This window comes from Dehalococcoidia bacterium, from assembly GCA_035574915.1.
Taxonomy (GTDB): domain Bacteria; phylum Chloroflexota; class Dehalococcoidia; order DSTF01; family WHTK01; genus DATLYJ01.
The window spans coordinates 1-47,024 of the sequence record DATLYJ010000087.1; the positions used below are offsets into that span (position 1 = coordinate 1).

Consider the following 47,024-nt stretch of genomic DNA (forward strand, 5'->3'; position numbering starts at 1 on the left):
CAACGCCCCGGCTGCCGCACCCGCGCGGCGGAGGGCAAGGCCGGCTGCCGCCGACAGCGCCGACGACGCTAAGGAAAGCTAGAGATGGCACACAAGAAAGCTGGCAGCAGCACCAAGAACGGCCGCGACAGCAACTCCAAGCGCCTGGGCGTGAAGCGCTATGACGGCGAGGCCGTCCTGCCCGGCACCATCATCGTCCGTCAGCGCGGCACCCGCATCCATCCAGGCGAGAACGTCGGCCTTGGGCGGGACTACACCATCTACTCTCGCATCGAGGGCCGCGTGAAGTTCGAGCCGTACGCGAAAGGCCGGCGCAAGCAGGTCTCCGTGTACGCCCTGGCGGAGTCGTAGCTCGCATGAAGAGCGGCATCCACCCCAAGTACGTCGAAGCGACGATCACCTGCTCCTGCGGCAACACCTGGAAGACGCGCTCCACCAAGGAGAGCGTCCACCTGGACGTGTGCAGTAACTGCCATCCCTACTTCACGGGCGAGCAGCGCATCGTCGACACCGCGGGCCGCGTCGAGCGCTTCCTTAAGCGCTACCGCATCCAGAACCAGTAATCGAAGAGGAAGACTGACGGCCTCGCCAGCCCTCACCGGCTGACCGACTTCGCCGGCTTTGGTCCGCGTGGCCTGTTGACCGCCCCACGCCAGGCCCCCGGTGCGGGGAGCGGCAACGCGTGTGCCCGAACGCCTGCGGAGTAAGCCGGACTTAATGGCGTCAGGCCAAGTCGCAACACTTCCGCGACGATCCGTGCCTCAGTATTGATCCAGGTTGGGCGGGCGCTAAGTGGTGACTTCCCGAGCAGAGGGCAACGGCGCCAGACCGGCGACTCGCCACGGTGAGCCGCGCATCCAGTTTGTCGATGTCTGGAAGCGCTTCGGGCACAACGAGGTGCTACGCGGCATCACGAACCAGGTGTGGCAGCGCGAGAAGGTGGTGATCATCGGACCCTCCGGCTCGGGCAAGAGCACCCTCCTGCGCACCGTGAACCGCCTCGAGACCATAGAAAAGGGGCAGGTCATCGTCGACGGCATTGCAGTCCATGACAAGAGAACCAACATCAACGAGCTGCGCACGCATGTAGGCATGGTGCAGCAGGCCTTCAACCTTTTCCCACAGATGACCGTGCTGGACAACATTACCCTCGGGCCGCGCAAGGTCCGCAAGGAGAGCCGCGCGGTGGCCGAAGCCCGCGCCAGGGCGCTGCTGGAGCGCGTCGGCATCCCCGAGAAGGCGGACTCCTACCCGTCCCAGCTCTCCGGTGGCCAGCAGCAACGCGTCGCGATCGCCAGGGCTCTAGCTATGGAACCGGCAGTAATGCTGTTCGACGAGCCGACCTCGGCGCTCGACCCGGAGATGATCAAGGAAGTGCTGGACGTGATGCGCGACCTCGCGCACTCCGGCATGACGATGCTCGTCGTGAGCCACGAGATGGGCTTCGCCCGCGAAGTCGCCGACCGGGTCTGGTTCATGGCCGAGGGCGTAATCGAGGAAGAAGGGACGCCCGACGAGGTCTTCAGCCGGCCCAGGAGCGAGCGCACCCGGCGCTTCCTGAGCAGAATCCTTAGTCACTAGGAGAAGGAGCTTACGATGAAAAAAGGGTTACCAGCCCTCCCCCTGATAGCGTTCGCCGCGCTCTTCGCCCTCTTCGCCGCTGCCTGCGGCGACGGTGACGACGGCGACGGCCGAGGTGCGACGCCGGCAGCTCAAGCTCCGAGTTTCCCTGCCGGCTCCACCATGGCCCAGATCCAGCAGCGCGGCAGACTGGTCATCGGTGTTAAGTACGACGTCCCGCTATTCGGCCTGTTGGACCCCGTCACCCGCAGAGTCGACGGCTTCGACGTCGCCCTCGGGAAGGAGATAGCAAAGGCCCTCGGCCTGCGCGAAGACCAGGTCGAGTTCGTCGAAGCGGTGACGGCGAACCGCATCCCCTTCCTCCAGGAAGACAGGGTCGACCTCGTAATCTCCACCTTCACGATTACCGAGGAGCGCAAGCAGCAAATCGAGTTCTCTCGCCCCTATTACCAGGCCGGCCAGTCCATCCTCGTGCCAAAGAGCAACACGACGATCAACAGCGTGAACGACCTCAACGGCAAGCGCGTCTGCGCCCAGGCCGGCTCGACAAGCGAGCGGAACGTCGCGCAGCGGGCGCCTCAGGCGGAATTGCTGCCGTTACAGACGATCTCGGCCTGCGTGCAGGCTATGAAGGACGGCCGCGTCGACGCGGTCTCGACGGATGACATCCAGCTCGCCGGCTTCGCTGCGAACGACAACAGCCTGAAGCTGGTCGGCGGTCAGTTCACCAAGGAGCCTTATGGCGTCGGCATGAAGAAGGGCAAGACGGACATGCAGAAGTTCGTCGATGACGTGATCAACGAGATGCTGCGCGACGGCCGATGGGAGCGCATCTACAACCAGTACCTGGGCCGAGTGGAAGGCCTGCCCGCCGCCGCCCAGGCGAAAGCGGACCTGCCTTCGAGCTAGGACGGAGCCCCGGCGTAACCGAGGCGCGGCCCTGTTCGCCCTGCACGAGGGCCGGTGGAGGGCCGCGCTGACCGCGGGCCGGGGGAGGGCGAAGAGAGATCGACTTCATCGCCGGCGTGATCGACCAGATACGTCAGCACTACCCGGAGCTGCTGCGCGGCTACCGCATGACGATCGTGCTCACCCTCGCGGCGATGACCCTGTCCGTCGCGCTCGGCGGCGTCCTGGCGCTCGCGCGCACGTCAGAGTCCCGGCCCCTGCGTATCATGGCGACGGCTTATGTCGAGTGGTTTCGTAACACGCCGCTGCTGGTGCAGCTCTTCTTCCTCTTCTTCGCCCTGCCCCGCCTGCCTCGCTTCGACTTGCCCGTCATCGGAGAGGTCACATGGCTGCTCTCGCCTTTCGAGGCGGCGCTCATTGGCCTCACGATGTACACGACGGCCTACACGACAGAGGCTCTCCGCAGCGGCCTCTTGTCGATCGACCGCGGCCAGACGGAGGCGGCGCGCGCCCTGGGGCTGACCTACATGCAGACCCGGGTCCATGTCGTGGTCCCTCAGGCCTTTCGCATCGCCATTCCGCTTCTCACCAGCATCTTCAGCGCCCTGTTCCGAAACACCGCCGTCGTCTCGGCAATCGGCGTGACGGAGCTGCTGGGGGCGGCAGACCGCATACAGCAGCAAAACTTCCAAACGTTCGAGCTGTTTACGGTGGCCGGAGTGCTGTACCTATCGCTGACCCTCCCGTTGGCCTACGCCTCCGCCCGGCTCGAACGCCGGGTCGCGAGGGCCACGGCATGATCCTCGGCGCGGGCTTTGAGCCCTTCCTCGACTGGCCTATCTGGCGCTTCCTCCTGGAGGGCTTCTGGCTCACCGTGCGCATCGCCGGCTACTCGATTTTTCTGGCCCTGGTGATCGGCATAACGATGGCGGTGGGGCGCCTGGCGCCGATACGGCCCGTGTCCCTTGCGTCCGCTACTTATGTCGAGGTCTTCCGTGCGACGCCGCTGCTGCTCCTCATCTTCTTCGTCTTCTTCGGTGCGGGGCGTCTGGAGGTTGCCTGGGTCCGCAACCTGCCTCTTGGCAGCGAGGTCGTCGACGCCCAGGGGCACATCCTTCCCATTCCCTCGGTGGTGATAGCGCTCACGCTTTACAACAGCGCAGTCGTGGCGGAGATCACGCGCGCCGGCATCCTGTCGATCTCCCGGGGTATCATCGAGGCTTCGCGCTCGCTGGGGCTCACGTACCTGCAGTCGATGCGCCACGTCGCCATTCCGATGGCCGTGCGCCGCATGGCCCCTGGCCTCGTGAGCCAGCTCGTGACGCTGTTCAAGGACACCTCGCTGGCCAGCATCCTGAGCATCCCGGAGCTCCTGCGCAGGGGCAAGCTGATTTACGACAACCCCCTCTACGCCAATGCCCTCGAGACCCTCACCGTGGTGGCGATCATGTACTTCATCCCGGCGTACTGCCTGTCCTTGATCGCGCAGCGGCTGGAGCGCGGGCCGGAGCAGCGCGCGGCCGGCCGGCCGCCACCTCCCGTTCTGCCGGCGGACATGGCTCCGGCGCCGGGCGCACCTGCGATGCCCGCCCCTTGAGGAGTGCTTCCTGGCGTCTACAGATGGGCCTGGTTAACCTGGATAGGACTCCATAGAGGAATTGACGTGCCCCGCCTGCTCCCTGCGCTCGCCATCGCCCTCATCCTTGCCGCTTGCGGCGGCGGCGGTCCTCAGCCCGCCGACCTGACGCCGGGGCCACCAACCACAGACCTGCACCTCAAAGCCAGGGGCATGAAGTTCGACCAGCGCGCGCTCGCCGCGCCGGCGCGGACCGGCGTCAGCCTGACGTTCTCGAACGAAGATAGCGGCGTCCTGCACAACGTGGCCATTTACCGCGACAAGAGCGCGAAGGAGAAGGTCTACGCCACCCCGCTCATGGGCGGCAAGAAGGTCGAGTCCTACGAGTTCGAGACGCCCGGCCCGGGACAGTACTACTTCCGCTGCGACGCCCACCCTGACATGCACGGCACGTTGTTCGTGCAATAGCCACGTTGGTTCCCTACGACCGGCCAGCATCAGCCGCCGGGCCGGCGCCCAACGAATCCGCGACCCATCCGGCAGGCAGCCGAGACGGCGGCGATAGGCCGCGGAGGACTCATCGTACGCGGCGGCTGTATCGTGAGGGGCAGCGCAGCCCGGCTATTCATGCGCGGGCTTGTGGCCGCGAGACGGCGAGAAAACACCGGCGGCGTCAGGCATGGCTACAGCCTGACGGGCAGTCCCCTCGCGGCCATGTACTCCTTCACCTCCCGCACCCTGTAGGTGCCGAAGTGGAAGATGCTCGCGGCCAGCACGGCGTCCGCCTTGCCTTCCAGCACGGCGTCGACCATGTGCTGGGGATGGCCCGCCCCGCCTGACGCGATCACGGGTACCTCCACGGCCTCCGATATTGCCCGCGTCAGCGGGATGTCGTACCCGTCAAGGTGGCCGTCAGTGTCCATGCTCGTCAGCAGGATCTCGCCGGCACCCAGTGCCACCACCCGCTTCGCCCACTCGACGGCATCCAGGCCAGTGGGGCGCCGCCCTCCGTGCGTGTACACCTCCCACTTGCCCTCCCCGACCGCCTTGGCGTCGATGGCTACCACGATGCACTGCGAACCAAAGCGCTCGGCGGAGCGCGCCACGAGGTAAGGGTCGGCTACCGCGGCGCTGTTGAAGGACACTTTGTCGGCGCCCAGTTCGAGGAGCAGGCGCGCGTCGGCCTCGCTGCGGACGCCGCCGCCGACGGTGAAGGGGATGAAGACGCGGTCGGCGGTGCGCTCCACCATCTCGTAAGTCGTGCGGCGGTCGTCGGAGGAGGCGGTTATGTCGAGGAATACGAGCTCATCCGCGCCCTCGGCGTCGTACAGGGGCGCCAGCTCCACCGGATCACCGGCGTCGCGCAACTCGACGAACGACACACCCTTCACGACGCGGCCGCGGTCGACATCGAAGCAGGGGATTACGCGCTTGGTGAGCATCTCTCGGGCCCTGCGCCCGCCTCGCCCTCGCGCCCGCCAGGGACACGGGCGGCGGACAGGCCCGACTCAATGGTGGACGGCGGCGAGGGCCTGGCGCAAGTCGAGGCTGCCGTCGTACAGGGCACGGCCGACGATCACGCCGTCGAGGCGCGGTATGCCCGCCGCCTCCTGGATATGCTCGATGGAGCCGATACCTCCGGCGAGTATCAACTCGACCCCGGGTGGCACGAGGCCGGCAAGGCGGCGCACGCCCTCGAAGTCGGGCCCGAGAAGGGTGCCGTCGCGCGAGATGTCCGTGTAGCTGACGAAGGCTGCGCCGGCCTCGACCACGGCGCGGACGAAGTCATCGACCGGAGGGCCGCTCCCGTCCTCCCAGCCCCGCACGGCGATGCGGCCGTCGCGGGCGTCCGCGCCGACGCCGACGCGGCCAGGATAGAGCAGGCAGGCTTCGCGCAGGAGCTCCGGGTCCTCGACGGCCGCCGTGCCGAGGTACACGCGGTCGACGCCGGTGCTGAGCCAGGCCTCGATCGCTTCGAGGCTGCGGATCCCGCCACCCAATTCGACGGGGATGTCGACGGCGGACAGGATCGCCTCCACCGCGGCCGCGTTGGCCTGCTCGCCACTCCGGGCGCCGTCCAGGTCCACCACGTGCAGCCGCCGCGCGCCGGCGTCCTGCCAGCGGCGCGCCATCGCCGCCGGGTCATCGCCGTACGCCGTCTCGCGCCCGAAGTCGCCCTGGTACAGCCGGACGCAGCGGCCGCCACGCAGGTCGATGGCCGGGATCACTTCCACCAGAGGACTACCGCGGAGGTCAGCCGCCGCGCTGCTTGCGCAGCTCGGCCTCGATCATCCTCTCCTCGGCCTCGCGGCTCCAGAGGGACGGGAAGACGAAGGTGCTCAGGGCCTGCCAGACCACGAAAGCGCCCCAGATACCGGCGATCCAGAGCGAGAACCCGAGGCCGCCACCGGCGAGAAGGTCGATTACCATCAGGGTGCCAACGATGGCGGCATACGTGGCCAGGTGCCGATAGAAGCCGAGTCGAGCGCGGACCTTGCGCTTCGCCCTGCGGTACTCGTCGTCCTCGTATTTCATCTCCCGGCCCCACGGCCCGCGGCCCATCCGCAGGGCGAAGAATGGCAGCTCGATGTCGATGCCCTCGAAGCCTCTGTCCTTGTCACCCTGGTTTCCGCTGGTCACTCCAGGTCGATTATAGGGCTCGGATCACTCCGGCGGCCCGAGCGCGATACGCAAGAAGTTGGCGTAGAAGCGCAAACCCAGGTCGCCGCTCTTTTCCGGGTGAAACTGAGTCGCCACCACGTTGTCGCGGGCGAGGACGCTGGCGAAACGCACGCCATACTCCGTCTCGCCGGCTACCCAGGAGCGGTCCTCGGGATCAGGGTAGTAGCTGTGGACGAAGTAGAAGTACGAGTTGTCCGGGATGCCGTCGAAGACGGGGTGGTCGCGGGTCTGCTGCACCTGGTTCCAGCCCATGTGCGGCACCTTCTGTCCGGACGGGAGCCGCCTGACCCGGCCGGGAATGACGCCCAGGCAGCGGTGCTCGCCGCCTTCTTCGCTCACCGAAAGCAGCGCCTGCTGGCCCATGCAGACGCCGAGGAACGGACGGCCGCTGTCAATGTACTCGCGGATTGGCTGCACCAGGCCGCCCTGCTTCAGGTTGCGCATCGTGTCGGCCGCCGCGCCCACGCCCGGGACGATGAGCGCTTCGGCGCGGTCGACGGCGCGCGCCTCACAGCTCACGAGGGGCTCATAGCCCTGGTGCGCGACCGCGCGCGCGACGCTCCGCAGGTTCCCCGCCCCGTAGTCGACGATGACGACCTGCTTCATGGCTGATCTGATTCTAACAGCCGCCGGCGCCGGACTCCCGGCATCGCGCCGCCCGCGGGGCCGTCAATCGAGCATCAGCTGCATCGTCACGACGTCCAGCCAGCGGCCGAACTTGCGGCCTACTTCACGCTCGCGGCCCGCCTCTACGAAGCCAAGCTGCGCATGAAGCTCGATGCTGGGCCGGTTCTCGCCCGTGATGCGGCCGAGTATCGTGTGGAAATGCCTCGCGCGGCCCTCGGCAATGAGCGCCTCCAGGAGGAGGCGGCCAATGCCCTGGCGGCGGCGGTCCTGATGCACGTAGACCGTGTCTTCGACCGAAAGGCCATAAGCCGGGCGCTCGTGGTAACGCGAGAGACATCCGAAGCCCACGACCTCCTCGCCGTCGACAGCAACGAGGGCGCAATAGGGGTCCCGGTGACTTTCGAGCCATGCCATCTGGACTTCGAGCGACCGCGGCTCAGTGTCGAACGTGGCGACGCCGTTCGCCACCTCGTAGTTGTAGATGGCCAGCACGGCTGGCATGTCCTCGGCGCGAGCCGGGCGGACGAAGACCTTCATGGCCTTGTGGCCTCCAGCTCTTCGACCAGCGCCGGCAGCTCCTCGAGGCTGGCGATGGCGTAGCCAGCGAAGCGGGAGCGCCGCGTGCCATCGCGGTCCACCAGGACGGTGTGCGCCCCCGCCTCCGCCGCCCAGGCGAGCGCTTCTGGCGAGTCATCGACTACGACACAGGCGCCCGCTTCCAGGCCTGCGTAGGCGAAGGCCCTGCCGTAGTAGACGGGACCGGCCTTGAAGGCGTTGACCAGGTCGGGGCCAAACAGGTGCCCGAAGTAATCTCGCAGACCCATGCCGGTCAGGTAGCCGTGCAGCTCGCGCGACTCTTCGCCCGAAGCCGTATGGAGGGCATGGCCAGATGCCGCCAGGCGCCGGACCGCCGCGGGCGCATCGGCGAACCCGGAGCGGCAGCGTGAGGTCACGTACTCAGCTGCTGCGATGGCGATCGCCAGCGCTTCCTCCTCGTCCTCCGGCAGGGGTACGCCCACCTCGCCAGCCATCGCGGCCAGCCAGTCGAGCTGGTAGCGGCGGGACCAGGCGTGATAGGTGTCCACCAGCCCCTTACGGGCCTGATCGGCAAGCAGGCGGTCCCATAGCCCCGCCACGAGCTTCGAGTTGGCCATCGACCAGTCGGAGGCGCTGCCGCCGAGGCGGGGCGGAAAGAACTCGCCGACCAGCCGCACCCATTCGTGGTGTCGTAGCTTGTTGTCGTTCATCACACCGCCGTCGTCGACGAAAACAGCCAGCCGAGGCATGCAGGCATGTATGCTGCCAGTCTGTTCGCCGCCAGGCAAGATCAGCGGACGCTGGACGGGAGCGGCCCGGGCCCCGGAAGCCCGTCCGGCTCGGGAGTCTTGCCGGCGAGGACTGCGGCGACGCGGCGGTCGAGGCGCCGGGCCAACTCGCGGACTTCCGCCCTCACGTCATCGGCCCCGAAGCGCATCACCACGACCTGGCCCACTACGGGGCCTCTCTGGAAGCCGGCCATGGTCACGGTCACGGTCGCCGGGCGGCTGAAGCCGAAGGTCTCCGCCTGCGCCAGGAGCCGGACGCTGACGCCGTAGCCCCGCTTGCCGGACGGCACCTCGAATTCCGCGAAGGAGTGCAGGGTGCCGAGGTCTGTGGTGCCTGAGACCTGGCGCTTCAAGTCCGCGAGGTGATCGGCCAGGTCCCCGGACGCGCCCTCCTCGCTGCGATACAGGGTCACGGAGCTGCCGAAGGAGAAGGCCCCACGCGCCCGGACGATAGCCTCGTCCGAGGTAAACGAGGCGAGGTATCGGAGCACCTTGCCGAAGCGCTGGACGTCCTCCGCCTCGTCCGGCGGGTCCGCCGACAAGGCGATGATGGCGACAGCGTCCTGCTCGCCCGCGTCCGGGGCTATCCGGGCCGAGGCATACGCCGGGCCGAACTCCGAAAGCGGCAGAGCCATCGCTCGTAGCTGCTCGGGGCTCAGCCGCGCGCCTTCTTCGCCCTGCCAGGGCGAGCATCCAGCAACGGCGATCACGGCCAGGAGTAGGACGAGTCGAACCACTTCAAGGGGATCATCGGCAGCGCGAACACCAATGCGATGGTGATGACGTTGGGCGCGGTTCGCGTCACTCCCGCCGCGGCGTCTCGCCTGCAGGCCGTTTGTCCGTAGGTGGCCTTCCATTAAGCTCTGGACAGGCCTGCTAAGCATTGCATAATTACGAGAATGGGCCGCAACCCCGGCCCGGCCCAACGTCACGCCGGTGTTCAGCCCGGCCGGTCAGTGGCGCGTGGATCGGGCTCGATGCGGCCCATTCACCTGACCCCGGCAGCCGTGATGGTCGCACGCCTGTTCGGTATACTCAGAGGGTGACGGAAGCCACCGCCTCGGAACGGTCCGCGCAGGAAGCCAAGCTCCGAGTCGAGGAGCTGCGCTCACAGATCAACTACCACGACTACCGGTACTACGTCCTCGACCAGCCAGAGATAAGCGACGCCGAATACGACGCGCTCATGCGCGAGCTGCGGCAGCTGGAGGAACAGTACCCGGAGCTGATAACGCCTGATTCGCCCACCCAGCGAGTCAGCGGCCAGCCGGTGGAGGCCTTCGGCGTCGTTGAGCACAGGGTCCCGTTGCTCAGCCTCGCGAACGCCTTCAACGAAGAGGAGTTCCGCGCCTGGTACAGGCGCGCGACCGCCCTCGCCGAGCGAGACCCCCTCGCGCTGGTCTGCGAGCCGAAGATCGATGGCCTTGCCGTCGCCCTGGTCTATGAGGGCGGCGTCTTCGTGCAGGGGGCGACCCGCGGCAACGGGTTGGTGGGTGAGAACGTGACTCAGAACCTGCGCACTATCCGCAGCATCCCGCTGACCCTGAAGGGCAGCTTCCCGAAGCGCTTCGAGGTCAGGGGCGAAGTCTACATGACCCGGTCCGGCTTCCAGCGCCTCAACGACGAACGGGCGCGGGAGAACGAGCGACGCCGCGAACGCGGACAGGCGGAGCTCCCGCTCTTCGCAAGTCCACGCAACTCCGCCGCCGGGTCTTTGCGCCAGCAGGACCCATCGATCACGGCCTCGCGGCCGCTCGACATCTTCATCTACCAGCTCGGCTGGGCAGAGGACGGCGAGACGCCGTCCTCTCACTGGGAGACCCTGCAGTGGCTCCGGAGCCTTGGCTTCAAGACCAACCCGCACGCCCGCCTCGTCTCCGGCGCCGACGAGGCCCTCGGTTACATCCGCGAGTGGGAGGAAAAGCGCGATTCACTCGACTACGAGATCGACGGCATGGTGGTCAAGGTCGATGACATCGGGCTCCAGCGCGCAATGGGTTTCGTCGGCCGCGAGCCCCGCTGGGCCATCGCATACAAGTTCCCGGCGACGCAGGCGACGACACGACTGAAGAGCATCGAGATCAACGTCGGTCGCACCGGCAGCCTGAATCCCTTTGCGGTCCTCGAGCCGGTCGTCGTCGCCCACGCCACCGTGAAGCTGGCGACACTGCACAACGAGGACGACATCCGCCGCAAGGACATCCGCATCGGCGACATCGTGATCGTGCAGCGCGCCGGCGACGTGATCCCGCAGGTAGTCGGACCGGTCGTAAGCCGGCGTACGGGTGAGGAAAAGGTCTTCGAGATGCCGAAGAACTGCCCCGCGTGCGGCACGCCCGTGGTCCGCCCGCCCGGCGAGGCGATGAGCTACTGCCCTAACCGCTCCTGTCCGGCGCAGATATTCCGGCTCCTGGTCCACTTCGCCCAGGCGCTGGAAATCGAGGGAATGGGGGAGGCGCTCTGCGACCAGCTGCTGCGCACCGGCCTGGTGAAAGACCTGGGCGACGTCTTCTACCTGACGCTCGAAGACCTCATGCAACTCGAGCGGATGGGAGAGAAGAGCGCGCGCAAGCTGCTGGCGAACATCGAGAAGGCCAAGACAGCCTCGCTCACCCGGATCCTTTTCGGCCTCGGGATCCGCCACGTCGGCTGGGAAACGGCAGACCTGCTGGCGGAGCACTTCGGGAGCATCGACGCCATCGCCTCGGCCTCCGTGGACGACCTCATGTCGGTGCCAACGATTGGGCCGAAGACAGCCTACAGTGTCTACGAGTACTTCCATGACGAGCGCAACCTAGCCGTCATCGAGAAGATGAAGGCGGCCGGTGTACGGATGGTCGGCTCCGCCCCGGCAGCGAGGGAAGGGCCGCTGAAGGGCCTGACCATCGTCGTCACCGGCAGCCTGCAGCGCTGGAGCCGCAACGAAGTCGAGTCCCTGATCCGCCGGCTCGGCGGCAACGTCGGCTCGAGCGTCACGAAGAAGACCGACTACGTCGTCGCAGGCGAGAACCCGGGCTCGAAGCTGGCCAAAGCCGAAGAGTACGGCATCACGGTCCTGGACGAAGAAGGTTTCGCCGCCCTCTTGCGGGAACGCGGCGCCTCAGTCTGACCTCTCGGGCCCGTCAGGCCACGCGCCGCACGCTGCGCGGCACGCGCTGGGCCGCATCTATCGGCGTGCGGCCGGCGCGCCGCCCGCATTGCAGGCAAACGAACTCCTCGTCGGTCTCGAGCAGGTCCCGGTACAGGTCGCCCCCGCAACGAGGACAGGCGCGCATCAGGAGGTTCGGCCTCCGCACGGTGCTCTGCATGGTTGCTCCTTCCGTTAGGCGGGAGGTTGTCGTTTCGCGTGTCAACTCATTCTCGCGGGGAATCTCAGGATTCGAATCACTTCTGACGCCGGCGGTATAACTATTGTCTTTCTCTAACCTGGGAACGTATTCGGCCCGCGATTCGGCCGCGAATCTCCATCCCGTTTGGTCATCGAATCGCGCCCGCTTTCCATAACGAATGCCGTCCCTGAACTCACTTCCAAGAGCGCGGCACAAGCGCTGGAATGCATCAGTTTGCAATGCGGAAAGCGCGCCCTGTACGCGCGTTGATAGGGGCGCTACAGCATGATGCCAGTCGCGGGCTGAAGACAGGAGGGGAGTATGAAAGGCGTCTCGATCGGTGCAGCCGGCGTCACCCAGGAGTGTGTCAGGCAGCGGCCTCAACGCATCCTGATGGTCAGCAACCGTGCCCCCATCGTGCACGAGCGCGACACTGCCGGCGCCCTTGTCCGGCGGGCAACGGACGGCGGCGTGGCTACTGCCCTCTCTGCTGTGGCCGAGGCCGTAGACGTCGACTGGCTCGCCTGCGCGGGCAGCGAGGAAGACGCCGCCCTCGCACTCCGCGGCCAGCGGGTAAAGCTCGGGAATGCCAGCCGCCTCTCATACGTGGCGCCGCCGGCGCAGGCCTATGAGCTCTTCTACAACGCCTTCTGCAATCCTCTGCTCTGGTTTCTCCAGCACGGGATCTGGGACCAGTTGCAGGGCAAGAACACGGGCCTGAAGGCCCTGCACGCCTGGCAGCTCGGCTATCTGCCCGTCAACCAGCTTGTCGCGGAGCGCGTCGCTGAAGCCCTGCGCCGCCGCGTAGACAGGGTCATGTTCCACGACTACCACTTCTACGTCGCGCCGCTCTTCGTGCGGAACCTTCAGCCCAGGGCGTTCCTTCAGCACTTCGTGCACGTCCCCTGGCCCGACCCGGCGGAGTGGATGCGGCTGCCGCGCAAGATCCCGGACTCGATTTGCCGCGGCCTCCTCGCCAACGACCGCGTGGTCTTTCAGACCCCCGAGAACGTCGAGAACTTCCTCGCGACCTGCGACGAGCTCCTTCCAGACTTCCGCGTCGACTTCCGCAGGGGGGTGGTGAAGGGCAAGGAACGTGAAACGCGCGTCTGGGCGAACCCGATATCCGTCGACGCCGTGGACCTGCACCGGCGCCTCTTCTCGCCAGCGGCGCAGTGCGCTGCCGCGGCGCTCCTGCCCGAACTCGGGCCAAAGACGATCGTCCGTGTAGACCGCCTGGACCCGGCGAAGAACATCGTCGCCGGGTTCGAGGCGTTTGGCCACTTGCTCCAACGCCATCCCGAGTACCGCGGCCGCGTGCGCTTTCTTGCTTTCCTTCAGCCTTCGCGGGCCTCAATTCCGGAATACGCGGGCTACACCGCCCGGGTGGTCGCCGAAGCGGAAGAAGTCAACGCTACATTCGGCACGCCTTCATGGCAGCCGGTCAGGCTGTTCATCGGGCAGGACCGCCTGCGCGCCCTCACCGCCTTGCGCTTCTACGATGTCCTGCTGGTCAACTCGCTCGCCGACGGCATGAACCTCGTGTCAAAGGAGGGCGCGGTGCTGAACGAACGCGACGGAGTGCTGGTGCTATCTCGCAGCGCCGGCTCCTACCGTGATCTAGCGCCGGGCGCGCTGGGGGTCGAACCAGGGGACGTCGCGGGGACTGCGGCAGCCCTAAACGAGGCCCTCGGCATGGACGCCGACGAACGGCGGCGGAGAGCGGATGCCCTGCGGGGCGTTGTCCTCGACCACCAGCTGAGCGGCTGGCTCAAGCGACAACTAGAAGACCTCGGCGTGCAGGACGAAGGTCAGGAGGACTCTCTGGCGCTTCACGGCACGCCGCGCCGCTTTACTCTCGCGGGCTAGATGGGGCCTATTCCCGCCGCGGCGAGGGTTCGCGCCAGTACTCCGGCAGCCCGTAGTGGGCGTGCAACCTCTCCTCGTACTCCCTGTCCAGACGCAGGTCCGGGGTGTACACGGGCGCGGCCTCGATCTTGGCCCGCGGCAGGTCCACGTGGACCTTACGGTCCGCCCAGCTTACGTACTCGATCCAGGGGACGCCGACCAGGTATTTCTGACCGCTCTGGAGGAACCCACCGCTATCGAGCACCAGGTAGCGGATCAGCCACGCCTCGTCATCGATAAGGAAGTCATCGACGCTTCCGAAGCTGTCGTCCGTTGCGCCGATCTTGTAACCGGCCACTTCTCGGGCGCTGTGAAGGTTCGGGTCGCCCTGAGAGGCCACATCCGCTGGCGTACCCGGCAGCGCCTCCGGCTCCGCCTTGCCCTCGAGGTACGCTTCAGGGGCGACGCCGACATAAGCTCCTGTGCCGATCAGGCCTCCGCCACCCCAGTAGTAGGGCCAGCGGTAGTAGTCGTGGTAGGCGATCTCGGCCTGACGGGACACGGGCCTGTCGGTGTCGATATCCGGGCTGTCCTTCACCTGCTGCTTCGTCAGCTGCACGTCAAGGGTTCGGCATTCCCAATCCAGGCCGCGCACGGCCACCGGGGCGATGAGGACCTTGCGTCCCAGGAGCCATGGTCCCGTGTCGATCACGAAGTAGCGCACCGTCCACTGCTCCGCGTCGAAGAACACATCGCGGACCTTGCCGATCTCGCCGTCTGTTGCCTGAATGGCTATGCCCTGCGTGTCCTTGAAGCTGCGCAGCATGGGCCACCTCCCTGCGGGTTCTCGACTCGACTATCGAGCACGCCGCGTAACAGGCGCCGGAAGGGAGGCCGCGGCGCCGTTTCAGCGCCGTCTAATGGCTAATGGCTAAAGGAGCGGCGCCACCTTCATACCGGGGAGGAGGGGGCGAGAAGGCGCGCGTCTAGGGCAGCGCAGAGCCTGCCGCCGATACCGGCGCGGCGCGGATGAACCCGCGGCCGGTATAGAAGAGGACCACGTCCTTGCCGCTCCGGCCCGGCGCGGCGCCGTCCACCTGGCCGCGGGCCACGTTCACCACGCGCACTTCCCGGTCGCGATAGATGGTCTTCGCGACGGCGTCCGGCCAGATATAGAACGTGTTCCAGATACCGTAGTAGATCACGATGCGAGCGCCGGGCGGGACTTCTGGCGCGGCCTCCTTGAGGCCCCGCGCCAGGATGCGGTAAGTCTCGGTATCGCGCGCAAAGGCGCGGTCGCGCTCCTGCGTGATGGAGGCGCCAACGCTGGCGAGAAACACCAGGACCACGGCGGTCGCCGCGACCACAACGGACGAAGCGGGGAGGTTGCGGGCAACGAGGGTGCCGGGAAGGGTCCCCTTCAAGACCTCCACGCCCCGCACCGTAGCCCAGGCGACGATGATGGCAAACGGCACCGCCGCGAGATAGAGATAGCGCGCAGGCGCCAGCGGCGCGGTCCAGAGAGTGAAGGGCGCCAGGCCAAGGAGCACCCAGACCACGAGAAAGCGCAGCCTGTTGGTGCCGGTGATGAGCGCAATGCCGAAAACGCCCAGAGCAACCGCGCCGGCCGCCCACTGGTCAGGCGTGATCTGCCCGAACCCGATGCCGTCCTTCGCCGGCCAGACCAGCTTCGAGGTCAGCGCCCACAGATGCTCAGGCATCTGCGGCCCGAACTGGATCCGTTCGAACCCCGGGTCATTCTTCGTACCGATGAACTGTAGGGGCGTCAGGAGCAGCAGGAGCAGGACGTAAGGCAGGCCTCGCAGGAGCGCCCTCTTGATCCTGCCGCCAGCTTCTCCGTCAAAGGCTAAGCCGTATAGCGGCGCGAGGGGAGCGAGGGCGAGAGCGACCTCATCCGAGAGGCCGGCGAGTACGAAGAGGAGGAAGGAGGCCGCCTCGAGCCTCCAGCTCTTTCCCGCCATCGCGCGCTGCAGCACGACCAGCGATGCCAGAGCGAACAGCACCGCCATCAGGCGCGGCGCGTTCGTAATCCAGGAGACGCTGACAACGTGGTTCGGGAACAGCGTGAGGAAGGCACAGGCGACGAGCGCTACGCCACGCCCGAAGCCGGCCTGCAGGCAGAAAGCATAGAGGAGGATGAGCGTCGCGACGAAGAAGGAGAGGCTAGCCACGTGGTAGGCGACCTCGTTCAGGCCGAAGCTCTCCCACATCACCAGGTAGTAGACCTCGCCCAGCGGCCGCCAGTAGACGTTCGTGTCCTGGAAGGTCAGCACCTCACCGAGGTGCTGCAGCGTCGGCACCGTGGCGAGGTCGATGAAGGCCAGGTAGTCGTCCCCGTGGAAGTAGTCGTCCAGAGTGGGCAGATTGACGCCCACGGCTATGAGACAGACGGCGAGCAAGGGCATGTGGCCGGCAAGCCGTCGCAACGACGCGAAACTGCCCCGGCGCAATCCGAGCGCCGAGGCAGTCCGTGTTGGCGCTATGGCCGTGGTGCTCAACCTCACTCCTTCTCCGTACAGCGGGCTTGCCCCGAGCCCGGCCGGAGTAGTGTTGGGCTAGCCACTATCGCACGCTAGGTGCTGGAGGCGAGTGCCGGAGCCTCCTGCTTGGTAAGTACGACCTCCCCGGCGTCCGATACGTCGATCAGGACCGTGTCGCCGGGCCCGAAGCGCCCTTCGAGCAGCGCCTCGGACAGGCGGTCCTCGATCTCGTTCTGGATCACGCGGCGCAGCGGCCGGGCGCCGAAGACCGGGTCGTAGCCCTTCTCGCCGAGCCAGTCGCGCGCCCTGTCCGTCGCCTCCATGCTGATGCCCTTGACCAGGAGGTTCTTGGACACCTCGCGCAGCTGGAGGTCGACGATCGAGCGGATGTGCTCCCGCGCCAGGGCGTGGAACACGATCTGGGCGTCGATCCGGTTGAGGAACTCGGGCCGGAAGACGCGCTTCAGCTCGTCCGTCACCTTCTCCTTCATGCGCTTGTACTGCTGCTCCGCCGTCTTCGCCTCCTCAGTCTTGACCGAGAAGCCCAGGGCGCTCTCGCGGCGGATGAGGTCAGAGCCGACGTTCGAGGTCATGATGATGATCGTATTGCGGAAGTCCACTTTGCGGCCCTTCGCGTCGGTCAGCGAGCCATCATCGAAGACCTGCAGCAGCATGTTGAACACGTCCGGGTGAGCCTTCTCGATCTCGTCGAGCAGGATCAGGCAGTAGGACTTGCGCCGGACGGTGTCCGTCAGCTGGCCGCCGTCGTCGTAGCCGATGTAGCCCGGAGGGGCGCCGACCAGCCGCGACACGTTGTGCTTCTCCATGAACTCGGACATGTCGAGCCGCACCATCGCGTCCTGGCTGCCGAACATGAACTCGGCCAGCACCTTCGGCAGGTAGGTCTTGCCCACACCCGTAGGCCCGAGGAACAGGAAGACGCCGATAGGCCGCCTTGGGTCCTTGAGGCCCGCGCGCGAGCGGCGGACGGCCTTGGTGATGGCCGTGATCGCCTCGTCCTGGCCGACCACCTTGGCGCGCAGCGCGTCCTCCATCTGGAGCAGGCGTTGCGACTCCTCGCTGGCGATGCGCGTGACGGGGATGCCCGTCCACATCGCCACAACTTCGGCGATGTCTTCCTCGGTGACCTCGGGAAGGACGGACCCGCGCTCGACGTCCAGGCCCTCTTCCATCTTCTCGATGCGGTCCTGGAGCTTCAGTTCACGGTCGCGCAGCTCCGCGGCGAACTCGTACTGCTGCGCGGCGATCGCCTGGTCCTTCTCGCGTCGCAGGCTCTCCAGGCCGCGCACCGCCTCCTGCAGGGAGGGCGGGGTCGCGCTCTTGCGGATGCGGACGTGCGACGCTGCCTCGTCGACGAGGTCGATGGCCTTGTCAGGGAGGAAGCGGTCGGAGACATAGCGCGCGGCCAGCTCGGCAGCGGCCTTCAACGCCTCGTCCGTGATCTTCAGCTTGTGGTGCTCCTCGTACCGCTCGCGGATGCCCTTGAGGATCTCGATGGTCTCCTCGACCGTGGGCTCTTCGACGAGGATGGGTTGCAGGCGCCGCTCGAGCGCCGAGTCGCGCTCGATGTGCTTGCGATAGTCGTCGTTCGTCGTGGCCCCGATGCACTGCAACTCGCCCCGGGCGAGCGACGGCTTCAGTATGTTGGCGGCGTCGACCGCACCTTCAGCAGCGCCGGCCCCGACGAGCATGTGCATCTCGTCGATGAAGAGGACACAATTGCCGGAGGTCTTGATCTCGTCGATCACCTTCTTCAGGCGCTCTTCGAACTCACCGCGATACTTCGTGCCCGCGACGAGCGAGCCGATGTCGAGAGTGAGCAAGCGCTTTCCCTGCAGGGTCTCCGGCACGTCGCCGGCCACGATGCGGTGCGCCAGACCTTCGACGATCGCCGTCTTGCCGACACCGGGCTCGCCGATGAGGATCGGGTTGTTCTTCTGCCGGCGCGAAAGGATCTGGATCAGGCGCTGGATCTCGCGGTCTCGGCCCACGACGGGGTCAAGCTTGCCGGCCCGCGCCATCGCTGTCAGGTCGATGCCCAGCTGGTCGACCGTTGGCGTGCGCGTGCTGGCGCGGCCACCAGCAGGCGTGCTCTGCGGCATGCTCTGGGAAAGGATGCGAGTCGTCTCAGTGCGCACGCGCTCCAGGCTGACGCCGAGCGACTCCAGCACCCCGAAGGCGATGCCCTCGCCCTCGCGGACCAGGCCCAGCAGCAGGTGCTCTGTGCCGATGTAGCTGTGGTTGAGCCGGCGCGCTTCTTCGACGGCCAGCTCGATCACCTTCTTGGCGCGAGGCGTGAGCCCGATCTCCGTGTTGACCTGCTTCTCGCCGCGGCCAATGATGAACTCCACGGCGGAGCGGACCTTGCTCAGCTCGACGCCAAGGTTGTTGAGTACCTTTGCTGCTACGCCATCCCCCTCGCGAACAAGCCCGAGGAGGAGGTGTTCAGTCCCGATGAAGTTGTGATTGAACCGCTGGGCCTCTTCCTGGGCCAGCGTCAGTACGCGGCGCGCTCTCTCTGTGAACTTGTCGAATCGGTCTGCCATAACGCTGCTAGCGCCCCCTTGCTGAATTCAGGTTAGCACGGGACAAATAGCTAGTCCAACCTGGGACAGACCCCGTTCGTTAAGCCTGCGTTTCCTCCAACCGCACTCTGAACGAGCCGCTTAGGCGTCCTCCGGCGGGGTATCAGAGGCAAGCTTCTCGTCCAGCTTCAAGGCCGCAAACGCGGCCGCCATCTGCGTCTGAGGCTCTTCGTCCTCCAATTGCCGGGCGGGCGCCTTCTCGGCTGCGGGCCGCGGCGTGCCATTAGTCGAGGAGGCAGCGCGCCTGGACTGCTGGGCGTCGAAGCGCTGCAAGATCGAGCGGTCGCCCGTCTCCTCCGCCACGGCCTCGAGCTCGCTCCGGACCTGCTCCCGGATGTGCTCGGGGACAAAGGTGACCTCGCCGTCCGGCCCGAACTCGAAGCCCATCATCTCGCCGCGCTCGCGCGCCTGCTTGAAAGAAAGGCCGATGCGGTGCCGGTCCGGCTCGATCCGCACCACCCGCAGCGGGACGATGTCGCCCACGTTCACTGCCTCTTTCGGGTGGTTGATCCGGCGGTCTGCCAGCTCCGATATGTGGATTAACCCTTCTACTGGTCCTTCAATTCTTGCGTAAGCGCCGAAGGTGACGAGCTTGGTAATCACGCCCGCCACGACGTCGTTTACATGGTATTTATCGACAATTGCCTTCCATTGCTCAGGCTGCGCCCGGCGGATGCTCAGGGCAATCTTTTTCGTGTCGGCGTCCACCTTCATCACGTAGACGTCGACCTCGTCGCCGACCTTGAACATTTCCTCCGGCGGGCGGGCCCGGTCCCACGAGAGCTCGTTCAGGTGCACCAGGCCATCGGCGCCGCCAAGGTCGACGAAGACTCCGAAGTTGCGGATGGAGCTGATGCGGCCGCGGCGGACCTCGCCCTCCTGCAGTTCAGACAGCAGGCGGTCTTTCTGCTGGCTGCGCCACTCCTGGAGGGCGCCGCGCTCGGAAAGGATCACGCGGTTGCGGCGCCGGTTCAGCTCGATGACCTTGAGGCGCAGGGACTTGCCTACGGCCTGGGCCAGCGAACTGCCCGTCTCGTCGTTGCGGTCCGGGCGGAAGCCCACGAGCTGGGAGAGCGGCACGAAGGCGGCGACGCCCTCGACATTTACAAGCAGGCCGCCCTTGTTGTAGCCGGAGACCTCGGCCTCGAAGCTCTCGCCGTCCTCCAACCGCTGCTGCAGGAGGCGCCAGCCATGCTCGCCGCGCGCTCTGTCCAGTGAGAGAAGGATGTCGCCTTCCTGGGTCTCCGGCTGCAGTACGTACGCTACGACCTTCTGACCAATCTCGACGCGGCGAAGGGGCTCCGCGCCGAGAGAGTGCATTTCATTTGCAGGGATTACACCCTCAGACTTTGACCCAATATCAACGACCACCGCATCGCGGTTGATTGCGATAATCGTGCCTTCGATGACGTCTCCTCTCCGCAACGAGCGAATTGAGGATCGCTCCTCCGCCTCGAGCAAGGCCGCCATCGACATCATCGAATCGTCTTCGCCCGTATCTCCCCTCCGACCGCCGTTTCCGGTGGCGTTATTCACCAATCTGTTCTTCCTCCCGCCGGCAGGCCCTGTTTCCGGGCCCAAGCGTCCGTAGATTCTAACATATGGGACTGCAATGGAGATCGGCCTTCAGGGCGCGAGAGCCCTGTTGGCCGCCGTCAGCTTGCCTGCCCCGGCGAGGGCGTCCCGCGCAGAAGTTCAGTTCTCGGCGGCCCCGTAGGACAGCACGACGGCAGGGCTGCCTTCGCGCGGCTTCGCCCACTCCGCGAGCCTCAGGCCGCCCAACCAGGCGATGCCGCCCGCGCCCTCGAAGACGGGGATGGCCGCGCGCTCATCCCTCGGGACGCGCGCATCAACGAAGATGTCCTGCACCTTCTTCGTGCCGCTCATGCCGGCCGGCTGCATGCGGTCCCCGGCGCGCCAGCGGCGCACGCAGAGCTCCGGGCCCAGCGCCGCGGCGTCGGCCCGCACACTGGCGATCGCCCCGGCGAGCGGCCGATCGCCGGCAGCTACCACGAGGCCACCGAGCCTCGCTTCGCCCGGCACAGACAGTCGAACGCCCTCCGGCGGCAGGGGAGGCCTGGCCAGCGTCCCGCCCCTTCGCAGTATCAGGACGCCGGCCCGTGCCGCGGCCGTGACGCCGCGAGGCAGGTCGAGCCGGCGGCCTCCGGCCGGGCCGGTAGCAGCCCGCTCGACAGCCACGATGTGGCGCTCGTTGAAGCCCTGGAGGTCACCGAGAAGACGCAAGAGCGCCAGGCGGACCGCGTGGCGCCGGACTCCGGCGGGCATCGAACGCAGGCGCCTACGGTCCAGCGCGATGCCCTCGCCGGACGGCGCGACGGCTTCCGCCGCAAGCTCCATGAGGGCGGCCTCGTCCTCTCGCGCGGCGTCAGCCAGGCGGGCCAGGGACTCTTCGATGCGGGGGTTGTAGCGCCGCAGCTCCGGCATGAGGTCGTTGCGGACCTGGTTGCGCAGAAAGGCGCGGGAGCGGTTGCTGGCGTCTTCGACCGGCTGCCAGCCGGATGCGCGACAGTAGGCCTCCGTTTCCTGCCGGCGCAGTCCTAACAGCGGGCGCACGAGCGTGAGGCCATCATGCCCGCCCGATGGCCAGCGCGACCGCGGATGCATGCCGCCGAGGCCCGTAAGTCCGGAGCCGCGCAGGATGTGCATGAGCACCGTCTCAGCCTGGTCGTCCAGCGTGTGCCCCACGGCCACGGTCGCCACGCCTCGTCCCTCGGCGACGGACGCCAGGAAATCGTACCGTGCCCGGCGTGCTGCTTCCTCCAGCGTCAGGCGCTGCTCCCGCTGCAGTCGCGCCACGTCTCCGCCGCCGCTGACAAGCTCGACCCCGCAGCGACGCGCGAGCTCCCCGACCGCCCTCAGCTCAGTCCGGGAGGCCCTGGCGCCCCGGAGACGGTGGTCGAAGTAGGCGGCGATGAGCTCTAGCTTCCTGCGGCTGGCGAGCGCGGCAAGCGCGAGCAGCATCGCGCTGGAATCGGGCCCGCCGGACACGGCCACCAGCAGCCGGCCGTCCGGTGGCCACAGGGCCTGCTGGTCGCAGTACCGCGCGATGCGTCGCTGGATGTCGCGGCGCAGTTTCTCGGCTCCGCCGATTGGCCCCCTTGCTGCCCCAAATGTGCCAGTCACCGTCCGAATGTAGCAGACGTAGAGTACCGCCGGCGGGACCGCGGACGCGCGGGGTGAAGACGTCCGGCAGGCAGACGCCTCCCTCTGCCTGTCAGCCGGCGGGCCTCGCCTGGGAGGACGCGTGAGCCTGCGCGAGCCCTGCAGCTCAACGCAGGAATGGAAGCTCCAGGAGTTCCGAAAGGTCCTGGATCAGGTGATCCGCCTCGTGGCTCTCCTCGGCCGTCGGCTCTCGCCCGTTGAGCTTCAGCACCGCCGTCATGCCCAGGGCTCGCGCGCCCCTGACGTCGTTCTCGAAGGAGTCGCCGACCATGACTGCTTCCGTGGCCGAAACGCCGAGGTCCTTGAGGGCGCGCTCGAAGACGGCTGCGTGAGGCTTGCGCCGGCCGACCTGCGAACTGCAAACGATGGCCTGGAAGTGCTGGCGGATTCCCAGTTCCTCGAAGTCCGCGCTCAGCGCCCCTGCCCCGTTGAGCCGGTTCGAAACGACCGCCATCGCCAACCCGCGCTGGCCTAGCCGCTCCAGCGTCGCTGCGGTGTCCGGGAACAGCGCCCGCCCGTACTCGCGGGCCGGTACGTCCAGCGCCTCCCAGGCCGCGAGCAGCCACGGCGCCTCCAGCCTCGTGCCCTTCGCGGCCAGGAACTCGGCGAGGAGGCCCGGCCCGTTGGGCGCGCCCAGGGAGGCCGCCTCTTCCCCCTCCCGACGGCGGGCGAAGGACCAGAACTCGCTGCTGACCGCTAGGGGGTCCAACCGCACCCCGGCCTCGCTGAAAACCGGCGCCAGCCGTCGCGCCTCCAGTTCCGTCAGGCGCGCGAAGTCGGCCTCGTCCCCCTTCCACCCCGGGGCATCGCCCCACAGCGTGCCGTCGAGGTCGAAGAGGACGGCGCGCAGGGCCAAGGGCTACCCTCGCCGCCCGTTCCCGCCCGCCGCGGCGGCTGCCGTCCCCGCCGGGACCACGCCGAGCAGGTGGCGGCGCAGGAACAGGTCGATGAGCGCCGCCGTCTGGCGGCCGTAGTCCGGCGCCGCGTCGAAGGCGTGCGGTTGTCCGCCGAAGACGTGCAGTTCTGCCAGAGCGCCTGCCTGGGTCAGCGCCTCATACATCTTGAAGCTGTCGCCGACAGGCACCGTCGTGTCCTTGTTGCCGTGCACCAGCATCGTCGGCGGGAAGTCGGCGCGCGCGTAGGTCAGGGGGTTTGCGGCCCGATAGTCCTCGTCCGAGGCGTCCGGGCCCATCAGGGCTGAAACCGCGCCCGCAACGCCCTGGCGTTCGTAGCGCCGGATAAGGGCCGTTGGCGGGTAGATGGCGACGCAGGCCCCCACCTCCGTGCTCACGCCCGGAGTGCCGCCCTCGCCGTCGAACTGTGGCATGTTGGCCGTCGCCGCGACCATCAGCGACAGGTGCCCGCCGGCCGAGTTGCCCGAGACGGCTATCTTGTCGGGGTCGATGCCGAGCCGGCCGGCGTTGGCCCGCATCCAGCGCAGCGCCGCCTTCACGTCGTGGAGTTGAGCCGGCCACTTCGCCTCGCCGGAGAGCCGGTACTCGGTAGATACCAGCGTGTAGCCCACGCGTCCCAGGAGAATGCCGAAGCCGCGTAGCTGCGTGCGGTCGCCGCCGCTCCAGCCACCGCCGTGGATGAGCAGGATGCCCGCCCGGTTCGACATGCCCTCCGGCGGCCGGTAGATGTCCAGCCGCAGCTCGCGCCCTCCGCCCGTCCCGAAAACGACGTCCATCTCGAAAGTCACGCGCCCCGCCGCTGCGTCAGTCATGTTGCCCTCCTCGCTGCCGCATTTTAGCGGCGCTAGGCGCAAAGAGCAGCGATGAGAGGGCCGACGAAGGAGATCAGAGAGGGGCAGGACAGGACGAAGGAGTGGCACTGGCCAGCCGGCGCTCGCTTCGAGCGGGTCCACGGGCTGCAGGAGTGAGGCTTCCATTTTCTTGTCGTGGTGCCGTCTGCGTGCCCTGCGCTCGTGCCCTGTGCTCGCTCGCGCTGCCTGCTATACTTTTCTCCCGTAATCGCGCGCTATTCCCATTCAGCGCTTCGATTGAAAGTCAGCTTCGGTCAGCCGCCCGGTGCGCCGCGCGGGGCCGGGGCAATGAGCGGCGGTCTGAACGCAAGGAGGACACGGTAGAGGGTGACCACGAGCACACGCACGACTGTTAGCATGAAAGCCCTGCTGGAAGCGGGCGCACACTTCGGCCACCAGACCAGGCGCTGGGACCCGCGCATGAAGCCCTTCATCTTCACCCAGCGCAACGGCATCCACATCATTGACCTGCAGCAAACGGTGCGCCGTCTCGAAGAGGCGAGCGAGTTCATAAGCGACCTCGTGGCCAACGGCGGCACCGTGCTCTTCGTCGGCACAAAGAAGCAAGCCCAGGAGACCATCCAGGCCGAGGCCACCCGCTGCGGCATGCCATACGTGAACAGTCGCTGGCTCGGCGGCACCCTGACCAACTTCACCACCATTCAGGGCCGCATCGACCACCTCGTGCGCCTCGAAGACGCGAGCGAGCGCGGCGAGTTCGCGCGCATGTCCAAGAAGGACATCCTCAAGATCGAAGAAGAGATCATGCGCCTGAACCGCCACTTTGGCGGCATCAAGGAGATGACGAAGCTCCCGGCGGCGCTCTACATCGTCGACCCCAGCATGGAGTACATCGCCGTCTCCGAGGCGAACCGCGTCGGCATCCCCATCGTCGCGATGACCGACACGAACTGCAACCCGGAGCTCATCGACTACCCCATCCCCTCGAACGATGACGCCATTCGCGCCATCCGCCTCATCACCGCCCGCATCGCCGACGCCGTGCTCGAAGGCATGCAGCGGCGCGAGTTCGGCGCCGAAGGCGAGGAGTTCGAGTTCGCCGAGGGCCAGCGCAGCTACTCCGCCTCCCCCGATGAACCGACACCGGGCGAGCCCTCCGAGGCGGCCCTGGAAGCCGAAACGGAGACCGCCTGATGCCTGACGTATCGATGGAGAAGATCAAGCAGCTCCGCGAGCGCACCAGCGCCGGGGTGATGGACTGCAAGCGCGCGCTGGAGCAGTCCGGCGGCGACATGGAAAAGGCGGAGAAGCTGCTCGCCGAGTGGGGTATGGCTTCCGCCAGCAAGAAGGCGCACCGCGTTACCGCCCAGGGGCTGGTCGAGAGCTACATCCACGCCGGCGGCCGTATCGGCGTCATCGTCGAAGTTAACTGCGAGACCGACTTCGTCGCCCGGACGGACGAGTTCCGGAAACTGGCCCACGATATCGCCATGCAGATCGCGGCGCAGAACCCCATCGTTGTCCACGAAGAGGACCTGCCCGAGGGCTTCGAAGGCCTGCCGACCGAGGCCGTGCTGATGCTCCAGCCCTTCATCCGCGACCCGTCCAGGACGATCCGCGACCTGGTGAACGAGGCGATCGGTAAGACAGGAGAGAACATCCAGGTGCGCCGCTTCGCTCGCTTCGAGATTGGAGAGTAGGCGGGCAGGCGCGGCTGGGAAGGAGCGCGGCGTCTCCGCCTCCAGCGGCGCCCGGACTTGAGGTTCGGCCATGATCCAGGATGTCATCAGGGATGCCGAAGACCGGATGAAGAAGTCGGTCGAAGCGCTTCAGCGCGAGCTGACCGCCATTCGCACCGGCCATGCCCACGTGGGCCTCGTCGATCACATCCGGGTCGATTACTACGGCACGCAAACGCCCCTGAACCAAATGGCCACGGTCGCGGCGCCGGAGCCCCGTCTCCTCACCATCCAGCCCTGGGACCGCAGCGCCCTAAGCGCCATCGAAAAGGCGATCCAGAAGTCGGACCTGGGCCTCACGCCCTCGAACGACGGCGTCATGATCCGCCTCCCCATCCCACCCCTCACGGAGCAGCGCCGCAAAGAGCTGATCAAGGTCGTCCACGCCCGCGTCGAAGAGGGCCGCGTTGCGGTGCGCAACGTCCGTCGCGACGCCGTGGAGAAGGTGCGGCGTATGGTCCATGACAAAGAAGCCTCGGAGGATGACCAGCGGAAGGCGCAGGATCAGCTCCAGAAGCTCACCGACAAGTACATTGCCGAGATCGATCAGCGAGGCAAGGCCAAAGAGGCCGAGCTGATGGAGGTCTAGCGAACGCCTTGACCTGCAAAACGACCTCCCGCCGCGGCTCGTCTGCCTGCGCCGGCAACGCGCCCAAGTCGACCCTCATGGACGGACCTTGGTAGCGACAGCATCACCCAAAGCCGCCCCTACGGCCGCCTCCACCGCAGTGCAGCCGCCACGGCCGCTCCCGCGCCACGTCGCCATCATCATGGACGGAAACGGGCGCTGGGCCGCGGAACGTGGCCTCTCCCGGCAGGCCGGGCATCGCGCTGGCACCGAGAACATCCGCCGCCTCATCGAGGCTTTCGCCGAGCGCGGTATCGAATACCTCACCCTCTATGCGTTCTCGACCGAGAACTGGGCCCGGCCCCGCCGCGAAGTCAGCACGCTTATCCGACTCCTCAGCCGTGTCCTGCAGCGTGAACTCGGGGCGCTGCATGAAAACGGCGTCCGGCTCTTGCACATCGGCTCGCTCGCTCCGCTCTCCGCGGACTTGCAGAGGAAGATATGCGACGCCATCGAGCTCACCAAAGACAACAAGCGCATGACCGTCTGCCTGGCCTTCAACTACGGCGGCCGCGCCGAGATCGTGGAGGCGGCGCGCCGCATCGTGCGGGAAGGCATCCCCGCCTCCGAGATCACCGAGGACGTCATCGCCGCTCACCTCGACACCAGGGGCATCCCTGACCCGGACCTGATCATCCGCACGGCGGGTGAGATGCGCCTATCGAATTTCCTCCTCTGGCAGGCCGCCTACGCGGAGTACTACTCGACGCCCACCTACTGGCCGGACTTCGACGAAGCCGAGATCGACCGGGCCCTGGCCGCCTACGCCTCGCGGGAGCGCCGCTTCGGCGGCCTGAAGCCCGTGAAGGCGTCGAAGGCCGCCCGCAACGGCCTCCACGCCAAGACCTGAACCACCGCCATGTCGCCCACATCCCGCCGCTGCGAGCCCGCCCGGGCGAAGCAACCGGTGGCGGCCGCTTGCGGGCGTCCCCTCCACTCACGGGCCTCCGCGGAGCTTCCCGCCGCGAAGTCCCGCCACATTCGCCTTCGGCTTCGCGGAGCAGGGCATGACTGAGACGGCGATGCCGCGGTCTTCCGGGCGGGCCGGCCTCTTCCGCCTCCCCAACCTCGCTCAGCGCGTCCTCACGGCTGCCGCCGGCATCCCCCTGATCATCGGCGCCGTCTGGGCCGGGGGCTGGTGGTTCGCCGCGGTCGTAGCGGTCGCCGCGGCCGTCGCGGTGCTGGAGGTCCAGGCCTCCAGGCGCCACCTGCTCAACCCTGTATCCTTGGCCGCTGCCGCGCTGGCAGCCCTGCTAGTGGTGGCGGCAAAGCTCGGCTTTGAGGACCTGCCCTGGGCGCTGGCGCTCGTTGCGCTCGTCCCTGCTGCCGCCATCGCCCTGACTCGCGACCCGCGGGAGCAGGTCATCGACTGGCTCTGGGCAGTAGCTCCTGTCGTCTATATCGGCTGGCTGGCGGCGCACTTCGTCCTCCTGCGTGAGGCCCCGGACGGCCGCGACTGGGTCCTGGTCACCCTGCTCGCGGTCTGGATCGGCGATACAGGCGCCTATTTCGTCGGGCGGCCACTGGGCCGCCGCAAGCTGGCGCCGCACGTCAGCCCGGGCAAGACCTGGGAGGGCGCGGCTGGCGGCCAGATCGCCGGGTTCGCCGCCGTAGCCGGTCTCATGCAAGCCTTCGGCCTCGACGCCGACACCGTGCACGTCGTCGCGTTGGGACTGCTGGTGCCGGCCGCCGCACTCATCGGCGACCTGGCCGAGTCCGCGATCAAGCGGGGCCTGGGCGTCAAAGACAGCAGCGGCCTGGTGCCAGGCCACGGCGGCGTCCTCGACCGCCTCGACAGCCTGCTGTTCGCCGCCCCGACCGTATACTGGTACTTGAGATGGTTGGTCCTCTGAAGCCGAGCCGGGTAGCCGTCCTCGGCTCGACCGGGTCGATAGGCCGCCAGACCCTCGACGTCATCCGCGCGCACCCCGACCGCTTCCAGGTAGTCGGCCTCGCCGCCGGCAAAAACACCGAAGCGCTCGCCCGGCAGGTGGCCGAGTTTCGGCCCGCCATGGTCTGCTGTGCCGATGGCGACGCCCTCCGCGCGCACCTCGAGGCGCTGCCCGGGAGCATCAAGCCTCCCGAACGTGTGTCATTGAGCGCCATGGCCGCGGCCCCGGAAGCGGACATCGTCGTCTCCGCGATCGTTGGCGCCGAAGGCCTCCAGCCCACACTCGCCGCCCTCTCGGCCGGCAAGCCGGTCGCCCTGGCGAACAAGGAAGCGATGGTCATGGCCGGGCATCTCGTGTCCGCTGCGGCCGCAAAGGGTGGCGGCGAGGTCCGCCCGGTCGACAGCGAGCACAGCGCCATCTGGCAATGCCTCGCCGGCCACGACCGCGCCGCCGTGCGCCGTCTCATCATCACCGCTTCCGGCGGCGCCCTGCGAGACCTGGCCCCGGACGAACTGCAAGCCGTCACGCCTGCACGGGCGCTCGAGCACCCAACCTGGCTGATGGGCCGTCGCATTACCATCGACTCGGCGACGCTGTTCAACAAGGGCCTCGAGGTGATCGAGGCCCACTGGCTTTTCGGCATCCCATTCGAGCGCATCGACGTCCTCATGCACCGCGAGAGCATCGTGCACTCGCTGGTCGAGATGAATGACGGTTCGCTCATGGCGCAGCTCTCCATGCCCGACATGCGCCTGCCGATCCAGTACGCGCTCACGTACCCGGAGCGCCTGTCCCTCGACCTGCCGCGGCTCGACCTCGCGCGCCTCGGCTCACTGACCTTCGCCGAAGCTGACATGGAGCGCTACCCCTGTCTGGGCCTGGCCCTGGCCGCGGGACGGCAAGGCGGGACCGCGCCTGCCGCGCTTGCGGCCGCCGATGAGGAGGCAGTGGAGGCCTTCCTGGACGAGCGCCTCCCCTTCGTCGATATCCCCAGGCTGCTTGCCGATACTCTAGAAAGGCATACTCCGGTCGCCGTCCCCTGCCTCGAAGAGGTCCTCGAGGCCGACGCGGCCGCGAGGCGCTTCGCGCGGCGGTGGATTGCCTCCCGCAAGTGAGTTTGCCGGACGGCAGAAATGCTGAAATGCTGAAAGCAGAATGAACGTCATCCTCGAAAGCGTCCTGCCCTTCGTCGCCATCCTGGTCTTCCTCGTCGTCGTGCACGAGCTGGGGCACTTCGTTACGGCGAAGCTTTCAGGCGTGAAGGTGCTCGAGTTCGGCATCGGTTACCCTCCGCGCCTCTGGGGCTTCAAGTTCCGCGACACGGAGTACACCATCAACATCCTCCCCCTGGGCGGCTTCGTCCGCCTCCTCGGCGAAGAGGACCCGAGCGACCCGCACAGCCTGGCCGCCCAACCCGCCTGGAAGCGGCTTATCGTGATGGTCTCCGGTTCCTTCATGAACTTCCTCCTCGCCGTGGCCCTCTTCACCGTCGCGTTGATGATCCCGCGTGAATTGCCGGCCGGGCGGGCGCAGATCTCGCAGGTCGTGCCCGGCTCGCCCGCGGCCGAGGCCGGCCTCAAGGTCGGAGACATAATCGAGAAGATCGATGGCCGGGACGTGAAGAGCACGCCCGAGGCCAGCTACAACATTCGTCTCCACCTGGGCGAGCGCATCCCGATACAGGTCAAGCGCACGGACCCCCTGACCGGTGAAAGCACCACTTACACGGCCTGGGTCAAGCCGCGCTGGGCGCCGCCGCCCTTCGTCTACACCGTCCAGCCCGGCGACACCGTAGACAAGGTCGCCTCGGCGACCGGCTTCGACCGCTTCTCCGTGCGCACGGCCGCCGGCATTGACTTCATCGTGCCAGCTGGCAAGGAGCTGGTGATCCAGGACGCAGGTGAGACCATCCGCTACACGCCCCGGGAGGACGAGACCGTCGACTTCATAGCGCGCACCCTGCGCGTGAGCGAGGACCAGGTGGCGCTTGCCGCCGGCCTGCCTGACCAGAACGCCCTCAAGCCCGGTACCGAGCTGAAGTTCCAGCAGGGCGCCACCGGCATCCGCATTGGCCCCCAGTACCCGTTTACGGAGACGCGGTCAGAGGACCCGCTCTCCGCGCTGCGCCTCGGGGTCCGCCAGACGTTCGACTCCCTGAAGCTGGCGCGCAACGAGGTCATCGCCTGGATCAAAGGCGCCTCGACTCCGGCAGTGTCCGGCCCCATAGGGATTGCCCAGACCACCGGGGAGGTGGTGGAACAGGCCGGCTGGAAGAGCCTCGTGGACTTCGCCGCCCTGCTCAGCGTGAACCTGGCCATCCTCAACATCCTGCCCCTTCCCATGCTCGATGGCGGGCGCATGGCCTTCGTGCTCATCGAGGTCATGCGCCGTGGCCGGCGCATCGCGCCCGCGAAGGAAGCGCTCATCCACCTCGTCGGCTTCGCCGCGATGTTGATCCTGGTCGTCGTGCTCAGCTACTTTGACATCGCGAGGATCGTCCGCGGAGACAGCATCTTCAGGTAGGCCGCGGTCAGGTAAAGTGAAGGGCAAGGATGCCCGGCCCGTCCACAGGCCACGAAAGGCTCAGGCATGATTCCCGCGCCGCGCCGCAAGTCGAAGAAGATTTACGTCGGTGATGTCGCCGTCGGCGGCGACGCCCCGATCGTCGTGCAGTCGATGTGCAGCACCGACACCGCCGACGTCGCGAGCACCGTCCGCCAGATCCACGAGCTCGCCGAGTTGGGCTGCGAGATCGTCCGCGTCGCCGTCCCCGACAAGGAGGCGGCCGAGGCGCTTCCTGAAATCGTGCGCCAGACCCCGGTGCCCCTCATCGCCGACATCCATTTCGATTACCGCTGGGCTCTCGCCGCGATCCGCGCCGGCTTCCACGGCCTGCGCCTGAACCCCGGCAACATCCGCGACCCCGAGAAGGTGCGCATGGTGGTCAAAGAGGCGAAGGAGCGCGGCATCCCGATCCGTATCGGCGTCAACGCCGGCAGCCTGCCGCCAATCCGCGCCCTGGCAGACGGCGAGATGCCGCCGACCATCGTCGAACGCATGGTCGAGGCCGCCCTCTGGGAGATCAAGATCCTCGAGGAGATGGACTACGACAACATCAAGATCAGCATGAAGGCCTTCGACGTGCCCACGATGGTCGAGGCCTACCGCACGCTGGCGCCCATGATCCCTTATCCGCTGCACCTCGGCGTGACGGAAGCGGGGACGCCCCGCGCCGGCTCGGTGCGCAGCGCCATCGGTATCGGCATCCTCCTCTCGGAAGGCATCGGCGACACGATCCGCGTGTCGCTCGCGGCCGACCCGAAAGAGGAGATCCCCGTATGCTGGGACATCCTCAACAGCCTCAACCTGCGCCGTCATGGACCCACGCTGGTCGCCTGCCCGACCTGCGGCCGCATCGAGATCGAGCTGATACCGCTCGCCCACAAGGTCGAAGAGCACTTCGTGAAGCTGGGCAAGCCGATTACCGTCGCCGTTATGGGCTGCGTCGTGAACGGCCCCGGCGAGGCGAAGATGGCGGACATCGGCATCGCCGGCGGCAAGGGCCGCGGCGTCATCTTCCGCAAGGGCCAGGTCATCCGCACCGTGGACGAGCCTGACTTCCTGACCGCCCTCATCGAGGAGGGCAACCGCGTGATCGCCGAAATGGAGGGCCAGGAAGTCGCGCCTTACGCCGGCGACGACGCCCTCATCCCGATCACGGCGCTCTAGGGCAAGCTCCGGTCAGACGCATCCCGACAAAGTCGGCTCGCGGGCGGTCTGAGGCATCGACGGCCGCAAGGGTTCTCCTGGACGCCTGCCCGCGGGGCTAGAAGTTATCGGCGCAGAAGGGCCGGTACTTCGTGCGCAGGGCGGCGTCCCAGCGCGGCAGCGCCGCTGCGTCGTGGACCTCAAGGCGGCCCATGCGCGCGGCCTCGGTAGCCGTGATCTGATTGAACGCGAGCATCGCTAGCGTGTTGACGTCCATCGTGACATCCGGCGCCCTGGTCAGCGTCGGCGCGCCGGGGTGTGAGGCGCTGGCGGTCAACGGGCGCACTTCGGCCTCCGGGCCGGTGACCATCTCCCAGACGCCCTCGTTCCAGGGCGCCATCGCATCGGCGACTTCGAAGCGCAAGACGGCCTTCTCGGGGTAAGGGCGCGACATCAGGGCCGCTGGCACGTCGATGACCCGCGCGAGCAGCCCGTCGCGCCACGATGCGCGCAGCATGCGCGGCTCAAGCAGCAGGTGCGGCAGCGGGTCGTCGGCAGGCACGGCCGGCCAGATGACTTCGCGCGCCAGCTCCATCCGCGAAAGGTACTGCCAGATGGCGCGATAACAGCCAATGTCCAGCCATACCAGGTCAGCGATCCTCACCTCCTGGCCCGGCCCCGGACCTTCGTAGCGGCCTTCGCCGCTACTGTAGACCAGATAGCCGCGCGCCTCGCCTCCTTCCTCGTAGACCACGATGGTCCGCGTATGCCCCGGCGGCGGCGGCGCCAGCACGTTCGCCTCCCACATCGCCCGGCCACGGTGCACGTAGCCGGTGCGCTCTTCCCGGAAGCGCCGGTAGAGGTCGACCAGAAGGCCGAACTCCTCGTCCTTCGAGACCTCGCGGAAGCTGCCCCTGGTTTCGAAGCCAGTCGCGAACTGAAGGTAGCGGGGCTCTACGCGGTAGCTGTAGTGGGTGGAGACGATGCCGTAGCCGAAGCGCTGGTAGATCGCAGCCTGGGAGGCGTAGAGGAGGGCCCAGGGCTGCTGCTTCGCCTCCTTCAGCCGGACGAAGTCCGTCTCCATGATCCGCCGCAGGTAGCCGCGGCGCCGGTAGATCGGGTTGGTCGAGACGCAGGTCACTCCCGCGACGGGGACGGCGTTGCCATTGAAGCGCATGGTCAGCGGCCAGGCGCCGTAGGTCGTCGCCAGCCTGCCGTCCTCGAAGGCGCACAGCGTCCACTCGGGCAGAAGGCCTTCGATCGGCCGGGAAGGGTCGAGGGCGAGGGCAGTCGAGACCGTCCGCACGAACTCACCCATCTCCTCCAGGCGGGCGGGCCGGATTTCCAGCATGGAGGGAGTATATATGCCCTGGCCCGGCCGTGGGCGCGACCCCAGACCGCTGGCGAAGAGGCCGCCGCTGCGGGCTGCAAGACGCCGCTGGCCGTGGGTACGCGTGGCACAGAGGCAGGCGCGGCGCTATATTAAGAGCCGCGAGCGCTGCCGCTCGTCCCCGCCTTCGTCATTTGGCCCCGGTAGCACCATTCTTTCGGGAGGAGATATGAACCTGCTCAGTCCTATGCTCCGCGCCCTCGACCGCCTCTCGCCGCCCGAGAGGGTCTCGGCCCACTGCGACATCCCCTGCGGCATCTACGACCCCCACGCCGCCCAGGTGGCCGCCCTCACGGTCCTGCGCATGAACCAGCTCATCAAGGCCCTCGACAGGTCGAACGCCGACCTGGCCGCGATGCAGATTGCGCGTTACACCCAGACCAAGGAGTCGCACGCCGAGCTCTGCAAGAAGGAACTCGACATCCTCTGGCACGACTACTTCCGGCCGGAGCACCTGGAGAAGTACCCGGACCTGCACACGAAGTTCTGGATGGCCAACAAGCTCGCCTCTCGCAACAAGCAGAGCATCGACGAGCAGGCGGCCAACGACCTCCTGAACGCCGTCAACGAGATCGCCGAGATCTTCTGGGCGACCAAGAACGTCCCCACCCGCCGCGGCCCCTCGAACCAGACCGCGGGCGGCGAGTTCGTCTACCCCGCGAACTAACGCCAGCGAAGGGACAGTCGCGCGCACGTAGGGGCAGGCCCGGTGCCTGCCCCTGCAGGCGCTCCCTCCATGAAGCGCCTCGTCCCCGCACTGGCAGCCCTGCTCGGGCTCGGCGCCATCGGCGCCATCGCGCTACTGCTGTCTACCCGGCGAATGGTCGTCGAAGGACGCAGCATGGAGCCGGAGTTCCAGCCTGGCGACCGCGTGCTCGTGAACAAGCTCGCCTACCTGCGCTCTGCGCCGGCGCGCGGCGACGTCGTCGTCGTGCAACGGGCCGGCGACGCCAGCCCGCACCTGAAACGCATCGCCTTCGTGCCCGGCGATGAGGTCGAGGCCGGAAGCGGCCGACGCCGGCTCGGCCCCGGCGAGTACTGGCTCCTCGGCGACAACCCCGCCGAGAGCACCGACAGCCGTCAACTGGGCCCGGCGCGCAGGGAGGAGATCGCCGGCAAGGTGCTCTTCAAGTACTGACGCCGCCGTCCTGACGAGGGCAGGCCTTCGGTCGCGGCGCGGCCGGCAAGGCCGGCGACAGGGCCCGGCCTGGATCACGGGGCGCCGGACTGGAGGAGGCGGCTGGCCCGGCGCTGCAGCAAGATGACGGCGCGGCCAGCCGCTGGCGCCAGAAGCGCCAGCAGGGGAAGGTGGTAGCGGGGCTCGCCGAAGAAGACGATGTGCGCGAGAGCCCACAGGGCGAGGAACACGAAGGCGAAGCGCCGATAGTCCGGTGCGCACCGGGCGAGCCCGAAGGCCGCGAGTGCGAGCAGCGTTATGTATCCCGCGACGATGAGCGCTTTCAGTGGAACCCGGGCCCCGTCAGGCAGCGGCGTTAGGCCGTAGCTATCGACCCAGGTAAGCGCGTCCGTATCCGGCCGCCACAGGGCGACGACCTTGCGGGCCGCCAGCTCGGCCTCCCGCGCCGGATGCGAGAGCGCGTAATCCAGCGCCCGCTGCCGGCCTTCGTCGTTGAACAGGACCTCGAGCGCCTGGAAGTCGGGCGCCTGCTCTGACCAGAGGTCATGCGGCGTCTCGTAGCGGCCGCTCGCGTAAGGCGCATGGCCGACGCGCAGGTTGTAGCCGAAGTTCGTCGAGAGCAGCACCGGCGAGTCCAGGGCAAGGCTGCTCCTCGCCGCCCAGGGCGCGAGCACCGCCGCGGCCCCGAGGGTGAGCAGCGCGGTGCTCCGGGCGGCGAGCCTCGAGCCGCGGCCCTGCCAGAGGAGCAGCAGGGACCAGGCGGGCAAGAGCAGCAGCGCCTGCCCCCGCGCCAGTGCCGCCAACCCGACCACGACCCCGGCTCCGAGCAGGCGCCCCGGGCTCCCGGCCTCCGTCCCGCCGGGGCCCCATGGAAGGAAAGCGAGGGCCAGGGCGAACAAGAACGTGAACCAGGTCTCCGACAGCAGCACCGGCGTCCAGGCGATCAGGCTCGGCGACAGCGCCACCAGGACGCCTGCGGCGAGCCCTGCCGCCGTCCCCCCGAAGCGCCGGCCCAGCCAGTACACCGGCACGACGGTCAGCGCGCCCGCGGCGGCGTTCAGGCCCCGCGCCAACCCGATGCCCTCGCCGAAGAAGGCGTAGCCCGCGGCGAGGAAGAAGGAGTAGCCGGGCGGGTAGAACGCCGTCGCCTCGCCGCCGGGTCGGAAGCCCTGGTCGGTGAAGAGGACTCTGTAACCGTCGCCTCGTGCCAGGCTGCGGGCAGTGGCGTCGTAATACTCGGCGTCGGAGAAGGGCGGAGGCACCGGCTGCGCCCACTCCGAGAACCAGAGGCGGAGCCCGAAGGCGAGCAGCACCAGCCCCGGGAGCACTACGTAGTTACGCCGCGACAACCGCGAAACCAGGGACGCCACGGCGCCGAGCTTAAGGAAACGTCCTTGCGACGGGCGACTCACGCGCAGGCCGCGAGGCGCTGCCGCGGCCCGTCGACCGCCTTCAGGCGCCCCCGCTGCTGCCGGCGGCAGCAAAGACGAAGAAACGGCCCCAGGGCGCACCGGCCCTTGTGGATGTGGTCGGGAGCCGCGGGTTCAGCCATACCTCTGAGGGGATATGTTGCCACGGCCCCCGGCCGCACGCCGGAAGCCGGCTGACGACGGCTGCCTCAGGGCCTGAAGTAGCAGCGGCCTTCGTGGCCCCGCTCGGGAATGGGCGTCGGGCAGGCCCAGTCCGGGTCCGCGAGGTCGGTCGATGTGAAGCTCTTGTGGCAGTAGTGGCACTCCAGCAGCCGGCGGTCTACCGTGCCCGCGAAAGGCGGGAACAGCGACTCGAGCTCCAGGCGGACCGGGTCGCCGGGCGGGAGGAACTGCGAGAAGTCGCCCGTCGGCTCCGTCCGCGGCAGCCGTCCCTTGTCGGAAGCCTTGATCTTGTCCTGAAGCAGCATGAGCCCCGTGAGCAACGACTCCGGTCTCGGCGGGCAGCCGGGTACGTAGACGTCCACCGGGATGATGAGATTGACGCCGGGGAGCGTGCTGTAGCCGAAAGCGAAAGGCCCGCCCATTGTGGCACAACCCCCGAACGCGATAGCCCACTTCGGCTCCGGCATCTGCAGCCAGACGCGGCGCACGGACGGCGCCATCTTCCAGGTCACGGTGCCCGCGACGATCATGAGGTCCGCCTGCCGCGGCGAGGCGCGGAAGATCTCCGCGCCGAAGCGGGCGATGTCGTAGCGCGAGGTGGCCGTTGCTATCATCTCGATCGCGCAGCAGGCAAGCCCGAACATCGCCGGCCACAGCGAGGACGAGCGCGCCCAGTTGAGGACATTGTCTACCGACGCGAGGAGGATGTTCTTCTCCAGGTCCTCTTCGACGCTGGTAGAGATGATCGGCAGGCTCTCGCTTCGCAACCGTCACCCCCGTCCCTCTCGCCCTCGGGGAGAGGAGGAATGGACTTTTGGAACCGCTCGCTTCGCATTCTAGGTGGGGCCATCGGTAGGTACAACCGAAACAAGGCGCCTGCTTCTCGGCCCGGCGCAGCACGCGCGCCGGCCAGGCCCGCGCGTCAGCGCAGGCCTGGCCTCCGACTGCGCCTCCCGGCTCTCAGAGCAGGCCGCGTCCGGAGTGCGGCCGGCGGGACCTGACGGGCGTCCCGCCCGGCCGGGCCGCGTCTCCGGAGCTACGGCTGGATGGGGCAGAGGAAGTCCAGCGACGGCTGGCGCGTCAGCGTGATCGCGCCGTCCGCGGCCGCTTGCAGCACCTCCGTGGCGCTGTTCAGCCCCCCGTACGCAGCGATGTCGCCAGCGTCCACGTTGCCGGCCACGTAGACCTTCCAGCGGCCGCCGTGGTAGCCCGCGCCGCCCGGGGCAACGCCCGCGACGCCGCCGACGCCGGGCACCATGTACAGCGGGTCGGTGCCCTCCTTAGGCATGGCCGAGGGCGGCACCAGCGTGCGGACCATCTGGTTCTCGTACCACAGAGTGCCCATCGGCGGCGGCGCCGCCTCCACGGTCGTCGCCAGGACCAGCGCCAGGACGGCGCCAGCGCCCAGGGCGAGTGCGGTCCGGTCTCCTGTTCGGGACATGTCATCCCTCCTTTCGAGGGACGACGTTAGGGCGCGCTCCTTACGGGGCGCTTACCAGGATTACGGTTCTGAGTCGGTTGGCCGCGCGGTCAGGCTCGAGGATGCTGCTCGCCACCCTCGCCGCGCAGGAGTTCGACCGCGTGGGGGATCAGGCCGACAATGGCCTCCAGGCTCTCGCGCGCCCCCTTCTCGCTTCCCGGCAGGTTCACGATGAGCGTCTTCCCACGGGTCCCCACGACGCCCCGCGACAGCGCCGCCGTGGGCGTGCTGCGCCGCCCCACCTCCCGCATGAGCTCTGCCATGCCGGGTACCTGCCGGTCGATGACGTCCAGCGTGGCCTCCGGTGTCACGTCCCGCGGCGCCAGGCCGGTGCCGCCGGTGGTCACGATCAGGTCCTCGCCGCCGTCTGCCAGGGTCTCGAGCAGTTCCGCGATCTCGTCGCGCTCGTCCGGGACAAGAGCGGTCTGGCGGACCTCGATGCCCTGCCGGCTCAATATCTCGGCGACCGCGGGCCCGGCCGTATCGACACGCTCGCCGCGCGCTCCCTTGTCGCTGACCGTGATCACCGCCGCGCTGATGGCCACGCTCGCATCTTAAGCGATGCGGTGCGGCCCTGAGACATCTTGGCTCCAAGTCCTGCAGGGCCGGCGGGCGGGTTGCAGAAATGTGTAAACAAATGGTGATTATGTATTGACAGCGTGGTAATCAGTGGTAGAGTGTGGGAGCTAGTGGGCAACTGTGAGGCGGGAGTGGGGCTCAAGTCATTCCCGTGGGGCAACGGGGTCAATGCTGTTTCTCGGCACATACCCTTACTCAATGGACGAGCGGGGCCGGGTCCCGATCCCACCCCGTTTCCGCGATGCCTTCCTGAGCGGCGTGATCCTGACTCAGGGCTCGCCGGACAAGTGCGTGCGCATCTACCCCCTCTCGGGGTTTCAGGAGAAGGCAGACCTCTACATGGCGGAGCCGGTGACCCGGCGTCTCGGCCGGCTGATGCGGCGCAGCTTCTTCAGCGGCGCCTTCGACGCCCAGCTCGACCGGCAGGGCCGCGTGCTCATACCAACGCAGCTCCGCCGATGGGCGGGCCTCGACGGCGACGTCGTGGTCATTGGCATCGGCGACGGAGTCGAGATCTGGGACCAGGCCGCCTACGAGGAGGCGCGCGCGGCGGAGGAAGCGGAACTGGAGGCGCTCGAATCGGAATGATGGCTACCGAAGAAGCCGTCGCCCATGAGCCCGTCATGCTGCGCGAGGTCCTCGCCGGCCTCAACGTCGTGCCCGGCGGCCGCTACGTGGACTGCACCGTGGACGGCGGCGGCCACGCCGAAGCGATCCTTTTCGCCTCGGCTCCCGGCGGCTCCGTCCTGGGCATCGACGCCGACGCCGACGCTCTTGACCGCGCGCGGCGCCGGCTATCGCACTTCGGGTCGTCCGTAGCGCTGGTGCACGCCAACTTCCGCGATGTCGACACTGTCTGCCGCGAACGCAGCTTCGTGCCTGTGAACGGCATCCTTTTCGACCTTGGGCTCTCTTCCATCCAACTCGCGAGCGCCTCCAGGGGGTTCAGCTTCATGCGCGAAGGGCCCCTGGACATGCGCTTCTCGCCGGACCAGGAGACTACCGCTTCCTACTGGGTGAACGAGGCGTCAGAAGCCGAACTGTCAGACTTGATCTGGCGTTTCGGCGAGGAGAAGGAGAGCCGGCGTATCGCCCGAGCCATCGTCCAGCGTCGTCCCTTGCAGACGACAACCGATCTAGCCAAAGCCGTCGAGCAGGCCGTGGGCCGGAGGCCTGGAAGTCAAACCCACCCCGCCACCAGGACTTTCCAGGCCCTCCGCATCGCCGTCAACCAGGAGCTAGCCACCCTGAGCGACGCGTTGCCTCGGGCCCTCGGCCTGCTCGGCTTTGGATCCCGGCTTGTGGTCATCAGTTACCACTCGCTTGAGGACCGCATCGTCAAGCAGTTCATTGCGCGCGAGTCACGGGACTGCATTTGCCCGCCCCGGCAGCCGGTCTGCACCTGCGGCCACAAGGCGACTTTGCGGCCCGTGACCAGGGGCGCGGTCACTCCCTCCCCGGAGGAAGTGGCCCGCAACCCGCGCGCCCGTAGCGCGAAGCTCCGGGTCGCGGAGCGGCTGCCGGCGGCCGCCTGAATCATGGCGACGCTCGACCGCCTCGCTCCACCCGTTGCTGCCCTTCCCCGCGAAGGGACCTGGACGCCCCGTCGCGCTATAGCCACCGCGGTCACCACCGCGGTGGCTATAGCGCTTCTCCAGGTCTTCCAGTCCGGGACCTTCGCCAACACCGGCGCCACCATCCAGCAGCTGGAGGCTGCGCGGACCGACGCCCGGGCTCGAGTCCACGATCTCGAGGCCGAGATCGCGGCCCTCGCCTCGCTCGACCGCACCGAGCGCGCGGCGCGCGAACGTCTGGGCATGGTGCGGGCGACCAACATCACCTACATCGAGGTCGGCGTACCGGCCCCGGCAGGGCCGCTCCTGCCGCGCCCTGTCACCGACGCCACCCGACCAACAGAGGACAACAGGGCCTGGTGGGAGAAGATCCTGCAAGCCCTGCCGCTGCGATGATTCGACGACGGACGATTACGCGAGGGCAAGGAGCAGGTCAGGCCGCGCCCGGGCGCAGCTAGCCCTGTCCCTGGCCCGCGCTCCCGATTGCTCGGTGGGAGGGATCGTGCCGAAGGGTAACGGCAGCAGGTTCACCTGGCGCTTCGCCGCGCTCGTAGGCTTCCTCACGCTTGCCACCGCAGCGCTCGTCGTTCGCCTCGCCTTCATTCAGATCGTCCACCACGACCGCTACACTGTCGAGGCCCAGGCCGAGCACTTCCACAAGCAGCTCGTCCGCTCCAGCCGCGGCGCGATCCTGGACCGGAACGGGTTTCCGCTGGCCACGACGATCGACGCTTTCGACGTCTACGTCGACCGGCGCGCCTGGCGTGACGACGCCCCCGACCGCCCCCGCCGCGCCGCGTCAGCCCTTGCGCCCCTGCTGGGCAAGCCCGAACCGGCGCTCCTGGCGAGGCTCCTGGACACCTCCGAGGGCCCCGTGGGCCTCCTCGCCGACGGCATCGACTTCGAGGTAGGGCGAGCGATCCAGGACCTGGCGCTTCCGGGCATCTCCGTGGTTGCCGCGACCAAGCGCTATTACCCAGAGGGCGACATCGCCTCCAGCCTCATCGGCTTCCTGGGCCGTGACCATTCCGGGCTCGCCGGGCTGGAAGCAGACCTCGACGACATCCTCAGCGGCACGCCCGGCGCCATCTACTTCGAGCGCGACAGCATAGGCCGCCCGATCGCCTTCGGCGAAAGCCGCGTCGAGGCCGGCCGCCCCGGCGCCGACGTCCGCCTCACCATCGACCGCTACATCCAGCGCCTGGTGGAGGTCGAGCTCGACAAGCAGATCAAGGACCACCAGGCCAGCGGCGGCTCGATCATCGTCATGGACCCGAAGACCGGCGCCATCCTCGCCATGGCCAGCCGGCCGAGCTTCCGGCTCTCGCAGCTCAGCCTTGAGGGAGAGCCGCCGCTAGACCTCTTCCGTAACCGGGCGGTGACTGACCTGTACGAGCCCGGCTCCGTGATCAAGACAATCACCATGGCCGCGGCCATCGACATGGGCCTGGTTACCCCCGGCACGACCTATTACGACAGCGGCACGGTCACGAAGGGCGGCTACACCTTCAAGAACTGGGACTTCAGCGCCAACGGCACCCAGACCATGGTCGAACTGCTCCAGAAGAGCCTCAATACGGGGGCTATCTGGCTCAGCGACCTCCTCGGGGCCAACAACCTCTACGCCTACCTCAAGCGCTTCGGCTTCGGCGAGTCCACGTACTCCGGGCTCGGCGGCGAGGCGACCGGCCTGCTCCGCACCAACAAAGACAGCGGTTGGTACCCCTCTGACCTCGCAACGAACAGCTACGGCCAGGGCATGGCGGCGACGCCGCTCCAGGTCATCACCGCCATCGCCGCCGTGATCAATGGCGGCAAGCTCATGCGGCCATACGTTATCCAGGAGGTAGACTCGAGCGAGGGGCGCCGCATTTACGAACCTGTTATCGTCAGGCAGGCGATCTCGGAGGCTGCTTCCAGGACAATGGTCTCGATGCTGAACGAGGTTGTCGACGGCAACCCCGTGCACAAGGCCCGCATCCGCGGCTACCGGGTCGGCGGCAAGACCGGCACGACGCTCGTCTCGATTCCCACCGGCTACGCCCTCGACTCGACCATTGCCTCGTTCGTCGGCTTCGCCCCGGTAGAGGACCCGGCTTTCATCATGCTCGTCAAGATCGACCAGCCCCAGGATGACCCTCTCGGCGGCATTGTCGCCGCGCCGGTCTTCGGCAAGCTGGCGCCTCAAATCCTCGCCTACCTCAACGTCCCGCCCAGCACGGGCCCCGCCGTGCGGACGGCCCCTTGACCGGCATGCTGACCGCGGCAGAGCTCCGCCGAGCCCTGGGACCAGAGCTGCTCAGCGAGCGGCGCGGCGCGGCGCGCGTCTTCAGCGGCGTAAACAACGACTCCCGCAAGGTCCGGCCGGGCGAGCTCTTCGTCGCCCTCAAGACCGAGACCCGCGACGGCCACGACTTCGTCGCTCACGCGGTCGAGGCCGGGGCCGCCGGGCTCGTCGTCTCCCGCACCGTCGAGGCGCCCGCCAGCGTGTCCGTATTCCTCGTGCGCAACACTCAGACGGCCCTCGGCGAGATCGCGCGCTACTGGCGCTCCCGCTTTCTCCTCCGCGCGGTCGTGGTCACAGGCAGCGTGGGCAAGACGACCACGAAAGAACTGATCGCGGCCGTCCTCAGGAGCGAGCACGACGTCCTCAAGAGCCCGGCCAACTTCAACGACGAGGTCGGCGTCTCCATGACGCTGCTCCAGCTCGAGAGCCGCCACGACCGCGCCGTGATCGAGGTCGGGATGTTCGCCGAAGGCGAGATCCGCCGGCTCTGCGAGATCGTGAAGCCGGATATCGGCGTCGTGATGAATGTCGGCCCGGTGCATCTCGAGCGGCTCGGGAGCATCGAGGCAATCGCGCGGGCGAAATCGGAGGCCGTCCAGGACCTTCCCTGGACCGGCAACGCCATCCTCAACCACGACGACCCGCTCGTGGAAGCGATGCGCGCGAAGACGAAGGCGCGGGTCATGACCTTCGGCCTGACGCCGGGCGCGGCCATCCGCGGCACGAATGTCCGCAGCCGCGGCCTCGATGGCGTCGACTTCGAGGTGTCAGCGTTCGGGCGCACGCTCCAGGCACACTCGCCGCTTCCCGGGGCCGACCTCGTCCCGAACGCGCTCGCGGCGCTCGCCGTCGCCTTCGCCGACGGCATGTCGCTCGAGCAAGCCGTGAAGGCCCTGCGCGAGGCCCGGGTGCCGGCGCGCCTGCAAGTGAAGCGCGCGCGCTCGGGCGCGCTGGTGCTGGACGACTGCTACAACGCCAGCCCGGCCTCGATGTTCGCCGCCCTCGCGGTGCTCGCGGAGACTAAGGGACGCCACATAGCCCTGCTTGGCGACATGTTGGAGCTGGGGGCCGCGGAGGCCGATAGCCACCGCGCCGTCGGCCGCCGCGCGGCCGAGGTGGCGCAGGTGCTGTACACCGTGGGCACTCGCGCCGAGATGATCGGCGCCGCCGCCCGCGAGGCCGGCGCCCCCTGCGTCCGGCACTTCGACTCGAAGGAGGAGGCCGCGGCCGCCCTCGCCCGCGAGGCGCGGGAGGGCGACGTAGTCCTGGTCAAAGCATCGCACGGGATGGCGCTCGAGAGCGTCGTAGCGGAGCTGGTGGGGTAGATGGTCTATGCCTGCGCCTGCGCCCTGGCCGCAATGGCAATCTCCCTCGCCGCTGGCAGGCCGATCGTGACCGCCCTGCGCCTGCTCAAGATCGGCAAGGCCGAGTCCGGCGAGGAGCCGGCCGAGTACGCGAAGCGCGCCGGCAAGCCGACGATGGGCGGCTTCATCTTCCTCGCCGGAATCCTGCCGGTCGGCGCCTTCATCGCCCTGGACCGCGACGGCGACATCTTCCTGCCCCTGGCGGCGATGGCCGTCGCCGCCCTCGCCGGCATGGCCGACGATGCCCAGACGCTTGTAGGCCGGCAACGTGTGACAGGACACGAACGCTGGCTCTGGCTGGTGAAATGGGGCGTACTGGTCGGTATCGGCCTTGCGGCCGCGCTCGTCCTCTACTATCAGCTGGACCTCCAGCACGCCGTGCTCCCGGCCTTCATCGGCGATAGCTACAGCCTTGGCCTGCTGTACATCCCTGTCGTCGTCGCCGTCTTCGTCGTAGCCGTAAGCGGCGCCCTGCCGACTGATGGAATGGACGGCCTGATGGCGGGTGTCAGCATCTTTGCCTTCCTGGCCTACGCCGTCATCGCTTTGAGCCAGGGCCAGGAAGCACTGGGCGCCTTCGCGCTGGCCGTCACCGGGGCCTGCGCCGGCTACCTCTGGTACAACGCCTCGCCGGCTACGGTGATCATGGGGGAGGTCGGGGCGCAGGCGCTGGCCGTCGGCTGGGTGGTCGTTGCTTTCATGACCGGCTGGTGGCTCCTGATGCCAGTGATCGGCGTCATCTTCGTCGCCGAGGGCCTCTCGGACGTCATCCAGATTGCCTACTTCAAGCGGACGGGAGGCAAGCGCGTCTTCAAGATGGCCCCGATTCACTACCACTTCCAGCTCTCTGGCTGGGCAGAGACTCAGGTCGTCACGCGGTTCTGGCTCGTCGGCGCGGCTGGCGCCCTGGCCGGCATCGCCCTGGCGCTGGCGGAGTGACATGACGGTCGGCGACTGGCGCGGCAAGAAGGTTACGGTGATCGGCCTCGGCATCGAGGGCGAGGACATGGTGCGCTTTTTCGCGGCCCGCGGCGCCACGGTCACGGCGAGCGACGCCAAGACTCGCGAGGCTCTCGGGGCGCGCGTCGAGGCCCTGGAGCGCCTTGGCGCCCGGCTCGCCCTCGGCCGTAACGACCCGGCCGATGTCGCCGGCGCCGACCTCGTCTGCGTCTCTCAGGGTGTTCCCCTCTCGAACCCGGCTGTCCAGGCCGCCAGGGCCGCTGGCACGCCCGTCGAGTCGATGACCAGCCTCTTCATGCGCTGGTGGCCCGGACCAATCGCCGGTATCACCGGCAGTTCGGGCAAGACCACCACCACTTCGCTCGTAGACGCGATCTTCACAGCAGCCGGCGTGCCGCACAGCCTAGGAGGCAACATTGGCGTGGGCCTTCTGTCGCTGCTCGACTCCTTACCACCAGGCGAGGGAGGACGGCTCCCGGAAGGTGCCGGGGCAGCCGGCCAGGAAGGCGCCCGGCGCTGGGCCGTCCTTGAGATCAGCCACAGCCAACTCACGCTCGTCCGTCGTAGTCCGGACATTGCCGCTCTCCTCAACGTCACGCCGAACCACCTGGACCAGTTCACCTGGGAGGAGTACGTCGAGCTCAAGAGCCGCATCTTCTCCTTCCAGGGCCCGGACGACACCTGCGTCTTCAACGCCGAAGACCCTGTCTCGGCCGATCTGCGGCGCCGCTGCCCTTCGCGTCAGGTCCTCTTCGGGATCGAAGCCGACCATCGCGGCGAAGGCGCCTTCGTCTCGGACGGCACGCTGATGTTGCGCCGCAATGGCGTCATCGAGCGCCTGTTCCCAGTCGAAAGCATCCTGCTGCGCGGCCGCCACAACGTCGCAAACGTCGCCGCCGCGGCCGCGTTCGCCGCGGCCTGCGGCATCGAGTCCGGGCCGATCGTCGACGCCGTCCGCTCCTTCCGCGCGCCACCTCACCGCATCGAGTTCGTGGCGGAGGTCGACGGCGTCCGCTACTACAACGACAGCATCGCCACGACGCCGGAACGTACGCTCGCGGCGCTGCGTTCCTTCGAGGAGCCGGTTGTCCTGCTGTTGGGAGGCCGCGAGAAGCATCTCCCCCTGGAGGAGCTGGCTAGCGTCGCGGCAGTCCGTTGCCGGGCCATCGTCTGCTTCGGCGAAGCGCGCGACATCCTGGCTGCCGCGGTGGAGGGACACGGCAGGCCCGTAGAGCGCGTCGGGCAACTCCCCGAAGCGGTCGAGGCGGCCCGCCGCTACGCCAGGGCCGGAGACGTCGTCCTCCTGTCACCCGCCTGCACGAGCTTCGATGCCTACCCGAACTTTGAGCGCCGCGGCGAGCACTTCCGCGAGCTGGTCGGGGCGCTGGCGGCGCCGGGGGTGCGGCCGTGAAGGTAACGCAGACCAGCCGCCTCAGGCCCGGCAAGCCGGACCGGGCCATCTTCGTGACCTCCCTGGCGCTGGTCGTGGTCGGCCTCGTATTCGTCTACAGCGCCAGCTTCGCCGTGGCCCTCTCCGCGTTCGGCGACATCAACTACTTCATCGTGCGTCAGACCTTCGCCGCGCTGGTGGGCCTTGCGCTCATGCTCGCGCTGATGCGCATCGACTACCACAGGCTGCGCCTTGCCAGCCCGGCGCTGATGCTGGTCGCGGTCCTGAGTCTCGCCGCCGTCCTCGTCGTCGGTGACGACAACTATGGGGCCCGCCGCTGGATATCCCTCGGCTCGCTTCCCCCGTTCCAGCCGAGCGAATTCGCCAAGCTGGCCATCATCGTCTACATCTCGGCCTGGCTGGCTTCGCGCGGCAGCCAGGTGAAGACCTTCGCCCTTGGCTTCGTGCCCTTCATCTTCATGGTCGGCGTTGTGGCGGCGCTGATCATTCTCGAGCCTGACACCGGCACCGCGACGATCGTCATCTTGACGACTGTGACGCTCTTCTTCATCGCCGGCGCCTCGATTACGCACCTGTTCGCCCTGCTGGGTATCGGCGGAGTGACGGCGACGGTCCTCGTGTTCGCCCACAGCTACCGATTCGACCGCATCCTCTCGTTCGTCGCCGCAGAGGACGACCCCTCCGGCCTCGGCTTCCAGGTCATACAGCTGCTGATCGCGCTGGGCAGCGGCGGTGTGCACGGGCTGGGGCTAGGCGTCAGCCGCCAGAAGTTCTTCTACATCCCCGGCGCGCATACGGACGGCATCTTCGCGATAATCGGGGAAGAGGCTGGCTTCATCGGCGCCATGATGGTCATCTCGCTCTTCGCATATCTCTGCTACAGGGGGTTCCGCGTGGCGCTCAACGCCCGCGACGACTTCGGCGCCTACCTCGCGTTGGGCATCGTCGCCTGGATCGCCTTCCAGGCGCTCGTGAACATCGGCGGCGTTACGCGCTCCATCCCGCTCACCGGCATTCCGCTGCCCTTCATCAGCTACGGTGGCTCCGCCCTGATCGTGAACATGGCCGCCATCGGCGTCCTGCTGAGCGTGTCGCGCTACGGCAAGGACCAGGCCTACATCGAGCGGAATCGCCGGCAGCGCGGTCCCGCCACCGGAAAGTCCAAGGCGGTGGCCCCCGCATGAGGGTGGTCTTCTGCGGCGGTGGTACAGGGGGCCACGTGTACCCGGCCCTGACGGTTGCGCGCGCCCTGATGCAGCGCTGGCCGGTCACCATCCTGTACGTGGGCGTCCGCGGCAAGATCGATCAGGAGCTCGTGGCCCGCGAAGGCATCGACTTCAAGGCCGTGACCGCCCGCCCCCTGCGCACCGGCACGCTGCCGGGCACCGC

47 protein-coding genes and 1 pseudogene are annotated in these 47,024 nt (G+C 67.8%); 28 read left to right on the plus strand and 20 right to left on the minus strand.

All coding sequences use genetic code 11. From position 1 onward, the window contains the following. Positions 1-84 precede the first annotated feature (84 nt). The 7 genes from rpmA (at position 85) to VNN10_08110 (ending at position 4,534) form a co-directional block, all read left to right on the plus strand. Complete coding sequence (gene rpmA, locus VNN10_08080) at positions 85-351, plus strand: 50S ribosomal protein L27 (protein HXH21973.1); 267 nt, start codon at positions 85-87, stop codon at positions 349-351. 5 nt (positions 352-356) lie between these two features. After that, positions 357-563, plus strand: coding sequence for a 50S ribosomal protein L31 (gene rpmE, locus VNN10_08085; protein HXH21974.1), 207 nt, complete (start codon positions 357-359; stop codon positions 561-563). A 292-nt stretch (positions 564-855) separates the two neighbouring features. Beyond that, positions 856-1,581: an amino acid ABC transporter ATP-binding protein gene (locus VNN10_08090; GenBank protein HXH21975.1), complete on the plus strand. Its 726-nt coding sequence runs from the start codon at positions 856-858 to the stop codon at positions 1,579-1,581. A gap of 15 nt (positions 1,582-1,596) precedes the next feature. Then, complete coding sequence (locus tag VNN10_08095; protein ID HXH21976.1) at positions 1,597-2,490, plus strand: glutamate ABC transporter substrate-binding protein; 894 nt, start codon at positions 1,597-1,599, stop codon at positions 2,488-2,490. Between the two features lie 116 nt (positions 2,491-2,606). Next, positions 2,607-3,290 carry an amino acid ABC transporter permease gene (locus VNN10_08100; protein ID HXH21977.1) on the plus strand — a complete coding sequence of 228 codons (684 nt, stop codon included), beginning with the start codon at positions 2,607-2,609 and terminating at the stop codon, positions 3,288-3,290. Next, positions 3,287-4,087 (plus strand): amino acid ABC transporter permease, encoded by an 801-nt coding sequence (locus VNN10_08105; GenBank protein HXH21978.1) that lies wholly within the window; start codon positions 3,287-3,289, stop codon positions 4,085-4,087. The genes VNN10_08100 and VNN10_08105 overlap by 4 nt, the downstream gene beginning before the upstream one ends. A 66-nt stretch (positions 4,088-4,153) precedes the next feature. Further along, complete coding sequence (locus VNN10_08110) at positions 4,154-4,534, plus strand: cupredoxin domain-containing protein (protein HXH21979.1); 381 nt, start codon at positions 4,154-4,156, stop codon at positions 4,532-4,534. Between the two features lie 215 nt (positions 4,535-4,749). On the opposite strand, the gene hisF is transcribed toward VNN10_08110, so the two are convergent. The 7 genes from hisF to VNN10_08145 form a co-directional block, all read right to left on the minus strand. Further along, positions 4,750-5,508, minus strand: a complete 759-nt coding sequence (hisF, locus tag VNN10_08115; protein HXH21980.1) for an imidazole glycerol phosphate synthase subunit HisF — start codon at positions 5,506-5,508, stop codon at positions 4,750-4,752. Between the two features lie 66 nt (positions 5,509-5,574). Further along, positions 5,575-6,300 (minus strand): 1-(5-phosphoribosyl)-5-[(5-phosphoribosylamino)methylideneamino]imidazole-4-carboxamide isomerase, encoded by a 726-nt coding sequence (hisA, locus tag VNN10_08120; GenBank protein ID HXH21981.1) that lies wholly within the window; start codon positions 6,298-6,300, stop codon positions 5,575-5,577. 19 nt (positions 6,301-6,319) lie between these two features. Beyond that, positions 6,320-6,706: a 2TM domain-containing protein gene (locus tag VNN10_08125; protein HXH21982.1), complete on the minus strand. Its 387-nt coding sequence runs from the start codon at positions 6,704-6,706 to the stop codon at positions 6,320-6,322. Between the two features lie 24 nt (positions 6,707-6,730). Then, complete coding sequence (gene hisH / locus VNN10_08130; protein HXH21983.1) at positions 6,731-7,354, minus strand: imidazole glycerol phosphate synthase subunit HisH; 624 nt, start codon at positions 7,352-7,354, stop codon at positions 6,731-6,733. Positions 7,355-7,417: 63 nt separating this feature from the next. Next, positions 7,418-7,912 (minus strand): GNAT family N-acetyltransferase, encoded by a 495-nt coding sequence (locus tag VNN10_08135; GenBank protein HXH21984.1) that lies wholly within the window; start codon positions 7,910-7,912, stop codon positions 7,418-7,420. After that, positions 7,909-8,661 (minus strand): HAD family hydrolase, encoded by a 753-nt coding sequence (locus VNN10_08140; GenBank protein HXH21985.1) that lies wholly within the window; start codon positions 8,659-8,661, stop codon positions 7,909-7,911. The genes VNN10_08135 and VNN10_08140 overlap by 4 nt, the downstream gene beginning before the upstream one ends. Positions 8,662-8,702: 41 nt before the next feature. Next, complete coding sequence (locus VNN10_08145; protein HXH21986.1) at positions 8,703-9,437, minus strand: hypothetical protein; 735 nt, start codon at positions 9,435-9,437, stop codon at positions 8,703-8,705. Between the two features lie 305 nt (positions 9,438-9,742). On the opposite strand from VNN10_08145, the gene ligA reads away from it, so the two are divergent. Then, positions 9,743-11,809: an NAD-dependent DNA ligase LigA gene (ligA, locus tag VNN10_08150; protein ID HXH21987.1), complete on the plus strand. Its 2,067-nt coding sequence runs from the start codon at positions 9,743-9,745 to the stop codon at positions 11,807-11,809. A gap of 13 nt (positions 11,810-11,822) precedes the next feature. On the opposite strand, the gene VNN10_08155 is transcribed toward ligA, so the two are convergent. After that, entirely contained in the window at positions 11,823-12,008 is a 186-nt protein-coding gene (locus VNN10_08155; GenBank protein HXH21988.1) for a hypothetical protein, read from the minus strand. 342 nt (positions 12,009-12,350) lie between these two features. Between VNN10_08155 and VNN10_08160 the strand changes: the two genes are divergently transcribed. After that, positions 12,351-13,898, plus strand: coding sequence for a trehalose-6-phosphate synthase (locus tag VNN10_08160; GenBank protein ID HXH21989.1), 1,548 nt, complete (start codon positions 12,351-12,353; stop codon positions 13,896-13,898). Positions 13,899-13,905: 7 nt separating this feature from the next. On the opposite strand, the gene VNN10_08165 is transcribed toward VNN10_08160, so the two are convergent. The 7 genes from VNN10_08165 to VNN10_08195 form a co-directional block, all read right to left on the minus strand. Continuing rightward, positions 13,906-14,703, minus strand: coding sequence for a PRC-barrel domain-containing protein (locus tag VNN10_08165; protein HXH21990.1), 798 nt, complete (start codon positions 14,701-14,703; stop codon positions 13,906-13,908). A 160-nt stretch (positions 14,704-14,863) separates the two neighbouring features. Then, a complete protein-coding gene (locus VNN10_08170; protein HXH21991.1) occupies positions 14,864-16,396 on the minus strand; it encodes a hypothetical protein in 1,533 nt (510 codons plus the stop codon). Positions 16,397-16,470: 74 nt separating this feature from the next. Next, complete coding sequence (locus tag VNN10_08175) at positions 16,471-18,945, minus strand: ATP-dependent Clp protease ATP-binding subunit (GenBank protein HXH21992.1); 2,475 nt, start codon at positions 18,943-18,945, stop codon at positions 16,471-16,473. Positions 18,946-19,065: 120 nt separating this feature from the next. After that, a complete protein-coding gene (locus VNN10_08180) occupies positions 19,066-20,463 on the minus strand; it encodes a S1 RNA-binding domain-containing protein (protein HXH21993.1) in 1,398 nt (465 codons plus the stop codon). 216 nt (positions 20,464-20,679) lie between these two features. Beyond that, complete coding sequence (tilS, locus tag VNN10_08185) at positions 20,680-22,128, minus strand: tRNA lysidine(34) synthetase TilS (GenBank protein HXH21994.1); 1,449 nt, start codon at positions 22,126-22,128, stop codon at positions 20,680-20,682. Positions 22,129-22,273: 145 nt separating this feature from the next. Beyond that, positions 22,274-23,023, minus strand: a complete 750-nt coding sequence (locus tag VNN10_08190) for an HAD family hydrolase (GenBank protein HXH21995.1) — start codon at positions 23,021-23,023, stop codon at positions 22,274-22,276. A 3-nt stretch (positions 23,024-23,026) separates the two neighbouring features. Then, positions 23,027-23,893 carry an alpha/beta hydrolase gene (locus tag VNN10_08195; protein HXH21996.1) on the minus strand — a complete coding sequence of 289 codons (867 nt, stop codon included), beginning with the start codon at positions 23,891-23,893 and terminating at the stop codon, positions 23,027-23,029. Between the two features lie 396 nt (positions 23,894-24,289). Between VNN10_08195 and rpsB the strand changes: the two genes are divergently transcribed. The 8 genes from rpsB (at position 24,290) to ispG (ending at position 31,881) form a co-directional block, all read left to right on the plus strand. Beyond that, entirely contained in the window at positions 24,290-25,087 is a 798-nt protein-coding gene (gene rpsB, locus VNN10_08200; GenBank protein HXH21997.1) for a 30S ribosomal protein S2, read from the plus strand. Then, positions 25,087-25,593: a translation elongation factor Ts gene (tsf, locus tag VNN10_08205; protein HXH21998.1), complete on the plus strand. Its 507-nt coding sequence runs from the start codon at positions 25,087-25,089 to the stop codon at positions 25,591-25,593. Before rpsB ends, tsf begins: the two co-directional genes overlap by 1 nt. A 70-nt stretch (positions 25,594-25,663) precedes the next feature. Next, positions 25,664-26,221, plus strand: coding sequence for a ribosome recycling factor (gene frr, locus VNN10_08210; GenBank protein ID HXH21999.1), 558 nt, complete (start codon positions 25,664-25,666; stop codon positions 26,219-26,221). Between the two features lie 139 nt (positions 26,222-26,360). Next, the gene (uppS, locus tag VNN10_08215; protein ID HXH22000.1) at positions 26,361-27,110 is read left to right on the plus strand and encodes a polyprenyl diphosphate synthase; all 750 of its coding nucleotides are present in this window, start codon (positions 26,361-26,363) and stop codon (positions 27,108-27,110) included. A 157-nt stretch (positions 27,111-27,267) separates the two neighbouring features. Next, complete coding sequence (locus tag VNN10_08220; protein HXH22001.1) at positions 27,268-28,113, plus strand: phosphatidate cytidylyltransferase; 846 nt, start codon at positions 27,268-27,270, stop codon at positions 28,111-28,113. Then, positions 28,098-29,267, plus strand: a complete 1,170-nt coding sequence (locus VNN10_08225; GenBank protein ID HXH22002.1) for a 1-deoxy-D-xylulose-5-phosphate reductoisomerase — start codon at positions 28,098-28,100, stop codon at positions 29,265-29,267. Before VNN10_08220 ends, VNN10_08225 begins: the two co-directional genes overlap by 16 nt. 40 nt (positions 29,268-29,307) lie before the next feature. Beyond that, positions 29,308-30,675 carry a M50 family metallopeptidase gene (locus tag VNN10_08230; protein ID HXH22003.1) on the plus strand — a complete coding sequence of 456 codons (1,368 nt, stop codon included), beginning with the start codon at positions 29,308-29,310 and terminating at the stop codon, positions 30,673-30,675. A gap of 66 nt (positions 30,676-30,741) precedes the next feature. After that, on the plus strand, positions 30,742-31,881 hold the full coding sequence (ispG, locus tag VNN10_08235) for a flavodoxin-dependent (E)-4-hydroxy-3-methylbut-2-enyl-diphosphate synthase (GenBank protein ID HXH22004.1): 1,140 nt from the start codon (positions 30,742-30,744) through the stop codon (positions 31,879-31,881). A 97-nt stretch (positions 31,882-31,978) separates the two neighbouring features. Here the strand turns inward: ispG and VNN10_08240 are convergent, their stop codons facing one another. Continuing rightward, entirely contained in the window at positions 31,979-33,211 is a 1,233-nt protein-coding gene (locus tag VNN10_08240; GenBank protein HXH22005.1) for a GNAT family N-acetyltransferase, read from the minus strand. Positions 33,212-33,419: 208 nt separating this feature from the next. Here VNN10_08240 and sodN point away from each other — a divergent pair, with 208 nt between their 5' ends. Both sodN and lepB read left to right on the plus strand, forming a co-directional pair. Further along, the gene (sodN, locus tag VNN10_08245; GenBank protein HXH22006.1) at positions 33,420-33,917 is read left to right on the plus strand and encodes a superoxide dismutase, Ni; all 498 of its coding nucleotides are present in this window, start codon (positions 33,420-33,422) and stop codon (positions 33,915-33,917) included. Positions 33,918-33,986: 69 nt separating this feature from the next. After that, on the plus strand, positions 33,987-34,388 hold the full coding sequence (gene lepB, locus VNN10_08250; protein HXH22007.1) for a signal peptidase I: 402 nt from the start codon (positions 33,987-33,989) through the stop codon (positions 34,386-34,388). Between the two features lie 74 nt (positions 34,389-34,462). Here lepB and VNN10_08255 read toward each other — a convergent pair whose 3' ends face one another. The 4 genes and pseudogenes from VNN10_08255 to VNN10_08270 form a co-directional block, all read right to left on the minus strand. Beyond that, positions 34,463-35,758: a glycosyltransferase family 39 protein gene (locus VNN10_08255; GenBank protein HXH22008.1), complete on the minus strand. Its 1,296-nt coding sequence runs from the start codon at positions 35,756-35,758 to the stop codon at positions 34,463-34,465. Between the two features lie 506 nt (positions 35,759-36,264). Beyond that, positions 36,265-36,732, minus strand: a pseudogene (locus tag VNN10_08260) (NADH-quinone oxidoreductase subunit B family protein). Between the two features lie 284 nt (positions 36,733-37,016). Beyond that, entirely contained in the window at positions 37,017-37,421 is a 405-nt protein-coding gene (locus VNN10_08265; GenBank protein HXH22009.1) for a hypothetical protein, read from the minus strand. Positions 37,422-37,510: 89 nt separating this feature from the next. Beyond that, positions 37,511-38,005 (minus strand): MogA/MoaB family molybdenum cofactor biosynthesis protein, encoded by a 495-nt coding sequence (locus VNN10_08270; GenBank protein ID HXH22010.1) that lies wholly within the window; start codon positions 38,003-38,005, stop codon positions 37,511-37,513. A gap of 202 nt (positions 38,006-38,207) precedes the next feature. Here VNN10_08270 and mraZ point away from each other — a divergent pair, with 202 nt between their 5' ends. From mraZ to VNN10_08315, 9 genes are all read left to right on the plus strand, one after another. Beyond that, positions 38,208-38,627: a division/cell wall cluster transcriptional repressor MraZ gene (gene mraZ / locus VNN10_08275; protein ID HXH22011.1), complete on the plus strand. Its 420-nt coding sequence runs from the start codon at positions 38,208-38,210 to the stop codon at positions 38,625-38,627. After that, a complete protein-coding gene (gene rsmH / locus VNN10_08280; GenBank protein ID HXH22012.1) occupies positions 38,627-39,574 on the plus strand; it encodes a 16S rRNA (cytosine(1402)-N(4))-methyltransferase RsmH in 948 nt (315 codons plus the stop codon). The genes mraZ and rsmH overlap by 1 nt, the downstream gene beginning before the upstream one ends. Before the next feature lie 3 nt (positions 39,575-39,577). After that, positions 39,578-40,009, plus strand: coding sequence for a septum formation initiator family protein (locus VNN10_08285; protein ID HXH22013.1), 432 nt, complete (start codon positions 39,578-39,580; stop codon positions 40,007-40,009). 106 nt (positions 40,010-40,115) lie between these two features. Next, positions 40,116-41,861, plus strand: coding sequence for a penicillin-binding protein 2 (locus VNN10_08290; GenBank protein HXH22014.1), 1,746 nt, complete (start codon positions 40,116-40,118; stop codon positions 41,859-41,861). Between the two features lie 5 nt (positions 41,862-41,866). Continuing rightward, on the plus strand, positions 41,867-43,225 hold the full coding sequence (gene murF / locus VNN10_08295; GenBank protein ID HXH22015.1) for a UDP-N-acetylmuramoyl-tripeptide--D-alanyl-D-alanine ligase: 1,359 nt from the start codon (positions 41,867-41,869) through the stop codon (positions 43,223-43,225). Then, a complete protein-coding gene (locus VNN10_08300) occupies positions 43,226-44,203 on the plus strand; it encodes a phospho-N-acetylmuramoyl-pentapeptide-transferase (protein HXH22016.1) in 978 nt (325 codons plus the stop codon). Between the two features lies 1 nt (position 44,204). After that, a complete protein-coding gene (gene murD, locus VNN10_08305) occupies positions 44,205-45,635 on the plus strand; it encodes a UDP-N-acetylmuramoyl-L-alanine--D-glutamate ligase (protein ID HXH22017.1) in 1,431 nt (476 codons plus the stop codon). Beyond that, entirely contained in the window at positions 45,632-46,819 is a 1,188-nt protein-coding gene (gene ftsW / locus VNN10_08310; GenBank protein ID HXH22018.1) for a putative lipid II flippase FtsW, read from the plus strand. Before murD ends, ftsW begins: the two co-directional genes overlap by 4 nt. Continuing rightward, a partial coding sequence (locus tag VNN10_08315; protein HXH22019.1) for a glycosyltransferase occupies positions 46,816-47,024 on the plus strand: 209 nt, incomplete at its 3' end. The genes ftsW and VNN10_08315, both read left to right, overlap by 4 nt.

What these genes read in the sequence shown, in the direction of transcription:
- tsf (HXH21998.1), top strand. Translation starts at nt 25,087, where the DNA reads ATGCCTGACGTATCGATGGAGAAGATCAAGCAGCTCCGCGAGCGCACC.
- mraZ (HXH22011.1), top strand. Translation starts at nt 38,208, where the DNA reads ATGCTGTTTCTCGGCACATACCCTTACTCAATGGACGAGCGGGGCCGG.
- VNN10_08240 (HXH22005.1), bottom strand. Translation starts at nt 33,211, where the DNA reads ATGCTGGAAATCCGGCCCGCCCGCCTGGAGGAGATGGGTGAGTTCGTG.
- hisF (HXH21980.1), bottom strand. Translation starts at nt 5,508, where the DNA reads ATGCTCACCAAGCGCGTAATCCCCTGCTTCGATGTCGACCGCGGCCGC.
- VNN10_08140 (HXH21985.1), bottom strand. Translation starts at nt 8,661, where the DNA reads ATGCCTCGGCTGGCTGTTTTCGTCGACGACGGCGGTGTGATGAACGAC.
- VNN10_08300 (HXH22016.1), top strand. Translation starts at nt 43,226, where the DNA reads ATGGTCTATGCCTGCGCCTGCGCCCTGGCCGCAATGGCAATCTCCCTC.
- VNN10_08160 (HXH21989.1), top strand. Translation starts at nt 12,351, where the DNA reads ATGAAAGGCGTCTCGATCGGTGCAGCCGGCGTCACCCAGGAGTGTGTC.
- VNN10_08195 (HXH21996.1), bottom strand. Translation starts at nt 23,893, where the DNA reads ATGACTGACGCAGCGGCGGGGCGCGTGACTTTCGAGATGGACGTCGTT.
- rpmA (HXH21973.1), top strand. Translation starts at nt 85, where the DNA reads ATGGCACACAAGAAAGCTGGCAGCAGCACCAAGAACGGCCGCGACAGC.
- rpsB (HXH21997.1), top strand. Translation starts at nt 24,290, where the DNA reads ATGAAAGCCCTGCTGGAAGCGGGCGCACACTTCGGCCACCAGACCAGG.
- VNN10_08105 (HXH21978.1), top strand. Translation starts at nt 3,287, where the DNA reads ATGATCCTCGGCGCGGGCTTTGAGCCCTTCCTCGACTGGCCTATCTGG.
- VNN10_08180 (HXH21993.1), bottom strand. Translation starts at nt 20,463, where the DNA reads ATGATGTCGATGGCGGCCTTGCTCGAGGCGGAGGAGCGATCCTCAATT.
- VNN10_08285 (HXH22013.1), top strand. Translation starts at nt 39,578, where the DNA reads ATGGCGACGCTCGACCGCCTCGCTCCACCCGTTGCTGCCCTTCCCCGC.
- frr (HXH21999.1), top strand. Translation starts at nt 25,664, where the DNA reads ATGATCCAGGATGTCATCAGGGATGCCGAAGACCGGATGAAGAAGTCG.
- hisH (HXH21983.1), bottom strand. Translation starts at nt 7,354, where the DNA reads ATGAAGCAGGTCGTCATCGTCGACTACGGGGCGGGGAACCTGCGGAGC.
- VNN10_08225 (HXH22002.1), top strand. Translation starts at nt 28,098, where the DNA reads ATGGTTGGTCCTCTGAAGCCGAGCCGGGTAGCCGTCCTCGGCTCGACC.
- VNN10_08165 (HXH21990.1), bottom strand. Translation starts at nt 14,703, where the DNA reads ATGCTGCGCAGCTTCAAGGACACGCAGGGCATAGCCATTCAGGCAACA.
- VNN10_08095 (HXH21976.1), top strand. Translation starts at nt 1,597, where the DNA reads ATGAAAAAAGGGTTACCAGCCCTCCCCCTGATAGCGTTCGCCGCGCTC.
- VNN10_08230 (HXH22003.1), top strand. Translation starts at nt 29,308, where the DNA reads ATGAACGTCATCCTCGAAAGCGTCCTGCCCTTCGTCGCCATCCTGGTC.
- lepB (HXH22007.1), top strand. Translation starts at nt 33,987, where the DNA reads ATGAAGCGCCTCGTCCCCGCACTGGCAGCCCTGCTCGGGCTCGGCGCC.
- murF (HXH22015.1), top strand. Translation starts at nt 41,867, where the DNA reads ATGCTGACCGCGGCAGAGCTCCGCCGAGCCCTGGGACCAGAGCTGCTC.
- VNN10_08155 (HXH21988.1), bottom strand. Translation starts at nt 12,008, where the DNA reads ATGCAGAGCACCGTGCGGAGGCCGAACCTCCTGATGCGCGCCTGTCCT.
- VNN10_08175 (HXH21992.1), bottom strand. Translation starts at nt 18,945, where the DNA reads ATGGCAGACCGATTCGACAAGTTCACAGAGAGAGCGCGCCGCGTACTG.
- VNN10_08265 (HXH22009.1), bottom strand. Translation starts at nt 37,421, where the DNA reads ATGTCCCGAACAGGAGACCGGACCGCACTCGCCCTGGGCGCTGGCGCC.
- VNN10_08220 (HXH22001.1), top strand. Translation starts at nt 27,268, where the DNA reads ATGACTGAGACGGCGATGCCGCGGTCTTCCGGGCGGGCCGGCCTCTTC.
- rpmE (HXH21974.1), top strand. Translation starts at nt 357, where the DNA reads ATGAAGAGCGGCATCCACCCCAAGTACGTCGAAGCGACGATCACCTGC.
- sodN (HXH22006.1), top strand. Translation starts at nt 33,420, where the DNA reads ATGAACCTGCTCAGTCCTATGCTCCGCGCCCTCGACCGCCTCTCGCCG.
- rsmH (HXH22012.1), top strand. Translation starts at nt 38,627, where the DNA reads ATGGCTACCGAAGAAGCCGTCGCCCATGAGCCCGTCATGCTGCGCGAG.
- ispG (HXH22004.1), top strand. Translation starts at nt 30,742, where the DNA reads ATGATTCCCGCGCCGCGCCGCAAGTCGAAGAAGATTTACGTCGGTGAT.
- VNN10_08135 (HXH21984.1), bottom strand. Translation starts at nt 7,912, where the DNA reads ATGAAGGTCTTCGTCCGCCCGGCTCGCGCCGAGGACATGCCAGCCGTG.
- murD (HXH22017.1), top strand. Translation starts at nt 44,205, where the DNA reads ATGACGGTCGGCGACTGGCGCGGCAAGAAGGTTACGGTGATCGGCCTC.